The 57,671-nt window shown below is 43.5% G+C and carries 48 protein-coding genes, 1 pseudogene and 1 other annotated feature (1 of these 50 cut by a window edge); of the genes and pseudogenes, 12 read left to right on the top strand and 37 right to left on the bottom strand.

All coding sequences use genetic code 11. The features are described 5' to 3' along the window. A protein-coding gene (locus MKY54_RS18580; protein ID WP_339187517.1) for a beta-galactosidase crosses the window boundary here: on the bottom strand, nucleotides 1-1,146 show its 5' portion. 930 nt of this gene lie to the left of the window's left edge; 1,146 of the gene's 2,076 nt are visible here — the first part of the coding sequence; its start codon is at nucleotides 1,144-1,146; its stop codon lies off the left edge, out of view. A 155-nt stretch (nucleotides 1,147-1,301) separates the two neighbouring features. Between MKY54_RS18580 and MKY54_RS18585 the strand changes: the two genes are divergently transcribed. The 5 genes from MKY54_RS18585 to MKY54_RS18605 all read left to right on the top strand — a co-directional run bounded on the left by MKY54_RS18585 (nucleotide 1,302) and on the right by MKY54_RS18605 (nucleotide 5,793). Further along, nucleotides 1,302-2,207, top strand: a complete 906-nt coding sequence (locus tag MKY54_RS18585) for an AraC family transcriptional regulator (protein ID WP_254847677.1) — start codon at nucleotides 1,302-1,304, stop codon at nucleotides 2,205-2,207. 68 nt (nucleotides 2,208-2,275) lie between these two features. Beyond that, a complete protein-coding gene (locus tag MKY54_RS18590; protein ID WP_339187520.1) occupies nucleotides 2,276-3,148 on the top strand; it encodes a glycoside hydrolase family 43 protein in 873 nt (290 codons plus the stop codon). A 20-nt stretch (nucleotides 3,149-3,168) separates the two neighbouring features. Beyond that, on the top strand, nucleotides 3,169-4,155 hold the full coding sequence (locus tag MKY54_RS18595) for a phosphotransferase (RefSeq protein WP_339187523.1): 987 nt from the start codon (nucleotides 3,169-3,171) through the stop codon (nucleotides 4,153-4,155). Nucleotides 4,156-4,342: 187 nt separating this feature from the next. Further along, nucleotides 4,343-5,080, top strand: a complete 738-nt coding sequence (locus tag MKY54_RS18600) for a glycosyltransferase (protein ID WP_339168376.1) — start codon at nucleotides 4,343-4,345, stop codon at nucleotides 5,078-5,080. Beyond that, nucleotides 5,077-5,793 (top strand): glycosyltransferase family A protein, encoded by a 717-nt coding sequence (locus MKY54_RS18605; RefSeq protein WP_076129813.1) that lies wholly within the window; start codon nucleotides 5,077-5,079, stop codon nucleotides 5,791-5,793. Before MKY54_RS18600 ends, MKY54_RS18605 begins: the two co-directional genes overlap by 4 nt. Nucleotides 5,794-5,893: 100 nt before the next feature. Here the strand turns inward: MKY54_RS18605 and MKY54_RS18610 are convergent, their stop codons facing one another. Together MKY54_RS18610 and MKY54_RS18615 are read right to left on the bottom strand one after the other, a co-directional pair. Further along, entirely contained in the window at nucleotides 5,894-7,504 is a 1,611-nt protein-coding gene (locus MKY54_RS18610) for an S-layer homology domain-containing protein (protein ID WP_081387788.1), read from the bottom strand. Nucleotides 7,505-7,598: 94 nt separating this feature from the next. Then, on the bottom strand, nucleotides 7,599-9,032 hold the full coding sequence (locus MKY54_RS18615) for an MDR family MFS transporter (RefSeq protein ID WP_339187525.1): 1,434 nt from the start codon (nucleotides 9,030-9,032) through the stop codon (nucleotides 7,599-7,601). 231 nt (nucleotides 9,033-9,263) lie between these two features. On the opposite strand from MKY54_RS18615, the gene MKY54_RS18620 reads away from it, so the two are divergent. After that, nucleotides 9,264-9,968, top strand: coding sequence for a TetR/AcrR family transcriptional regulator (locus MKY54_RS18620; RefSeq protein WP_076281624.1), 705 nt, complete (start codon nucleotides 9,264-9,266; stop codon nucleotides 9,966-9,968). Between the two features lie 85 nt (nucleotides 9,969-10,053). On the opposite strand, the gene MKY54_RS18625 is transcribed toward MKY54_RS18620, so the two are convergent. From MKY54_RS18625 to MKY54_RS18640, 4 genes are all read right to left on the bottom strand, one after another. Then, complete coding sequence (locus MKY54_RS18625) at nucleotides 10,054-11,655, bottom strand: hypothetical protein (RefSeq protein ID WP_076182570.1); 1,602 nt, start codon at nucleotides 11,653-11,655, stop codon at nucleotides 10,054-10,056. Then, a complete protein-coding gene (locus MKY54_RS18630) occupies nucleotides 11,648-12,361 on the bottom strand; it encodes an ABC transporter ATP-binding protein (RefSeq protein ID WP_076217841.1) in 714 nt (237 codons plus the stop codon). Before MKY54_RS18630 ends, MKY54_RS18625 begins: the two co-directional genes overlap by 8 nt. Nucleotides 12,362-13,952: 1,591 nt before the next feature. Beyond that, nucleotides 13,953-15,692, bottom strand: a complete 1,740-nt coding sequence (locus MKY54_RS18635; protein WP_076218623.1) for an ABC transporter ATP-binding protein — start codon at nucleotides 15,690-15,692, stop codon at nucleotides 13,953-13,955. After that, the gene (locus MKY54_RS18640) at nucleotides 15,689-17,434 is read right to left on the bottom strand and encodes an ABC transporter ATP-binding protein (RefSeq protein ID WP_076307760.1); all 1,746 of its coding nucleotides are present in this window, start codon (nucleotides 17,432-17,434) and stop codon (nucleotides 15,689-15,691) included. Before MKY54_RS18640 ends, MKY54_RS18635 begins: the two co-directional genes overlap by 4 nt. A gap of 150 nt (nucleotides 17,435-17,584) precedes the next feature. Here MKY54_RS18640 and MKY54_RS18645 point away from each other — a divergent pair, with 150 nt between their 5' ends. Next, nucleotides 17,585-18,454, top strand: coding sequence for a LysR family transcriptional regulator (locus MKY54_RS18645; protein ID WP_076182582.1), 870 nt, complete (start codon nucleotides 17,585-17,587; stop codon nucleotides 18,452-18,454). A gap of 9 nt (nucleotides 18,455-18,463) precedes the next feature. Here the strand turns inward: MKY54_RS18645 and metG are convergent. Beyond that, nucleotides 18,464-20,109 (bottom strand): annotated as a pseudogene (gene metG, locus MKY54_RS18650) (methionine--tRNA ligase). Nucleotides 20,110-20,153: 44 nt separating this feature from the next. Beyond that, nucleotides 20,154-20,415, bottom strand: a binding site (T-box leader). Nucleotides 20,416-20,540: 125 nt separating this feature from the next. Between metG and MKY54_RS18655 the strand changes: the two are divergent. Continuing rightward, nucleotides 20,541-21,005: a DUF4362 domain-containing protein gene (locus MKY54_RS18655; protein WP_076307733.1), complete on the top strand. Its 465-nt coding sequence runs from the start codon at nucleotides 20,541-20,543 to the stop codon at nucleotides 21,003-21,005. A 61-nt stretch (nucleotides 21,006-21,066) separates the two neighbouring features. Here MKY54_RS18655 and htpG read toward each other — a convergent pair whose 3' ends face one another. Then, on the bottom strand, nucleotides 21,067-22,947 hold the full coding sequence (htpG, locus tag MKY54_RS18660; protein ID WP_076127889.1) for a molecular chaperone HtpG: 1,881 nt from the start codon (nucleotides 22,945-22,947) through the stop codon (nucleotides 21,067-21,069). 280 nt (nucleotides 22,948-23,227) lie between these two features. Here htpG and MKY54_RS18665 point away from each other — a divergent pair, with 280 nt between their 5' ends. After that, the gene (locus MKY54_RS18665) at nucleotides 23,228-23,650 is read left to right on the top strand and encodes a VOC family protein (protein WP_076179899.1); all 423 of its coding nucleotides are present in this window, start codon (nucleotides 23,228-23,230) and stop codon (nucleotides 23,648-23,650) included. Here MKY54_RS18665 and MKY54_RS18670 read toward each other — a convergent pair. Further along, nucleotides 23,621-24,496 carry a LysR family transcriptional regulator gene (locus MKY54_RS18670; RefSeq protein WP_076127886.1) on the bottom strand — a complete coding sequence of 292 codons (876 nt, stop codon included), beginning with the start codon at nucleotides 24,494-24,496 and terminating at the stop codon, nucleotides 23,621-23,623. The genes MKY54_RS18665 and MKY54_RS18670 overlap by 30 nt on opposite strands. A gap of 121 nt (nucleotides 24,497-24,617) precedes the next feature. On the opposite strand from MKY54_RS18670, the gene dapA (MKY54_RS18675) reads away from it, so the two are divergent. Next, nucleotides 24,618-25,514: a 4-hydroxy-tetrahydrodipicolinate synthase gene (gene dapA, locus MKY54_RS18675; protein WP_076179900.1), complete on the top strand. Its 897-nt coding sequence runs from the start codon at nucleotides 24,618-24,620 to the stop codon at nucleotides 25,512-25,514. A gap of 150 nt (nucleotides 25,515-25,664) precedes the next feature. On the opposite strand, the gene MKY54_RS18680 is transcribed toward dapA (MKY54_RS18675), so the two are convergent. From MKY54_RS18680 to sleB, 19 genes are all read right to left on the bottom strand, one after another. Next, a complete protein-coding gene (locus tag MKY54_RS18680; RefSeq protein ID WP_081383205.1) occupies nucleotides 25,665-27,053 on the bottom strand; it encodes a DEAD/DEAH box helicase in 1,389 nt (462 codons plus the stop codon). Nucleotides 27,054-27,821: 768 nt separating this feature from the next. Next, entirely contained in the window at nucleotides 27,822-28,394 is a 573-nt protein-coding gene (locus MKY54_RS18685) for a phosphate propanoyltransferase (protein ID WP_036688383.1), read from the bottom strand. A gap of 138 nt (nucleotides 28,395-28,532) precedes the next feature. Further along, on the bottom strand, nucleotides 28,533-29,498 hold the full coding sequence (locus tag MKY54_RS18690; protein ID WP_076182593.1) for a membrane dipeptidase: 966 nt from the start codon (nucleotides 29,496-29,498) through the stop codon (nucleotides 28,533-28,535). A gap of 121 nt (nucleotides 29,499-29,619) precedes the next feature. After that, nucleotides 29,620-29,880, bottom strand: coding sequence for a stage V sporulation protein S (locus MKY54_RS18695; RefSeq protein WP_019910496.1), 261 nt, complete (start codon nucleotides 29,878-29,880; stop codon nucleotides 29,620-29,622). Between the two features lie 199 nt (nucleotides 29,881-30,079). After that, entirely contained in the window at nucleotides 30,080-30,874 is a 795-nt protein-coding gene (locus MKY54_RS18700; protein WP_076100408.1) for a TIGR00282 family metallophosphoesterase, read from the bottom strand. Between the two features lie 211 nt (nucleotides 30,875-31,085). Further along, entirely contained in the window at nucleotides 31,086-32,627 is a 1,542-nt protein-coding gene (gene rny, locus MKY54_RS18705; protein ID WP_036689085.1) for a ribonuclease Y, read from the bottom strand. A 319-nt stretch (nucleotides 32,628-32,946) separates the two neighbouring features. Beyond that, nucleotides 32,947-33,672 carry a RecX family transcriptional regulator gene (locus MKY54_RS18710; RefSeq protein WP_248548830.1) on the bottom strand — a complete coding sequence of 242 codons (726 nt, stop codon included), beginning with the start codon at nucleotides 33,670-33,672 and terminating at the stop codon, nucleotides 32,947-32,949. Nucleotides 33,673-33,782: 110 nt separating this feature from the next. Then, nucleotides 33,783-34,847: a recombinase RecA gene (gene recA / locus MKY54_RS18715; protein WP_076127879.1), complete on the bottom strand. Its 1,065-nt coding sequence runs from the start codon at nucleotides 34,845-34,847 to the stop codon at nucleotides 33,783-33,785. 300 nt (nucleotides 34,848-35,147) lie between these two features. Then, nucleotides 35,148-36,434, bottom strand: a complete 1,287-nt coding sequence (locus MKY54_RS18720) for a competence/damage-inducible protein A (protein WP_036688393.1) — start codon at nucleotides 36,432-36,434, stop codon at nucleotides 35,148-35,150. Nucleotides 36,435-36,542: 108 nt separating this feature from the next. Further along, nucleotides 36,543-37,130 carry a CDP-diacylglycerol--glycerol-3-phosphate 3-phosphatidyltransferase gene (gene pgsA, locus MKY54_RS18725; protein WP_036688397.1) on the bottom strand — a complete coding sequence of 196 codons (588 nt, stop codon included), beginning with the start codon at nucleotides 37,128-37,130 and terminating at the stop codon, nucleotides 36,543-36,545. Nucleotides 37,131-37,285: 155 nt separating this feature from the next. Further along, nucleotides 37,286-37,777, bottom strand: coding sequence for a YajQ family cyclic di-GMP-binding protein (locus tag MKY54_RS18730; RefSeq protein ID WP_076127877.1), 492 nt, complete (start codon nucleotides 37,775-37,777; stop codon nucleotides 37,286-37,288). A gap of 210 nt (nucleotides 37,778-37,987) precedes the next feature. Beyond that, a complete protein-coding gene (locus MKY54_RS18735; RefSeq protein ID WP_169744781.1) occupies nucleotides 37,988-38,149 on the bottom strand; it encodes a hypothetical protein in 162 nt (53 codons plus the stop codon). A 79-nt stretch (nucleotides 38,150-38,228) separates the two neighbouring features. Further along, a complete protein-coding gene (locus tag MKY54_RS18740) occupies nucleotides 38,229-39,161 on the bottom strand; it encodes a RodZ domain-containing protein (protein WP_339187533.1) in 933 nt (310 codons plus the stop codon). Between the two features lie 93 nt (nucleotides 39,162-39,254). After that, nucleotides 39,255-40,022: a DUF3388 domain-containing protein gene (locus MKY54_RS18745; protein WP_036688406.1), complete on the bottom strand. Its 768-nt coding sequence runs from the start codon at nucleotides 40,020-40,022 to the stop codon at nucleotides 39,255-39,257. A 177-nt stretch (nucleotides 40,023-40,199) separates the two neighbouring features. Further along, a complete protein-coding gene (locus MKY54_RS18750; protein WP_036688409.1) occupies nucleotides 40,200-40,463 on the bottom strand; it encodes a DUF3243 domain-containing protein in 264 nt (87 codons plus the stop codon). A 137-nt stretch (nucleotides 40,464-40,600) separates the two neighbouring features. Beyond that, nucleotides 40,601-41,368, bottom strand: coding sequence for a 3-oxoacyl-ACP reductase FabG (gene fabG / locus MKY54_RS18755; RefSeq protein ID WP_036688412.1), 768 nt, complete (start codon nucleotides 41,366-41,368; stop codon nucleotides 40,601-40,603). Beyond that, nucleotides 41,369-42,649, bottom strand: coding sequence for a pitrilysin family protein (locus MKY54_RS18760; RefSeq protein WP_038571902.1), 1,281 nt, complete (start codon nucleotides 42,647-42,649; stop codon nucleotides 41,369-41,371). Between the two features lie 2 nt (nucleotides 42,650-42,651). Then, on the bottom strand, nucleotides 42,652-43,890 hold the full coding sequence (locus MKY54_RS18765) for a pitrilysin family protein (protein WP_248548863.1): 1,239 nt from the start codon (nucleotides 43,888-43,890) through the stop codon (nucleotides 42,652-42,654). Nucleotides 43,891-44,066: 176 nt separating this feature from the next. After that, entirely contained in the window at nucleotides 44,067-44,933 is an 867-nt protein-coding gene (gene sleB / locus MKY54_RS18770) for a spore cortex-lytic enzyme (RefSeq protein WP_036688421.1), read from the bottom strand. A gap of 172 nt (nucleotides 44,934-45,105) precedes the next feature. Here sleB and MKY54_RS18775 point away from each other — a divergent pair, with 172 nt between their 5' ends. Beyond that, nucleotides 45,106-47,070, top strand: coding sequence for an AraC family transcriptional regulator (locus tag MKY54_RS18775; protein ID WP_339187536.1), 1,965 nt, complete (start codon nucleotides 45,106-45,108; stop codon nucleotides 47,068-47,070). 89 nt (nucleotides 47,071-47,159) lie between these two features. Here the strand turns inward: MKY54_RS18775 and MKY54_RS18780 are convergent, their stop codons facing one another. The 8 genes from MKY54_RS18780 to dpsA all read right to left on the bottom strand — a co-directional run bounded on the left by MKY54_RS18780 (nucleotide 47,160) and on the right by dpsA (nucleotide 57,139). Continuing rightward, nucleotides 47,160-49,820: a DNA translocase FtsK gene (locus tag MKY54_RS18780; protein WP_076190915.1), complete on the bottom strand. Its 2,661-nt coding sequence runs from the start codon at nucleotides 49,818-49,820 to the stop codon at nucleotides 47,160-47,162. 78 nt (nucleotides 49,821-49,898) lie between these two features. Continuing rightward, on the bottom strand, nucleotides 49,899-50,111 hold the full coding sequence (locus MKY54_RS18785; protein ID WP_076127863.1) for a YlzJ-like family protein: 213 nt from the start codon (nucleotides 50,109-50,111) through the stop codon (nucleotides 49,899-49,901). Next, nucleotides 50,108-50,875 carry an ATP-dependent Clp protease proteolytic subunit gene (locus MKY54_RS18790; protein ID WP_076136428.1) on the bottom strand — a complete coding sequence of 256 codons (768 nt, stop codon included), beginning with the start codon at nucleotides 50,873-50,875 and terminating at the stop codon, nucleotides 50,108-50,110. The genes MKY54_RS18785 and MKY54_RS18790 overlap by 4 nt, the downstream gene beginning before the upstream one ends. A gap of 203 nt (nucleotides 50,876-51,078) precedes the next feature. After that, complete coding sequence (locus tag MKY54_RS18795; RefSeq protein ID WP_076127859.1) at nucleotides 51,079-52,758, bottom strand: ribonuclease J; 1,680 nt, start codon at nucleotides 52,756-52,758, stop codon at nucleotides 51,079-51,081. Between the two features lie 510 nt (nucleotides 52,759-53,268). Next, a complete protein-coding gene (dapA, locus tag MKY54_RS18800; RefSeq protein ID WP_339187540.1) occupies nucleotides 53,269-54,144 on the bottom strand; it encodes a 4-hydroxy-tetrahydrodipicolinate synthase in 876 nt (291 codons plus the stop codon). Nucleotides 54,145-54,160: 16 nt separating this feature from the next. After that, a complete protein-coding gene (gene dapG / locus MKY54_RS18805; protein ID WP_036688442.1) occupies nucleotides 54,161-55,384 on the bottom strand; it encodes an aspartate kinase in 1,224 nt (407 codons plus the stop codon). Nucleotides 55,385-55,644: 260 nt separating this feature from the next. Next, nucleotides 55,645-56,241, bottom strand: coding sequence for a dipicolinate synthase subunit B (locus tag MKY54_RS18810; RefSeq protein WP_036688443.1), 597 nt, complete (start codon nucleotides 56,239-56,241; stop codon nucleotides 55,645-55,647). 1 nt (nucleotide 56,242) lies between these two features. Beyond that, complete coding sequence (dpsA, locus tag MKY54_RS18815) at nucleotides 56,243-57,139, bottom strand: dipicolinate synthase subunit DpsA (protein ID WP_339187542.1); 897 nt, start codon at nucleotides 57,137-57,139, stop codon at nucleotides 56,243-56,245. Between the two features lie 80 nt (nucleotides 57,140-57,219). On the opposite strand from dpsA, the gene MKY54_RS18820 reads away from it, so the two are divergent. Further along, complete coding sequence (locus tag MKY54_RS18820; protein ID WP_339187545.1) at nucleotides 57,220-57,516, top strand: hypothetical protein; 297 nt, start codon at nucleotides 57,220-57,222, stop codon at nucleotides 57,514-57,516. The last annotated feature ends 155 nt before the right edge of the window (nucleotides 57,517-57,671 follow it).

Below are 57,671 nucleotides of genomic sequence, written 5' to 3' on the forward strand. Positions count from 1 at the left end.
GAATACTCGAGTCTCGGAGTGGCCACTGTGGTCTACAACTGCGCCGTGGAACTTCTCACTTGATCCGCGGCTTTTGCGCCATTGAAAATACTGCACAGAATCCGAACCATGCGCTACCGCTTGCAAGGAAGACAGCTTGTGCATTCCGGGACGTTTCAGCTTACTGACCGATTGCCAGTTCGTAAGGGATGGCGTGCTTTCCATCAGCAGGAACGGTTTCTTTTTAAAAGAGCGCATTAAGTCGTAGTGCATCGCCGTCCATGCTGCCAATCTAGTATCGTCACCGTCTTCGGTATAATGCCAGTCTGGATAAGCGTCCCATGAGACCACATCCAGGATTTTGGCCAGCTCGCGGTAATCAATGCCATCGATCATATGCATATTCGTCGTGATAGGCAGCTCTGGATTGTAAGGACGAACCGTATTGATCTCGTGCTGGCAGAAATCAATTGTCCGTTCACTAACAAAACGCCGCCAGTCAAGATTCAAGCCGTGTACTTGTGTCTCACCATGTGGAGCTGGGGATTCAATCTGTGACCATGAAGTGTAGGTATGGCTCCAAAAAGTAGCCCACCAAGCATGATTCACCTCATCCAAACTGTTATTATATTTCACCTTCAACCATTCTCTAAAAGCATCCTGGCAGAGCTCGCAGTGACACTCCCCACCGAACTCATTCGAAATATGCCAACCGATAATGGCTGGATGCTGGCTGTACCGTTCCGCTAGCTTTGCATTCAGAATTGCAGTTTTCTCCCGGTACACTGGTGAGGTAAAGCAATGGTTATGACGGAAGCCATGCAAATTGTGAACACGGTTACGCTCCACTCTTAAGACTTCTGGATATTTTTGCGACATCCATGCTGGGCGGGCACCACTTGGCGTTGCCAAGATAGCGTAAATCCCATTCTCTGCAAAAGAATCAAGTACACCATCCAACCATTCGAAAGTGAACACACCCTCTTCAGGTTCAAGAGATACCCACGAAAAAATGCCTACGGACATGACATTGCAGCCCGCCAGCTTCATTAATCGGATATCCTCACGCAATACTTCCGGATATTTCAGCCATTGTTCAGGATTATAATCAGCACCGTGCAGCATGACACCAGCTTTTCTGCTTATCGGGGAATGTTTTTTATTCATTGTGTACGATCATCCTCTCAATTCTGCCCATTTATAGAATGGGACTATTCTCTGATGATAGGCTAGAAGCGTAAGCTATCTTATTCAGGAATCATCATTTATACTATTTATAATATAAGAAAATTCATTTCAATCAGTAGGAATATAGTCTCGAAGTGATAGCACAAAATGAAGATGAGGTGATAAACCTGCTACCTTTTTCTCTGATTGAATTACCGCGCGACTCTGGAACGTTGCCCCTATCCCCCTACTCTGTAGGTCGCCATATCCAATTCCATCATGTGCGCCCAGCAGGATTTCCTGTGTATCAAATCTTTTTAATCCGGACCGGAACCGGGTTATTTCGTGATCTGGAAAGTGGCACAGAAATCATACTGGAACCGGGGATGGCTTTTGCCTTCCCGCCCGATCGTGGTCATGAATATTATCCTACCTCTCATGAACCGTGGCATGTTGGCTTTATCGGCTTTCAAGGCAGTCAAGCTCATGGATTGCTGGAAGCGCTTGAACTGCTCCCTTCTGTTCCTTATCGAACGGATCGTTTTGAACAATGCTGGGAAGAAATCGGCCAAATCTGGCATACGGTGAATTCTCCTGCCCCCAATCGGCAGGACGAGATGTGGATGCAAGAGTTGTCTATCACACTCTATAGACTGCTCTTGATGCTGCGCCCTGCCAAGAGTTCAGAAGTCTCCGGTAATCGTCTAGCCTTCGAGTCGGTCCGAAATGAAGCCCTAACTACAGCCGTCGGGCTGATCAACGAACATTACACAGAACCGCTTCTGATCTCCAATCTTGCAGCAGCAGTCGGGTACTCTGTGCAGCATTTCCAGCGTTTATTTGTGCAGGAATATGGGGTCACTCCGCATAAGTATTTGCAGAATCTGCGGCTGGAGCGGGCGCTGCAATTAATGACGGAGGATGTGGAGATCCCCGTTCAAGATATTGCGCTTCAGCTGGGCATGGAGACTAATTATTTTATACGTGTCTTCCGAAAAAACTACGGCTGTACACCCGGAGTAATGAAAATACGTTTGCTACAAGACGAGCAAATGAAGTAACGCTTCCAAGCCTAAAGAAGATATTGTGAAATTAAGCAAATGATAGCTTGTAAATTGGGGGCACCTTAATGAAAACATTATCTGATATTAACTTTAGAGATCCCTATATCCTATCTGTTCCTGAACTTGGTCAATACTATTTATTTGGCACAGATGGCTTAACAGCTTGGAGTGGCGCACCTCACGGCTTCGATGTATATATCAGCTCAGATCTTCAGGAATGGTCCGGACCCATTGCTGCCTTTCGTCCAGATCCTGATTTTTGGGCTGATCATCATTTCTGGGCACCAGAGGTTCATCGCTACAACGGAAAATATTATATGTTCGCTTCTTTTAAAAGACATGGCGTTCCACGGGGGACACAAATATTAAGCGCGGAAACACCTGAGGGTCCTTATCTTCCTATCAGCAATCATCCGATTACCCCTGCTTCTTGGGAGTGCCTTGACGGAACGTTATATGTAGATAAAGAAGACAAACCTTGGATGATCTTTTGCCGTGAATGGATTGAAGTGACGGATGGAGAAATGTATGCCGTTCGGCTGAAGGAGGATTTAAGTGCTACTATTGGCGAATCTATGCTGCTTTTCCAGGCTTCACAAGCTCCTTGGACGGTAGGTGGCAAAGAAGGGCAATACGTAACTGACGGTCCTTTTATGCATCAGACTAGCAGTGGTGAGCTGCTTATGTTGTGGTCTAGCAGTGGAGCTAGTGGTTATGCCATGGGTTTAGCCCGATCCGTCAGCGGTGACATTAGTGGACCTTGGCAACATGATCCTGAGCCTCTTTATGCCAAAGATGGCGGACATGGAATGTTGTTTCGTGATTTGACGGGCAGACTTATGCTGGCCATTCATGCCCCAAATCTCAACCCACAAGAACGGCCGCTGCTTATTGAGGTCCAGGAAAGCTCCAGAACGATTTCGATAAAATCATTGTAATGTAGAACGGAGTAGAACCCTTGGAACAAAAGATTAAGTCTTTATTTAATGACCAGATTGTAAGTGCTGCCTGCACGAAATACGGTATCCCCATAGATGAGCTAAGCTTCATTGGCGGATTTCAAAATTTTGTTTATGAATATCAACTTAGCAATCATCAATATATTCTAAGATTTACTCATAGCTCGCTGCGCAGTATGGAATTGTTAACGGCTGAACTTGAATGGATTCTATACCTGGCTGATCATGGCGTTTCCGTATCAAGACCCGTAGGTTCTCTTCTGGGTAATCTAGTTGAGCAAATAGAGATTGGTGATTCATGCTTTATGGTATCTTCCTTTGAAAAAGCACAAGGGAAACGAATAGGTTACCCAGACTGCCTGAAGGATCTAGACCTCTATGAGCAGTGTGGCATGATCACTGGACAAATGCACAGATTAGCAAAATCTTATAAACCACAGTCCAAAAGACATGCGTGGCATCAGAACTACTACCTGCAGAATGTAACCAGGTTTATTCCTCCATCCCAAAGTGGCGTTTTGGAAAGCTGTAAGGCGCTTATGGATCAGCTAAAGCATCTCGACGCTGATATAAATACCTATGGTCTCATCCATGGGGATATCAATGTAGGCAACTTTTTGGTCGACAATGGCAAGCTGACCTTGTTTGATTTTGATGAAGCTCAGTACAGCTGGTTTGTAGAAGATATCGCCATTCAACTGTATTATCTAGTCTACGTTTACGGGGATGATAGTATGGAGGACAGGCAGCTTCAATGTCAGCGTTTTATGGAGCATTTTCTGAAAGGCTACGTTAAAGAGAACAGGATTTCAGAAAATGAGCTGAAGTTAATTCCTCTTTTTCTTCGATTAAGAGAGATTATTGTTTATACGGGGATGTACCGGAGTTTTGATATGTCTAACCTAGATGATTGGACCAAGGATTATTTAACGCAGAGTAAGGCGAGAATCGAGAATGGCGTATCCATCATTGAATCTTGTTTCTGAACAAACATCCAAAGTGTTTCATATGATGTGTCTCTCTTACAAAACCCACAGCTATCACTGTGGGTTTTGTGTTTTTTAAACAAGTCCATTTTTGCTTTTAAGAGGTTGATATGCCGTTACTCTATCCTAACTTGGACATATCGTATTATGAGACTTTTCCCAAAAATGCATATGAGGGGTTGGTTAAATGAGTGCTGTACCTCACAACAAGGCGAACCAACAAGGTATTTCTATTATTACCTGTACCAATCGCCATAATTATTTAAACAACCTATTTCAAAATTACAGCAGACAAAAATATGCCAATAAAGAACTTATCATTATTATCAATAATAATAAAATTCCACTATCCCCCTACCAAACCTTAGCTAAAAAACACAAAAATATTAAGATATATCGTAAACCTGAACAGCAATCTCTCGGTTCATGCTTAAACTATGCCGTAACAAAATGCAAATATCATACCATTGCCAAATTTGATGACGACGATTATTATGCCCCTTATTATTTGACGGAAAGTATTCTGACCTTAAAAAGAACTAAAGCTGATATCCTTGGAAAACGGGCTCACTATATGTATTTACTAGGTTCAAAGACTTTGATTCTTCGTTTCGCAAATGATGAACACCGAATGGTTACCCATCTCCCTGGCGCTACGCTCGTCTTCAAACGAAAAGTATTCGATCATGTGAAATTTCCTAATAAAAACGTAGGTGAGGATGATCTCTTTTGCAGCAGAAGCAAAAAGAAAGGTTATAAGGTTTATTCTGCAAGTAAAAATAACTTCGTTGCCATACGTAGAAAAAACTCTTCAAAACATACATGGATCATCAGTGATAGTACACTAATAGCTAACCATAAGATCATCCGGAATATTAAAAACTATAGGAATTTTGTTGGACGCCGTCCAAAGATTTCGTTATGAAATTAACTGCTGAATCTACTTCATCTGCTGTGTCTATTCTAACTTGTACAAAACGAATGGATTGTATTAAAACAATATTTGATAACTATCAACGACAGAATTTCAAATCTAAAGAGCTTATCGTGATCATTAATAATGATAGCTTGAAAATAGAAGACTATATACATGCTGCAAAAAAACATAAAAATGTACGGATCTATAAACTACCTGAATATCGTTCACTGGGGTTTTGTCTGAATTTTGGTGTGCACTTAGCGAATTATAGCTGTATCGCTAAATTTGATGACGACGATTATTACTCTGCCAACTATTTAACGGATAGTATGAACACCCTCCATAAAACTAAAGCTGATATCGTTGGAAAACGAGCTCACTATATGTATTTAACTGATAAGAAGCTCCTTTTGCTTCGTTATCTTCATATGGAAAATAAACAGGTAACCAATGTTCAGGGTGCTACCCTACTCGTAAAACGAAATGTCTTCCAGCAGATTTCCTTTCCAGATTGGAATAAAGGTGAATGCGTTAAGTTTTGTGCGGATTGTGCTGCACAGGGCTTTAAGATCTATGCAGGAAATAAGTATAACTTCGCTGCGATTCGTAGAAAAAACTCCAAAGATCACACTTGGGTCGTTAGCGACAAGAAACTTCTAGCTCAAAATGTTAAAGTTCTAAACGTGAAAAACTTCAAAAAATACGTAACGCGAGGCTGATTTAATCAATCTAATCCTACCAGCTATGCCTTAGTAACCCAATAAAAAGACTGGACAGCAATATAGCTAAGCGGCTATTCGCATCCAGTCTTTCATATTTTTAAAAAGTATAATCGTAAAATTTCTCTGCATTCCTTAAGCTGGACCATACATCAGAGCTTTCTCCGCCTATATACCAATAAGCTACTCCAGCAAGTTTTTTAGTAACCGCTAAGTTGTATTTTGTTATTAATGAACGCCCATCCTCAATCCAGATCGTATGTTTTATAGCTTGTTTCGAGTAGCCCGCGACATATTGTCCCAGCGAAGGATTCCACACGGGTCTCGATGCATAGCTGCTGATAATCTGATTTTGCTCCGGAAGCGTAATATATTGAGAGGATAAAACCGTCCCCTTCTGGTTCAATGTCCAATCCCGATTATATAAGGGCAATGCCAATATAACTTTTTGACTAGGTACAACTTTTAGGATTGTATTCACAGCCTTTTGATCATAAGAAAGCGAGGCATTGGACCCCGGAACTTGACTCCCGTCATAATGCTCATCATAACCCATCATCACCATATAATTCACTTGCTTGCCTAGGGCAGCATAGTCAAAAGCTTCTGTCCAATCCGTTCCAAGATCAGGAGATACATCCATCGACAGGATAACATCGAGCGAATGCATTTTCTCGGCTAATAAAGTAATAAACGAAGTCAAATACACACGATCTTCGGCCGCTACATTTTCAAAATCTATATTTAGTCCATCTAATCCATATTTACTCACTAAAGCAGCTAACTGATTAACTGCCGTATTCCTTGCGGTTGTACTCAACAGCATCTGATGCGTCGCTTCTTGATCCGATCGATTGCCAACCATCGCCCAGACTTGCTTCTTATTATTTTTTGCCCAAGTCACCAGCGAGGCGTCTGTCGAATCCGTTACTGCCCCTGTTTTCCCAACATAATACCAACGTGGTGATAATGTGTTGACGTTCGATTGCAGAACATGATTCTCAAATTGTGCCGTCGTGAGACCATACTGCCAGCCTATAACAATACGTTTGTCCGGATTACTTTCCAGCTCTGCCGCCCAGCTTGTATGTTGCAGCACCCGATCCATCAGCACTGCCGTCTCTTGCCTTGTTATCGGGTCCGTGGGCCGAAAATTTCCGCTATTATCGCCTTTCATTAATCCGCGATCATTAACCTTAGCTACAGCAGCACTTGCCCAGCTAGCAATTTGTTGCCGATCCTTAAAATTAGTTTGTGCGGCAGTTGCAGTGTTTGTTTGCTTTAGAGCTTTGGCTATCCACACAGCCGCTTCCTGCCGAGTGACTGCTTTTGCGGGTGCAAAAGTAGTTGCCGAAGTGCCGTTCGCCAGTTCAAGCTGAACCGCAGCCTGAATCCAGCCGTAATACCAAGCGCTTTTGGCTACGTCGGTATAAGGAGATACCGGACTCAACGCTGGATCAAGCTTCAACAGTCGATCAAGTACTGTTATAAATTCAGCTCTAGTAATCGATTGAGTAGGTGAAAATTTAGTATTCGAGGTGCCAGTTAATATATTCCGGTTATATAAATCTATGATTTCTTTTTTTGCATAACTAGTGTTTATATCCTCAAAAGGAACCCCATTATCGGCCGATATATGCTGAATAAATACTCCGGCGGCTAGCACGACAGCGAGGGTTATTATAGTAAATCTAGCAAATATATTTTTCACGGGTTAAGAGATTCCCCCTTGGTTATCAATCTTTGAATTATACCAAGGATACAATCAATAAACATCGCTAAAATATTGGTAGAGTACGATAGGATCAGCTCTTCGGATTACGCAAAAAGAGACTAAGAACCACACCACACAGCGCCAAGACCAATGAAACTAGGAACGTATCGTGGAATCCTGCAACCATAGCCGCTGAGGGTAGTTTCTGATTCCCTAGACTCATATGTGTAGCTATATTGGAAGTCAATAAGCCCGACATTATAGCGACAGCAAAGGAACCCACAATTTGTTGCGCAGAGGCAGTAAGTGGGGTAACACGGCTGATCAGATCCTTCGGAGCGGCCTTAAGCACATGTGTACCGAGCTGCATAGTAGTTAATCCTTGGCCAAGTCCCATAATGGCAAAATAACTGATCATAACGTATACACTTGTATCATTTTGTAAACGTGACAAGAGAAAGAGTCCGGTGGACAGCAGCACAAGTCCAGAGAACACAACGGGCCGAGCTCCAAACTTATCAAATAACTTTCCTCCAATAATCATGCCAGCAAAGGATATTAATGCTTGGGGAATAACTAAAAGCCCCGATTCAAAGGAAGAAAAACCTCTGACCTGCTGCAAAAAAATTGGAATTAACAGAATCGAACCAAATAAGGCGAACTGATTAATCCAGGTCAAAATCATACCTTTACTAAATTCTAGAGATCGAAAAGAGCGAAGTTCCAATAACGGTTCTTTTTGGCGCAATTCCACGAAAATAAACAAGGCTAAAGCAATGAAGCTGAACGCAAGAGATATAATCGTTATACGATCCCCCCAGCCATCTACTCCCCCTCTATGCACCCCAAATACCAAGCTGGAGAAGGCGAGCGGTGATAAAATCACACCCCAAATATCCAATTTAGCTTTATTCCCCTTCTCTATTACCGGAAGAAATTTCACTCCAACAATCATTGCAATAATGCCAATGGGAACATTAATCAGAAAAATCCAGTGCCAGCTGGCATATTCCAACAGCCATCCTGACAGTACAGGACCAAGAACAGGCGCAATTAACATCGGTAGTCCAAGCAATCCCATGATTGAACCTCTTTTATCGGGAGGTGCGATTTTGAATGACATAGCCATACCAATTGGAGCAATCATCCCTCCGCCTAATCCCTGCAAAATACGAAAGATTATCAGCTCTGTTGTGGATTGTGCCATAGAGCATAATAAAGACCCTATGGTAAACAATACGATCGAAGCTAAAAAAACACGTTTGGCAGTGAACTTATCCGAGAACCAACCGGCCAATGGGATAATTACGGATAAAGCCAGCGTATAACCCGTAATGGCCCACTGTATTGTTTTTAGGCTGGCATCAAAGGTTTTTTCAAGCTGCGGGATCGCTACATTCATAATTGTACTGTCGAGCATAACCAGCAGCATTCCTGTTATAAGTGCCAGTATTACGGGAAGTATTGCTTTTATAGAAAATTCTTTGGTGACTGGTTGGGATTGTTCCACTTGAAGATTACTCATGGGTCTATACACATCCTTTTTAATTTTTACTAATTAAATTGCTAACTGCTGCCTCCTTTTTTTAAAAAATCGCACCTTTAAACTAACAGTGTAAGATTAATATAGCACCCGTTTATTTGCTTGTAAATAAAAATATCTAACAGTGTAAGATAAAGCAGTAATCTAACGATGGTAGACCAGCCATTCATCTTCGCTTATGATAAAGAAAGACAGTAACAGGAGGTCGTTTCGATGAGAATCAAAAATCTGCAAATCACTGAACAAGATATAATAAAAGCTTCTTGGGTGCTGTTGGATGATATCGGCATAGAGGCATTTAGTATGCGTAAATTAGCAGAACTACTAAAAATACAAGCCGCCTCTCTGTATTGGCATTTTAAGAGTAAACAGAGCATTTTCCAGACGCTTGCTAATGAGGTCGCCAAAGAAGCCCTCGAAACTGCGAATCTCGAAGGTACTTGGCAAGAACAGTTATTTAATTTTGTGGACCGAATTCGTGGGGTTTTACATAAGTATCCTTGCTCGGCTCAGCTGATGATGAGAACCTTGCCTTCTGAACCTAATTATCTATCTTTACTGAATACTTTGCTTCAGATCGTGGATCATCTTCCTTTAAGCGATAGTGATAAATTCTCCTTGATTGCATGCGTGTTAAACTATGTAATCTCATTCGAATTGGACAAATATGAGCAGGATCGAATAGACTTAGCCATGAAAAATGAACCTAATGGAGATGCTAGAGTGGTTTTTAAACAATCGCTTGAGCACTTATCCGGGGATGGACCTAATGTTATAAAACGAATGTACGAAAACAATATTTTTAATGAAATTGGCTCCGATAAGATGTTCTATACAGGTCTAAAAATAATGGTGGGCGGAATTGAACAGTTAGCTAATGAGCGACAAGAACAACAAGAACAACAAGAGCGACGGTAGAACTTAGGAATTTTTCACGAAAATAAATCTTGCACAAAAAAAGGGCATCCCAGCAGCCAATTTCGGCTTTTGGAATGCCCTTTTTTTAAAGAGCCCGAAATAAAAATTCTCCTGTGGACTGGATGTATCTATACATCACTCCACACGCCACTAATATCACCACACCAATACCTAACATAACGAGATCACCATTTAGATCAGATAAAAGAAAACTCAAACCAAATGGAATCAGCAAGCTGATAAATCCTATAATCATCGCTACAAGGACCGAAGCACTTTGTTTAATTACAGAGACTTCATTGGTCCACTCCAGTTTAGGAAGCTTCAAGTTTACGATCACACCTACCATTGCGGTAAGACAAGCGTATAGGACGGGGATTATTAGCAATAACAAGCTCTCCATCCAGCCAGTGCCCAGAGAAATCATAAGAAGCACACTACTAACAATCACAATCGGCACAGTAATGGTGAGATTCACTGCGATTTTACTTAATAATATAGTTTTTGTCGGAACGGGAGCGCTTTTTAAAATCCAAATATGGTTACCTTCAAGCGAAATCGAACTCGAGGTCGTACAGCTTAATGCTACAAAGAAGGAAACAAATAGTGGCGCCAATCTGCTTAGATAATTAGAGAGTTCTGGTATCTCAATAATCTTTCCTAATTGCTCTGAGCTAACAAACAGTAAGGTGATCGCCATGACAAGTAGCATTACCATACCAATACTTGTATTTAGCACATATATAGAAGAACTGAAATAGCGGCGCAGCTCTTTTTTATACAATGTGTAAAGCGGTGAAGAGACTGCAAGTGACCTCATTTGATACTTATTCTTTGAGTAAGAAGTCGTAAGGCCTGTGTGTATTGCTTTATATTTGCTGCCAAGAATAAGGGTAAACAGCATAAAAGAAAGTAATGAAATTCCTATAAATAATAGTAAAGGAGCTACCTGATACGAGCAGACAGCATCTACATACATGACCGTCAAAGGATATAAGTTAAAGATTTGATCGCCAATTTGTGTGCTCATATCTGCAATTAACTGCGGGTCATTCCCATTCATTTGGCTTGAACCCAAAATAATAACAATGATTACGGCAAAAGTCAGAATGAGACTTATTAAACGACTTCCTTTAAACCGTGAGGAAATCCAACTAATCAATGCCCCTATAATCGTTGCAGCAATGATCGGCACTAATGGGATAAATAGCAGCGTTATCATGAAAAATAAATAATACACTACTGCCGGATTTACCTTTATAGCATAAACTACACCTGCTGGCACCATCACCATCAATGAGAACAGTATATTCAGCACGTAGAGCTGAACTACACGGCTTGCTACGATATGGCTCGTTTTGATAGGCAGCGACATTACGAGATCGTAATCTTTGGAGCCAAATAATACCCCACTCGCCTTATAGATCGTTGTAAAAAATCCAATCAAGCAAGTAACAGCCATCATAATCGCAAGCAGCAGCTCTGGCCGGCCTATCTGTTCAAGGGTCTCTGCTATCATGAAGCTATATCCAAACGAAACCACTGCCATCATGACAATCCCTATTAAGATACCGATGCTCAGCAAAAGCATTTTTCGTCTTTCTTTCATATCTCGTGTATGCAAAGCTTTATTTAACCCAAAGGATGAGATTAGCTGAATTTTCGTCAATCTCCAGATATTAATCATGTTTTATCAACTCCAAAAACACATCTTCAAGGCTGCTGTCACCCTTCACCTCTTCTGTTTTCCCATGAGTGATCAATTCACCCGCTTTGATAATGGCGATCTTATTGCAGAGCTTCTCGGCCACGTCCAGTACATGCGTCGAAAAAAAGATCGCACTGCCCTGGCTGCAAATATCCGCCATAATTCTCTTGAGCGTGTGTGCCGCTTTTGGATCAAGTCCCACAAAGGGTTCATCCAGAACCAGCAGCTTCGGTTTATGAATAAGCGCAGAGATAATCGCGAGTTTCTGTTTCATACCATGAGAATACGCGGAGATCAAATCCCCCAGATTAGAGGTAATCTCAAATTCATCGCTATATTTCTTTATCAGTAACTCCCGATCCGCTTTCGATACGCTAAAAAGATCACCAATAAAATTCAAGTACTGAATGCCCGTCAGATGATCGTATAAATCCGGATTATCTGGAATATACGCAGTAATCGCTTTGCAGGCTAAGGGATCTTTTTTAATGGAGTACCCACCAATCTCGATATCTCCCTCCTCAAAATCTAAAACTCCGACCACTGCTCGGATAGTCGTTGTTTTCCCTGCACCGTTATGACCGATAAAGCCATAGATGTCACCTTTTTCGACCACTAAATTTAGATCATTTACCGCCTTCTTGCCACCCTTATAGCTTTTGGTAAAATGTTTGATTGTCAACATCTTGCCACTCCCCTTCCAATCTCATAACACTCTCAATATGCCATATTTACTGTAGCTTCGTCGTCTTCAATATACGTTTCTTATAATACGTTTAGCCCGTCCAGATAGTTCATTCGTTTGCAAATATTTTATTTTGAGATTTTCACCTCTAACGGGTGGGATAAAATTACGATTAAGTGCAACACGGTCCGTAAGGGCAAACAAACTACTTTGGGGACGTTGAGATAACTACTTGGGTGACGATGAGATAGCTGACTTTGGAACGCTAAGCGAACTACTTTGGGGACGGTTGGCTGACAGCTTTGGAATGATAAGGCAGACTGACGATGAGCTAACTAAATTGGAACGCTAAGCAGACTGACGATGAGCCAACTAAATTGGAACACTGAGCAAACGACTTTCTAAGCATTCTACTCCGGATCAGAAGCAATCTACCTTTGGTAGTGGCAGCCATTGCTACGTATCGGACCGAGGCGCCCTTATTTCGCAAATTCACGCTCTTTTCCACCCCGTTCGGACTCAGATGCAGCTATTGTGCCACATCCGCTCCTTTTTGCTGCAAAATCAGGCGAATAAGTGCTATGCAGTCCGTTACTTTGAAAAAAAGCACCAAAAACATCATTTAGCTGCAATACGGTCCGCAAGGCTAAACAAACTACTTTGGAACGGTAAACAAATTACTTTAGTGACGATGAGCTAACTACTTTGGAACGCTAAACAAATTACTTTAGTGACGATGAGCTAACTACTTTGGAACGCTAAGCAAACGACTTTCTAAGCATTCTACTCCAGAACAGAAGCAATCTACCTTTGGTGGTGGCTGCCATTGCAACGTATCGGACCGAGGCGCCCTTATTTCGCAAATTCACGCTCTTTTCCACTCCGTTCGGACTCAGATGCAGCTATTGTGCCATATCCACTCCTTTTTCCTGCAAATTCAGCCGAATAAGTGCTATGCAGTCCGTTACCTCGAAAAAAGGCGCCAAAAACACAATTTAGCTGCAATACGGTCCGTAAGGGTAAACAATTACTTTGGAACGGTAAACAAATTACTTTAGTGACGATGAGATAGCTACTTTGGAACATTAAGCAGACTGACTTTGGTGACGAGGAGCTAACTACTTTCGAACGCTAAGCAAATCTTTGGTGACGATGAGATTGCTAACTTTGGAACGCTAAACAAACTACTTTGTTGACGGTGAGTTAGCTACTTTGGAACGCTAAACAAACTGACGATGAGCCAACTACATTGGAACGCTGAGCAAACTACTTTCTAAGCGTTCTACTCCGGATCAGAAGCAATCTACCTTTGGTGGTGGCAGCCATTGCTACGTATCGGACCGAGGCGCCCTTATTTCGCAAATTCACGCCCTTTTCCACCCCGTTCGGACTCAGATGCAGCTATTGTGCCATATCCACTCCTTTTTCCTGCAAAATCAGCCGAATAAGTGCTATGCAGTCCGTTACTTTGGGAAAAGGCACCAAAAACACAATTTAGCTGCAATACAGTCCGTAAGGGTAAGCCGAGCCAACCAAAAAAAAGCATTCACCCCCAAATTAGGATTGAATGCTCTTTTTCTAAATGTAAAGTCTACGCTGATGCGAACTGACTGTTATATAATCTGGCGTAATATCCACCGCTGGCTAGGAGTTGGTCATGCGTGCCACTTTCGACAATGTCTCCGTCCTTCATGAAAAGAATGAGATCCGATTCTCGAATCGTTGACAAACGGTGAGCAATTACAAAGCTGGTCCGACCTGCGATCATTTTTAGAAAAGCCTTCTGAATCCGTACCTCAGTCAGCGTATCAATACTGCTGGTTGCTTCATCCAAAATGAGCATAGGCGGATCTACGAGCATCACTCGTGCTATGGTAAGCAGTTGCTTTTGTCCTTGCGACAAATTATCTCCTGAGCCACTGATCTTTGTATCATATCCCTCAGGCAGGCGTTTAATGAAGCTATGAGCATTTGCAGCCTTAGCAGCAGCGATGACCTCTTCTTCGGTAGCCTCAGGTTTGCCGTAGGCAATGTTTTCTCTAATTGTGCCGCCAAAAAGCCAGGTGTCCTGCAACACCATCCCGAAATTACGCCGCAGACTGTCACGGGTAATCGTCTTGATATCCACACCGTCAATCTTGATGGAACCCTTATCCACATCATAAAAACGCATAAGCAGATTAACCAGTGTGGTCTTCCCCGCTCCCGTCTGCCCTACAATTGCAACCCGGGTACCTGGTTTCACTTCCAGACTGAAATCATTAATCAGAGGACGTTCAGGATTATAAGCAAAGGATACTTTTTCAAAGGTAATCGTCCCTTGGCTTGTATTCATAATTTTGGCGTCTGTTGCATCCGCTGGTTCAGGCGAGAGGTCTAGAATGGCGAAGATCCGCTGCGCTGATGCCGTTGCCGATTGAAGCTGCGTAATCACACCTGTAATTTCATTAAACGGCTTAGCGAACAAGTTAGAGAAGATCAAAAAGCTGGACAAATCCCCTACCGTCACAAGCCCGCGAATCACCATAACACTACCGATCATCGCGATAACAGAGAAGGTAATATTATTTACTAACCGGGTTGTCGGATTGGACAAGGAACCGTAAAATTGTGATTTCACACCAGTCTGGTACAAAGTCTCGTTTCGTTCTTCAAACTGGGTCAGTGCACGGTCTTCATAATGATAAGCAGTGACCACTTTTTGTCCGCCAATCATTTCCTCCACGTATCCGTTGAGACCGCCCAGAATTTTAGCCTGCTCCTTAAACATCTTCTGGGAGCGCATCGTAATGAATCTTGCCACAAAAAATGTAACGGGTGCTGACAGAAGAACAACTAGGGTCATTAAAGGACTAATGTACAACATAAGTACAATTGCCCCCACGATAGTGATGATCCCCGTGAGCAGTGTTGAGAAGCCTTGCAGCAGTCCATCAGAGACCGCATCCATGTCATTAACAAACCGGCTGATGCTGTCCCCTTGCGGGTGGTTATCATGAAATTTTAGCGGCAAAACATTTAATTTATCAAAAAGCTCCCGCCGTAAGTCATATACAGTCCGGTAGGCAATTCGATTAGTCAGGTAGGTAAGAAGCCATCCGAAAAAGCTGCCGACAATATACACCCCTGCCAGAATCAAAAGCAGTCTAAGTACGGCGTCAAAATCAACCTCTCCCGGCCCGATCATAAAATCGATGGCGCTGCCGATGAGCAGCGGGCCAATTAGACTGGCAATCACACTGAGTATTGCGCAGATTACTGCACCTATAGCTATTTTTTTATAATGCCCTGTGTATACAATTAGTCTTTTCCAAATGTTGTTTTTGTTCATTGGCCCGACTCCTCACTTGATAGCTGGGACAGGCAGATTTCTTTATACTCCTCACAACCACGCATCAGTTCCTCATGGGTTCCGACACCGGCGATCCGCCCTTCCTCAAATACCATTATTTTATCCGCTTGTCTTACAGTGCTTACCCTCTGCGAGACAAGGAGTACGGTCATTTCCTGGCTGCTCTCTTTGAGAGCCTTTCGAAGTGCCGCATCTGTGGAGAAATCCAGCGCACTGGAGGAGTCATCCAAAATAAGAATCGATGGCTTTCCTACTACTGCACGAGCTATGGTTAAGCGCTGCTTTTGTCCACCGGATAAATTTAATCCCCCACGAGATACTTGCGTATTCAACCCTTCGGGTAATTTACGTATAAACTCCTCCGCTTGAGCAATAGAGGCTGCCTGCATGATTTCTTCCTCAGTTGCATCTTCCTTGCCCCAACGTATATTCTCAGCGATCGTTCCTGTAAACAGCACAGCTTTCTGCGGTACAATCCCGATCTTCTCACGAAGCTGATGCAGCTTATAATCTCGGACATTCACACCATCCACTTTCACTTCACCTTGAACCGCATCATAAAAACGAGGGATCAAATTCACAAAAGTAGACTTACCTGAACCCGTACTGCCAATCAGGCCCACGGTCTCTCCGCGATTAATTACTAGAGATATATCCTCTAATGCCGATTCACCTGTCGTATTATACCCAAAGGATACGTGATCGAATTGTATAGCAGGGGCAGCAGGGGCAGCAGGGGCAGGGGCAGCAATCACTGCATTTCCTTCCTCAGACACGGAGACCTTAACACCCAGCACTTCATTTACACGATTAGCTGAGGATGAGGCTTTTGTAAAAATAATAACCAAGTTGGAGACCACTATCAGCGCCAGCAAGATTTGAGTGATGTAATTGATGAAGGCAATGATCTCCCCTTGAGACAATCGGCCCCCATCGATATGAATTCCGCCTACCCACAAAATAGCAATGATTGCCGCATTTACTACAAGTGTAGTCATCGGTCCAAGCAAAGCAGATATCCGCGAAACCCGGATCGCTGTAGTAGTCAAATCATCGGACGAAGCATCAAAACGTTCTTTTTCTGTACGTCTTTTGGCAAAAGCACGAATTACTCGAATCCCCGACAAATTCTCACTCAGTACGAGCGCAAGGGCATCCAGCTTCTGCTGGTATTTTCGGTACAAAGGAGCACTGCGGGTGATAATAAAATATAAAATAATGCCAAAAACCGGTGTTGCCGCTATTAGAATCAGCGATAATCTAAAATCCAAAATCATGGACATTAGGATAGCTCCGATGCAGATAAACGGCGCACGAATAACTAGACGAATTAGCATAGCCACAGCAATTTGCAGCTGGTTTACATCATTGGTAATCCGATTAATCAGTGTAGGCGTACCTAAGGTATCCAGCTCAGCATACGACAAAGATGTGATATGTCTAAACATCTTATTGCGTAGTGTCGTACCGAATCCCTGTGAAGCCCGGGCTGCATAGTATTGGCATACCATGGAGCAGCCGAAGCCAAGCAGTGACATCAGCACCATTAGGCCACCCATGCGGTAAACATAGGCGCTGTCATGATTACCAACCCCGTTGTTGATGATCAATGCGACAATGGTAGGCAAAATCAGCTCCAGAATCGCTTCCATCAGTTTGAAGATCGGTCCAATGATCGCTTCTTTTTTGTACGGCTTTAAATATACTGCAATTTTGAACAAATTCATCCACACCCAACATAAGAAGTATTTAACCACTTGAAATATGTATAAGAACAGTTATGATTATGGCATATCTACTCACATATTAATAATATTGGATTCGTATCGCTCCCATACGATTAGCATATCTAAAGTTCGGAGGATTTTTATATGGATATTAGACAACTTAAATATTTTATGGCGATAGCTGAGGAAGGGCAGATTACATCTGCAGCCAAAAAACTGCAAATGGCCCAGCCTCCGCTGAGCCAGCAGCTAAAGCTCCTAGAGGAAGAACTCGGTGTAAAGCTAGTGGAACGAGGTCCACGCAGCGTGCAGCTCACTGAAGCTGGAGCCATATTGCGGGACCGTGCCCAACAAATCCTGGAGCTGGCAGATTCCACTGCCCGTGAGCTCACTGATTTTGTCAAAGGTTTAAAAGGAACCCTAGCCATTGGTACTGTTTCTTCCTCTGGAGCTACGTTGCTTCAAGATCGGCTATGTGAGTTTCACAAAACGTATAGAGGTGTGAAGTTTGAGATTCATGAAGGAAATACCTTTAGAATCATTGACCTCCTGAATAAAGGTATTGTCGAAGTCGGGATTGTTAGGACACCCTTTAATGGTACAAATTTAGAATGTCTTTACACACAAGCTGAACCTATGATTGCCGTAATGACACCTGAGTATGACTGGAAAACGGATGAAAACTTTATTGAGATCGGTGAGTTAAAGGATAAGCCGCTTATTATCTACCGCCGTTTTGAGCAGCTTATCCGGGAAACATGTCTTGAGAACGGCTTTGATCCGCTGATTTTCTGTATGAATGATGATGCTAGAACAACACTGCTCTGGGCAAACGCTGGTCTTGGCATTGGAATCATCCCCAAATCCGCTTTCGAATTAACGAGTAACCGTAATTTGATCTATAAAGAAATCAGTAGTGAATCACTACGCACACGGGTCGCCGCCGTCTGGATTAAGGATAAATACTTATCATCATTGGCTTCCAAGTTTATTGAAAGCTTTAGGAATGGATAAATACCAGCTCTATTTATTCACTTGCTGTTGATCTAGCCTATCCTCTTCTTCTTTAATACGGCTAATATCAATTCGTTCAAACAATAATTGTAAATCAGTAACCTGTTGGTAAGGGGGCACCAAGCAAGGCTGCCAATTCGGTAGTTCTAACGACAGGAACCCCCTGATCTTGTCACAAGAGAACGGTAGAAACGGATGCAACAAATTCGCTAAGTTCGCAATAATCTGCACACATGTGTATATTGCAGAATCACAAGTAACCTGATCCTCTTTTATCTGTATCCATGGTTTTTGCAGATCGAAATACTGGTTTGCCTTGCGCACATAAGAAAAAATAAACTCCAGCGCATCTTTTAGATTCCCAGCCTCAATAAGTCGTCCTGATTCCAGATACAAGAGGTCGATATTGTCTTTCCACCCCTTATCTAATTGCCCATTTGGCACTTTCCCTTCATAAAACTTTTCTACAAAAGCCAATGAACGGTTCACTAAGTTACCAAATGCTCCAAGCAGCTCTCCATTATGGCTATAAATAAACTCTCTCCAGGAAAAATCCGTGTCCCGCTTCTCAGGTCCATTGGCAATTAAGAAATAACGAATAGAATCTGGCTGATACCGCTCTAAAATATCAGGTACCCAGACCGCCCAATTTCGGCTAGTGGAGAATTTCTGCCCTTCAAGGGTTAAATATTCGCTAGATATAATCCTGTCCGGTAAATGCAGACCTCCTGCTCCTAATAACACAGACGGCCATATTAAAGTGTGAAAAGGAATATTGTCTTACCATGCACATAATAAGCGGTAATCGCCCCTTTTTCCTCTAACCAAAAATCCTCCCAGCTTCCTCCGGACTGTGCAGCCCACTGCTTACTGGCTGATAAATAACCACTTACCGCCTCAATCCAAACATAAATTTTTTTATCTTCAAATCCAGCCACAGGAACATCTACACCCCAAGACAAGTCTCTTGTTACCGCGCGGTCCTGCAGCTCTTCTTGTAAATAACGTTTGGTCAGTTTTATAGCGTTTTCTCTCCAAAATTGTGCTTCCTCTACATATTCCGTTAATTCAGACTGAAAATTAGATAAGCTAAGATAATAATGTTCTGTCGGCCTTTCTGTTGGTGTATTCCCACATAATTTGCAGACTCTGTCTAACAAATCGGCAGGATCTAGAATCGTAGAACAATAATCACATTGATCCCCTCGCGCCCGCTCACCACATACCGGACAAGTCCCTTCCACATATCTGTCTGGCAAAAAGCGCTGATCCACCTCGCAGTAACATTGCGCAATGGTTTTTTTATATAAATGACCATTCTCTAGCAGCTTTGTAAACAACGCTTGCACAACCTTATGATGCTGCTGTTGATCCGTTCGAGTATATAGATCATAACTAAATCCCAGCTGTTCAAAACACTTCAGAAACTCTTCATGATATCTGCTTGCAAAAGCTCCCGGCGTAATCCCTTCATTCGCAGCCTGAACTGCTACGGGTGTGCCATGGCAATCACTGCCTGATACATATAATACGTTATCCCCTTTGGAGCGAAAATATCGTGCCAGCACATCCCCAGGCAACACACTTGATAATCTCCCCAGATGTAAAGATCCATTCGCATACGGCCAAGCGCCACCTATAAACACATTACTCATTAACCTTCTCCTCCTTTTTTTAGACAACAAAAAAACTCCCATCCACAAAGGACGAGAGTTCTACTCACGTGTTACCACCTAATTTTATAAATGCCTCATGACATTTACCTCTTCAGGTACGACGTTAATTAACGTTTATACCCTAGCACTGTAACGGATGCAGGTTCCGGCGCAGCCTACAACCCATAAGGTTTCGATGCGCAGCTCTGAGACCATATTCCCAAGGGTTTTCTTTACTCCTTTTCAGCGACCGGAGCTCTCTGTTGAAAGAATTGCCGTGGTACTCTTTCTCTTCTTTGCTTTTACATATTCAAGTTAGAGAAAATAATACTCAATTTGTTGTTTATTGTCAATGTGAAACATCAAGCTCACTGTAACTTTTCCAGTTAATCTCCGTCTTTTATATAAATACGTTACAAGGAGGTCCCTCAGTGAAAAAAGTAAATTTGCTTACACTCTCTGTTCTTTTACTAGCAGGAGTATGGGGTTGTTCCGATCTTAAAGTTAATTCTGTTCCCAAAAGTGAACCCTATACTTCCAAAGAAGCCATCAGTAGAGGGGATATTGTTTCTTTTGAAAAAGTGTACAACCTAGATAAATTCGAGAAATTTATAACTAATCTCTCCAGCAAAAAAGCAGACAATATACGCGTTACAAGTTACACAGATGAAGGCGATCCCATATTTAAGGATTTAAAATTTGACGGTAACGTGATTAATTACAGCTATGATACTTCTAATGATGCATTCGGTGGAAGCAACACAGGAGTCAGAACCGATACCTGCTCCGAAGTGACGAGTAAAAAAAGCACACAAGGTGAAATTATCTATTCGATCAGCGGTTGCACAAATAATGACTCTGAAATTGATTACTACCTTTTTCGCACAACAAAATGAAATACTGAAATAAAAAAGACCACCCAATCATAATACAATTGGATGGTCTCTGTACTTCATATTATTTCATGATTTTGCAAATATCATTGGTGAATTGAACAGGATCACTAACCTGTAGACCTTCGATCAACAGGGCTTGGTTGTACAGCAGGTTCGTGTATAAACCGAGCTTTTCTTTGTCGTTCTCTGCTGCCGCCTTCAAGGACTGGAACACTTCGTGATGGATGTTGATTTCGAGTACCTTATCCGCTTGCACCTCTTGGCCATTCGGCATCGATTTCAGGATTTTTTCCATCTCGATTGTCAGTTCACCTTCAGCAGAGAGACATACCGGATGAGTCTTTAAACGTTTGGAAGCTTTGACATTTTTCACTTTGCCGGACAGGATGTCCTTCATCGCTTCAAAAAGCTCCTTGTTTTCGTTCTCTTCCGCTTCCGTTGGCTTGTCCGCTTCGTCGGCTTCGATCCCCAGATCTCCGCTGGATACGGATTTAAATTCTTTTTCCTTATAAGACTGAATCATCTTGATCGCAAATTCATCAATATCATCAGTGAAGTAGAGAATTTCATACCCTTTATCCGATACAAGCTCGGTTTGCGGGAGCTTCTCGATTCTGTCGATCGACTCTCCGGAAGCATAGTAGATATATTTCTGATCTTCTGGCATTCTTGAGACGTATTCGTCCAGCGTAACCAGCTTCTTCTCCTTAGAGGAGTAGAACATCAACAAATCTTGAAGGGTGTCTTTGTGCATCCCATAATCGTTATAGACACCAAACTTAAGCTGTCTGCCAAAAGCATTATAGAACTGCTCATATTTCTCTCTTTCATCCTTCAGCAGGCTTTGCAGTTGGCTTTTCACTTTATTCTTAATGTTCTTAGCGATCAGAGTCAGCTGACGGTCATGCTGGAGCATCTCTCTGGAAATGTTCAAGGAAAGATCCTCTGAGTCCACCATACCTTTTACAAAGCTGAAGTAATCAGGCAGCAGATCCGCACATTTGTTCATGATCAGCACACCGTTGGAATAGAGCTCAAGACCTTTTTCATATTCCTTTGTGTAATAGTCAAACGGCGTATTTTCTGGAATGAACAGGATTGCATTGTACACTACAGCACCATCAGCACTGATATGAATATGTTTAAGCGGCTTATCGAAGCCGTAACGTTTCTCTGCATAGAAGTTATCATAGTCTTCTGTAGTCAGCTCGCTTTTGTTCTTGCGCCAGATAGGCACCATGCTGTTTACGGTTTGTTCTTGAATAACTTCTTCGAACTCGTTCTCCGTGCCTTCTTTTGGCTTTTGCTCCTTCACGTCCATTTTAATTGGGAAACGGATGAAGTCGGAGTATTTTTTAATGATGGATTTCAGGCGGTACTCTTCCAGATATTCATCATATTGATCTTCTTCCGTATTCTCTTTAATCTTCAAAATCACATCAGTGCCGACAGAATCCTTCTCGACAGTCTCGATGGTATAGCCGTCAGCGCCCTTAGACTCCCATTTAAAGGCCTCGTCACTGCCTAATGCCTTACTGATCACTATAACGTCATCAGCCACCATAAACGCAGCATAGAAGCCCACCCCGAACTGCCCGATGATGTTGTGGCCATCTTTAGCTTCGTTCTCTTTCTTAAAAGCAAGAGATCCACTCTTCGCGATTGTACCTAAGTTATTCTCCAGCTCCTCTTGTGTCATCCCGATACCTGTATCGGAAATCGTCAAGGTTCTGTTCGCCTTATCGGCGGTCACTTTAATATAATAATCCTCTTTATTGAAGACCAGGCCTTCATCAGCTAATGCTTTGTAATAGATCTTATCAATCGCATCACTTGCATTGGAAATCAGCTCACGCAGGAATATTTCCCGTTGTGTATAAATGGAGTTAATCATCATTTCCAGCAATCTTTTCGATTCGGCTTTAAACTCTTTTTTGGCCATGAATAAATAAATCTCCTTTCAAAATAACCTTCTTATCCAGCACATCGTGATTAGCACTCTTCTTAGATGAGTGCTAATTCTTCTTTTTATATAACATAAACTCATTTTCAATGTCAATATTTACAGCGACTTTCATTAAATAAAGCTGTATTTTACATACAAATTTAGGATTTGATCGATAAATAACATTCAACTTGCACATAGGATGATTCTATGTTTTAAATAGATTAGATACTTAAATTACAAATAAAGGTCTAGCATCTTCTCTGGAGGGATTCAAATGCATGAACAAGCACAGTCCATTGTAAATTCTTCAGCAACAAGTCCCATTAAGAATTTGATTGGCAGTGTATTTATCCCCGTACACGATATTGAAAAAGCCCGTAACTGGTATTGCCAAGTCCTAGGACTCCAAGAAGCAGATCATTCGATTATAAACGGTCATTTATGTCCGTTAACTATGCAAGGAAGCACTGGGATCATTCTGGACACCATGCCCATGTGGGGAGGTTTAGAGCCTGAAGGGGCTCCTCCAATTACAACACCTGCTCTTATGCTTATAACCGATGATCTGCAAGCCTCTTTCAACTATATAAAGGAGCTCGGTGTAAATATAGTAACCGAAATTCAAGATCAAAAATGGTTTGTAGTAAAAGACCCTGATGGGAATAAACTAATGATTTGCAAACAGCATTTGGATTAAAAATTGCAGTGGTTGTGATTTCCACTTCTTAGGGTGCATCAGAAGCTGCAGATCAAAATGAATTTCGGGATGAACAAAGGACAGCTCAGCCAAGCTTCCCCGTTCAATTTCTTCCTCTGCCACGATTTTGGGTAACAAAGCAATTCCAAGACCATTCATTACACAACGTTTAATGGCCTCCAGATTCGAAAGCTCAAAACCTATGCGGAATATGATCCCGTGCTCTTTTAACAAATTCTCGAACAAACTCCGGTAAATACAGCTTTCCTCCGAGACTATTAGCTCACAGTTATTCAGATCCTGTAGGGTTACCGTATCCATCTGGGCAAGCGGATGATGAATGGGAGCTATCAAAACAAGCGGCTCATCTCTGACGATCGTACGCTCAAGGATGGAATCCGCAGTGGTGCGATCCAACATTAAGCCTAGATCTACTTCGCCATCTTTTATTTTGGCAAGAAGATTAGCTTCCTGCATCGTTTGCAGATGAATATCCAGCTTTGGAAATTTAGTCCTTAGCTGCTGCAGGTAAGGAGGTAAATAAAAGGCCGCTAAAGAATCTATCGTCCCAATAGTTAACGTACCTCCGATTTGCTGGGCGATGGTTTCTTTTGAACGATCATATAAATCCAAAATCTCCACGAACAGCTTCAATAACTCTTCTCCTGGCGGGGTAAGCCGTAGCTGACGGCCATGCCTCTCTATTAAAGGTACTCCATATTCCTTCTCTATCTTCTGTATCTGCATCGTCACACTTGATTGTGCATATCCCAATTCTTCAGCAGCTCGCGTAAAGCTCTGACGTTTAGCCACCTCGCGGAAGGTTCGTAAATAGGTTAAATCCATTACCTCACCCTAACATCAATATTTTTGATGATCCATATCATTTATTATAGCTAACGACGATGCTACTTTCCATGGTAAAGTGTATGTAGAGGAATTAAAATATTTTGGAGGCCGATAATTTATGCTTACAGAACAACAGATTTATGGAGTTTATGTCCCCGTGGTCACCCCGTTCAATGCTGCTGGTGAAGTTGATTTGGATTCGTATCAGCGTTATGTAAAGAACATTATTAACAACAGCATACAAGGTCTGGTCGTTAATGGAACCACCGGAGAATCGCCCACTGTAACCGTAAATGAAATGCAGCTTCTAGTAAACACTTCCCGTGAGCTTCTACAATCCACATCAATCCCCTTAGTAGTTGGTACAGGTACCAATGATACAGCCTCTACGGTTGCACGCACGGAAATTGCTGCAAACCTTGGTGCTGATTGTGCACTAGTAGTCGTACCTTATTATAGTCGTCCTTCACAAGAGGGTATCATTGCCCATTTCCGCAAAGCAGCAGAAGTAGGCATACCAATCATGGCTTATGATATTCCAAGTCGTACAGGTACGGCCATGACGGTAGATACTGCACGTACAATCCTAGAAATGAATAATGTTGTCGGTTTAAAAGACTGCTCAGGCAGTACAAAAATGGTTACAGAGTTAGTCCGTACAGGTGCTAAACCTGTGCTTGGCGGCGATGATTCCCTCTTTTATGAAATGCTTAGCTGCGGAGCAGCTGGGGGGATGCTTGCTACTGCCAACGTTTTCCCGGCAGAATGCCTTCGTATCTTTGAAGCCTTTACATCTGGTCAAGTGGACTTCGCTAAAGAAAGCTTTGAACAACTACTGCCGATCATCCGCCTATTGTTCAAGGAATCGAATCCCGCTCCAATTAAATGGATGCTTAGCCAAAACGGCCTACTGTCCTCGGATACGCTTCGCCTCCCTATGACTTCCATCAGCGCAGGACTTCAGCAAGAACTGAGCCCCTATGTTCAGGACAATACAATTGAAGCAACCGCATAAATGATATAACAACAGCCGTTGTACAGTGAGGAACTGTTTAGCGGCTGTTTTTTGTTGTAAATTATCAGGAAATAAAACATAAAAAACCATCAGATTTACTCTGACGGTTTTTTTATTTTGCTTTAGAAAACGATACGCATTCAAACTAACTTATCTGCTGCTCGTTTTTTGTCTTCCTTTTGTGAACCACTCGGACTTTGGCTTCAATGGAGGGTTAGACTTAGGTTTTGCTTTAGCTGGTTTAGATGCCGCTGATTTTGTTGCTGCCGGTTTTGTTGCCGCAGGTTTAGCAGTTGCTGGTTTGGAATTCGACGGTCTGGAAGACGATGGTCTCGAAGCTGCTGCTTTCGAACCTGACGGTTTCGCCGAACGATCTGTCTTCATTTGCGTTTTACGAGACATCGGATACGGATGGTCCTTAACTTCCGGAATCGATTTTCCAATCAATTTTTCAATATCTTTAAGGAAAGGAAGCTCTTCAGCTTCGCAAAAAGAAATTGCCGTTCCGCTCAATCCCGCTCTGCCTGTACGACCGATCCGGTGCACATAGGTTTCCGGAATGTTCGGTAAGTTGAAGTTGATTACGTGAGACAGCTCATCAATATCAATTCCCCGGGCAGCTATATCCGTAGCTACGAGAACACGAGTCGCACCGCTTTTAAAATTCCGCAAGGCGTTCTGGCGATCATTTTGTGATTTATTGCCGTGTATGGCTTGAGCAGCAATGTTCACTTTAGCCAGATCGCGGGTAACACGGTCTGCACCACGTTTGGTACGAGTAAACACCAAAGCTGAGACGATGGATTTATCCTGTAACAGCAGGTTCAATTGGTTTTGCTTATTTCCGTTCTCTAATAAATAGATCGATTGATTGATTCTATCCGCAGTAGATGACACGGGTGTGATTTCTACCTTCACTGGATTCACAAGCAATGTTTTGATCAATTTAGAAATCTCAGTTGGCATCGTTGCCGAGAAAAACAGAGTCTGCTTCTTCGTAGGCATTTTGGCGATGATTCGTTTCACATCATGAATAAAGCCCATATCCAGCATCCGGTCAGCTTCATCCAGAACTAAAATTTGTACATATTGCAGATCTACACGTTTCTGATTGATCAGGTCGATAAGTCTACCAGGGGTAGCAATAAGAATATCGGCACCTTGATTCAGTGCGCGCTCTTGCACTTTCTGTGACACACCGCCAACAATGGCAGCAGAGCGGATATCTGTATATTGGCTATACGCTTTTATGTTATCAGCAATTTGAATCGCTAGTTCTCTTGTCGGTGTTAAAATCAACGAGCGAATGCGTCGCACATTATTGGATTTGTTAGGGCTCGATTGTTCGCTTAGCAATTGAATAATAGGCACGGAAAATGCAGCTGTTTTTCCTGTTCCCGTTTGCGCGCATCCAAGTAAATCTCTACCCGCTAATACAGCTGGAATCGACTGCTCCTGTATTGGTGTAGGTGATGTATAGTTTTCTTTGCTTAAAGCCTTCAAAATTGCAGGCACAATATTCAGTTCATTAAATGTCATTGGGTCTCCTTAATTTCTAATACATATATTCTTAACAATAAATCCTTTTGTCACGTCATAAACCATAATCATAACACAATAAGTTACATAATAATAGATTTTCTTTATCATCACACCAATTTTCATTAATAATCCATTTCAGGATACTATCCGTTCTGCTCTTACAAAAATATTTTTACTAACCGTAAAATACTCCTCCTCAATTTATCCTGCGGCGTATCTTTTGAAGATCCTGTTGATCCTGTTGAGACTGCTGAGCCTGTTGAGACTGTTGAGACTGCTGAGCCTGTTGAGACTGTTGAGACTGCTGAGTCTGCTGAGTCTGCTGAGCCATCGGACTCAGACGCCCTTATTTCGAAAATTCGTGGATTTTGGACATGCTATCGGACTCAGATGCAGTTATTCACACCTTCGAAGCCCAATTCAGTACAAATATAAGGCAATAAGAGCTATGCAGTCCGAAACCTTGGCAAAATAGATCAAAATGCTGAAATAGCTGCAATACAGTCCGATAAGTACAAGCCGTCGGGTAAACCACGCAAACCTTACAGCACGCAGATCAGACACGCAAACCTTATAGCACACAGATCAGACACGCAATCCTTACAGCACACAGATCAGACACACAATCTTTACAGCATGCAGATCAGCCACACAATCCTTACAGCACGCCGATCAGACACACAATCCTTACAGCACGCAGATCAGACACGCAAAAAAAGCGGAGGATTTCTCCCCCGCTTCTTATCTTTGCTATAACTATGATGACTATTCTACGATTTCAGCAGTATCGCCGTTGTTGGCACCTGCAGCGTTAGCTTCGTCAGTGTCAATATGCATATCCAGTTTAAAGCTGTCTGATACGCGTGCAATTACGTTCTCCAATACGAGACCACGGTCGCCTCCGAGGCGAACTTTAAGCAATTGCTTATCAGCAATGCCCCAAGCTTCAGCTTCAGAAGTATGGAAATGAATGTGACGAGCGGCGATGATAACGCCTTGTTCCAATTCTACTTCGCCAGCAGGTCCTTTAAGCGTAATGCCAGGTGTTCCATCAATATTTCCAGATTCGCGAACTGGAGCTTTCACGCCAAGTGCGAAGGAGTCAGTACGGGAAATTTCTAATTGGGAAGCCGGACGAGCAGGTCCCAAAATTCTTACTTTGTCAAATTTACCTTTGCTGCCGATAACTGCTACTTGCTCATTTGCTGCAAACTGTCCTGGTTGAGAGAGGGGTTTGAACTCCGTTAGTTGATATCCTGGGCCAAACAAAGCCTCCACATGCTCTTGCGTAAGGTGAATATGTCTAGCCGACACACCTACGGGTACAGTCTTACTCATAGTAAAGTCACTCCTTGTATTTTCTCTAGTATCTGTACAAGCCATTAACCATTATACATCTTCTTAACCAAAAATAAAAAGCCCCACATCATAACGAGGGCCTTTTTTTCGACAATTCATACTTTTAGAGCAGGATTGTCATGATTTAGACACCTGAGAAGGTAAGTTTGTGCGCAGGTAGGAGACCGCATTCTCATATAACCAACCTTTTACGGAAGCTTCTGGATAGTAACGAAGCAGGTGCTCCGCGAGCTCAGGGTATTTTCCCGGATGCTCCATGTTCTCTACCCAAGTGTCAATGCCGTCAAAATCCGAACCAAACATCATATGTTTCTCGCCACCTAGACTACATACATGATCAATATGCTTTAATAAATCATCCATACGAGCTTTTCCATCATCACATACAAACCACGGATAAAAGGTCAGGCCCATTCTTCCGTCCATTGCAATCAAAGCTTTAATCTGTTCATCATTTAAATTTCTAACATGCCCACAGATTGCTGCGGCGTTCGAATGGGAAGCTATAAACGGACGTGTGCTTAAGTCGGCTAGCTCCCAAAAACCTGCCTGAGACAAATGCGACACATCAAGCAGCATTCCGCTGTCGTTGCACCATTCGATCAGCATTCGCCCTTTTTCCGTAAATCCGCCGTTGCGCTGCTCCAGAACACCGTCCGCTGCCCAATTGGCATAATTCCAAGTGATTCCCAAAAACCGCACGCCAAGCTCAAAGCAGAGCTGTGCATAAAACAAGTTCCCTTCTAGACCGTCTACACCCTCCAGAGAGAGCATTCCCCATGGGGATGCTCCAGCTGTTCGTTTTCCTACCTCCTCCTTCCAACGCAGCCACTGAAGGCTCTCTGCGCCTATTATTTTTTGCCGGAACAAATCAATTTGTCCTAAAACATTCTCAAAGCTAGGTCTTCCTCTACTTGCCGAAAGGTATATTGCAAAAATCTGCAATTCCACACCGCCCGCTACCAGCCGCTCTCCGGTAACATCCAGCCGAGGATCATTCTTAAAATCCATATCTGGTGATGCTTGCATTTTACTCAGCACATCACAATGAAAATCCGCAACCTGTAGCTTATCGGTTCTCATCCCAAGCCCTCGCTTTCATGCAGCCCTATTCCAGATTCTATGCTTAAAAACGCCAGACTATATACGAAAAGCAAAAAACCTGTTTACATAAGTAAACAGGTTCATCCGTTCTATGCTTCTATTATCTGGGTTCTACAATCAATTTAATCGCGGTTCGATCCTCTCCATCAATCACAATGTCTGTAAATGCCGGAATGCAGATCAAATCTACTCCGCTTGGTGCAACAAATCCCCGGGCAATGGCAACTGCTTTGACTGCTTGATTCAGTGCTCCAGCTCCAATAGCTTGTAATTCGGCCGATCCACGTTCACGAAGAACACCTGCTAAAGCGCCGGCGACGGAATTTGGATTGGATTTAGCTGATACTTTTAATACATCCATAGTAAGTACCTCCCCTGGGAAAATAATGGTGTTCTTCCACTACTTTAGATGTTATTCGCGAGAGAAGAAATAATTCCTTCTTTTTGCGGACTACTCTGGAGAAAATGGTACAATAGATACTCTTTTTCGATATAATAAATATCACACTTTACCCTTATTCGGCGAAATTACCCGGAAAATCACTTATCTTATCCTACTACTAGCTCATTACCCATTCATCTTCACGTAGCCGTATTTTCTCCAGACGGGTAGCCGCGCCAGTATTCTCGTCTAACTCTGCAAATAAACCGTGAAGCTGCCATTTGCCTTCATCAACAACAAATCGTGCTGGAAGCTGTGTAGTGAACTTATAAAGTACTGCATCTCTTTCCATACCCAGAATCCCTTCGCTTGAACCAACCATGCCCGCATCGGTCAAGTAAGCCGTTCCACCCGGCAAAATCACATCATCATTCGTCTGAACGTGAGTATGGGTCCCTACTACAATTGATGCGCGACCATCCATGAAATAGCCCATGGCGATTTTCTCAGAGGTAACCTCTGCATGGAAATCAACGAGAATGCATTTATGATCTCTACGTAGCTCTTCCACAATTTCTTCACCCACACGGAAAGGACAATCAATCGCAGGCAAAAATGTACGGCCTTGCAGGTTAACTATAGCTAGCTCTTTGCCGTTACCTTTAACAACTGTATATCCTCTTCCCGGTGTTCCTGGAGGAAAATTAGCAGGACGGATAATCCGGGCCTCATCGTCGATAAACTCGAAGATGTCCTTGTTGTCCCATGTGTGATTACCCATGGTGATTCCGTGAACGCCCCAGTTAAAAAATTCATTTGCGATCGCTTTAGTAATACCTCTACCGGCAGCAGAATTCTCACCGTTAACTATGATTATATGTGGTTGATATTTGCTTTTTAATGAGGGCAACATCTCCCGAAGTGCCTTCCTACCTACACTACCTACGATATCTCCAATGAATAGTACTTTAATGTTTTTCTCCTCCTAATCTTAACCTCTGCATCTAACGGATAAGTCTTCATATTTAAAAGAAAAAAGGCCCCGCTTAGGGGCCAATTTTCATCAAATATAAGAAAGTATAAGTTATATCTTATCCTTTAACCTTATATTCCTAGCAGAAACATGTACAAGGAAACGATCATAAATATCGTTATTTCCGAAGCGTATGTTATCTACTTATTGCCTATTTAGCGTATTCAACAGCCCGTGTCTCACGAATAACGGTAACCTTGATATGTCCTGGATAATCCAGTTCACTTTCAATCATCTTCGTAATATCGCGAGCAAGACGGAATGCCTCTGCATCGTCAATCTTCTCTGGCTGTACCATCACGCGCACCTCACGGCCCGCTTGAATAGCAAATGATTTCTCAACGCCTTCGAATGACTCTGAGATTTCTTCCAGTTTCTCTAGACGTTTAATATACGTTTCCAGTGTTTCACGGCGAGCACCAGGTCTAGCAGCCGACAATGCGTCAGCGGCACCAACCAACATAGCAATAACCGAGGTAGCTTCGCAGTCTCCATGATGAGATGCGATACTGTTGATAACAACCGGATGTTCTTTATATTTCTTCGCTAGTTCAACGCCGATCTCAACATGCGAACCTTCCACTTCATGATCCAGCGCTTTGCCGATATCATGGAGTAATCCTGCACGTTTTGCAAGCACGATGTCTTCCCCAAGCTCACCGGCCATCAGTCCTGTTAAATAAGCAACCTCCATGGAGTGCTTCAATACATTTTGACCATAGCTTGTACGGAATTTCAGACGCCCCAGAATCTTGATCAAATCTGGATGCAAACCGTGAACGCCCACTTCGAAAGTAGCTTGTTCACCATATTCCCGAATCCGTTCGTCCACTTCTTTGCGGGATTTCTCCACCATCTCTTCAATACGAGCGGGGTGAATACGTCCATCAGCCACCAATTTCTCAAGTGCCGTACGGGCCACTTCACGGCGGATTGGATCAAATCCTGACAAAATAACTGCTTCCGGCGTATCATCAATAATGAGGTCGATACCTGTAAGAGTTTCCAAAGCACGAATATTACGGCCTTCACGACCGATAATCCGACCTTTCATCTCTTCATTCGGCAACGTAACAACTGAAACCGTTGTTTCCGCTACGTGATCAGCTGCACAGCGTTGGATAGCGAGTGTGATGATTTCACGGGATTTCTTATCCGCTTCTTCTTTCGCCTGCTGTTCAATTTCTTTGATCATTTGTGCCGTTTCATGGCGAACTTCTTGCTCAACATTGCTAAGAATGATACTTCTTGCATCTTCGATGCTTAAATTGGAGATACGTTCCAATTCAGTGACTTGGTTTTTGTAAATAACATCAATTTGCTGTTGGGTTTCATCAATTCGTTTCTCTTTGTTAGCTACTTGTTCTTCTTTTCTTTCAAGCGATTCCATTTTTTTATCCAGAGATTCTTCCTTTTGCAGCAAACGTCTCTCTTGCCGTTGGATTTCATTCCGACGTTCACGAGTTTCTTTCTCAGCTTCAGTACGGATTCTATGGACTTCGTCCTTAGCTTCCAATACTGTTTCTTTCTTCAGCGCCTCAGCGTCCTTCTTCGCATTCTCAACGATGACAACGGCTTCTCTTTCTGCGCTTTGGATTTTAGCTTCTGCAAGGGATTTACGAATAAAATAACCGAACCCAAAGAATATTGCAGCTACAACGAGAACGATAATGACCCAGATCCATGATTCCAGCATCTGTTCACCTCCTCGTTGGTTCCTCTCCAAGGTATATCCCTGGGAATTGTGCAGTTGTTTAACTATCCGTTCATCACCATACAAAAAACCGGTAAACAACCGATTGCCATACTGCACATGCTGCACATGCACACTGCCCGCCTTATCCGGCGATTACATTTCATATGAGTTGTACGTGAACCGTTTAAAACAGTCTCCTTTTTGGGAAGGAAAAAGGATTCTAATTTTATGCCGATTCATGTTATATTTTATTATTTATAAAAAGACATTGTCAAGAGAGTCGATATACGCATTAATGTCAAGAGAATCAGTGATTCTAGTAAAAATCCTCATCTTCACCTTCATAATTGTCTTCCGCAAGTAAAGTATTGATCACTTGGCGAACCATATCGCCCGAAAATCCACGGCGCATAAGGAAGGCTCCAGTCTTTCTTCGCTTATCTGAAGCTTCTCCACGGATGAGATTCCATTTCTTGCGCCCAGTTTCGAGTGCGCTCTCCAGCTCTTGTTCAGGAGTAATATTCTCCAAAGCTTCCGATATAAGGGTTTTGTCTATCCCTTTCTCACGTAGCTCTTGTCGAATCCACATCTTCCCTTTCCGCTGGTTCGCTATTCGTTGCTCTGCCCATTGCTTAGCATATAAAGGGTCATCAAGAAGTCTTTCCTCCTGCAGCCGCTGCACCACTTCCGCAATAATAGTCTCTCCTATTTCCTTCTGGCGTAAACGGCGAGTCATTTCCATAGCGGTGCGTGGTTTACGTTCTAGATAACGGAGGCCTTCTACATAAGCTCGTTGACGCTCATCAGCTACAACAATTTCCACCAAATCAGCCTTCATAAAAGAATTACCAGTAATCATTCGATATTTAATCATGACGTCCTCGTGCACAGTCATGTTATATGCTCCGAAATGTATGATATAACGGTGGTCAGATTTCTTTTGACGTTCTACTTTAGTGATCTCTAAGAGTTCTCCTTCAGGAAAATCAGATAACACCTGCTCATCTTGTTCTTCTGCTTCAAAATCCAGTTGTATTACCATAGTTGTTTGTCACCTCGTAGCAATAGATCGGTTATCGTCTTACTTTCGTTACTTGTTAAGAAAAGACACCCTGCAACAATCAATCACAGGGCGTCCTATTGCTTAATATACTATTCGATTTCGAGAAGCAATTTCTCTTCTTCTTCTTGCTCTGCAATAATATCTTCATTCTTCGGCGCAGCAACAATAGTGGATAAATTACTTGCTTCACGGATCTTATTCTCAATAATAAGGGCAATATCCTGATGTTCCTTCAAAAACTGTTTAGCATTCTCACGTCCTTGACCGAGACGCTCGCCTTCGTAGGAATACCATGCACCACTCTTATTCACGATATCCATTTCAGTACCGATATCTACAAGACTTCCCTCTTTGGAAATCCCTTCACCGTACATAATATCAACATCAGCCTGTTTAAAAGGAGGGGCTACTTTATTCTTCACAATCTTGATCTTAGTACGGTTACCAACCACATCGTTCCCCATCTTGATGCTCTCTACGCGACGTACATCTAAACGTACAGAAGAGTAGAATTTCAATGCACGACCACCCGGAGTTGTCTCAGGGTTACCGAACATAACACCGATCTTCTCACGAAGCTGGTTGATAAAGATAGCGATCGTATTGGATTTGCTAATGGCACCAGAAAGCTTACGAAGTGCTTGAGACATCAAGCGAGCCTGCAATCCGACGTGGGAATCACCCATATCGCCTTCAATTTCAGCCTTAGGTACCAAAGCAGCAACGGAGTCAACGACAATAATATCAACGGCTCCACTACGAACGAGTGCTTCGGCGATTTCCAGCGCTTGTTCACCCGTGTCTGGCTGAGAAAGCAGCAACTCATCGATATTTACGCCCAAGTTACGTGCATATTTCGGATCAAGCGCATGCTCGGCATCGATAAATGCAGCTTGTCCGCCTTGTCTTTGCACTTCTGCAATAGCATGAAGAGCAACTGTTGTTTTACCTGAAGATTCCGGTCCATATACTTCAATAATACGTCCCTTTGGAAGTCCGCCTATACCTAACGCAATATCAAGTGCCAAAGATCCGCTAGGTACAACTTCCACTTGCATATGCGTGGATTCTCCCAGTTTCATTACCGAACCTTTACCAAATTGTTTTTCTATTTGACGAAGCGCCATATCAAGCGCTGCACGACGATCTGACAATCAGACCACTTCCTTCACTGTTTATAGTAATATAATAACGTGTTTTTAAGGTCTTGCCAAGCTTTTTTTCGAACATACATTCGTTTTTTTTGTCTTGGGCGTTATTTATCCCTTTTATTGTAAGCCTCCCTCCGGAGATAGAAGTTAATTAAATTCCCCACTTCACCGGACATCAACGACTTATGATCATGAGTAGTCATCGTGATCAAAATCTCTGCAAATATACAAAAAACCGCAGCAAAGAAATCTCAGTGCCACGGTTCTTCCGTATGTGTTTATTATAACTGGGCTAATCTCCCATTACAAGTCTGAACCCTCAAGAGGTGTCTCCACCTTGCGTTCCTCAAGTCTCCGCCACAGACGATACAGCAGAGCCTTTACAGTACGCAACCGGATATTTTCCCGTGTACCTTTAAGATTAAGCTCATAGACCTCTGTCTTACGTCCCCGTTCAGCCAAGCCGATAAATACAAGTCCAACAGGCTTGCGCTCAGAATAACCCGGTCCAGCCACACCCGTAACAGATAAGCCGAAATCGCTGTCTGCAATCATTCTCACTTGGTCAGCCAACACCTCGGCAACTTCTCGACTTACGGCTCCAGGAGCATTGGGTCCCTCCAAATAAGCACTTGGCACATTCAGTAGCTTTTTCTTTAGGTCATTCGAATAGCAGACGATTCCGCCGGCAAACATCGATGCACTGCCTGGAATATTTGTTATGCTCTCCATCAGCAAACCTCCGGTGCAGCTCTCTGCCGCACTTAAGGTCAGGCCGGCATCCGCCATCCAATCCACAATCAATTGCTCCAGCGGCACATCAATGTTCGCATACAAATGTTCCGGCAAAATCTCCTTGATTTGTTGTTCCAGTATCTCCAGCTTTTTTGTAGCTTCATGCTCAGAAGGGGCCTTTGTCGAAATACGAACAGTTACCTCTCCCTCTTTGGCATACGGAGCAATCGTTGGATCAGTCTGACTGCGAATCAGTTCGATGAGCTTGTCCTCCAGCAGTGATTCTCCGATGCCGGCAAATTTGAGCATTTTTGAATAAAGCGGTGTTTCGTTCGTCAAGGCGTGCTGCTGTAGCCACGGTACTGCTTTATCAACGAACATCGGTTTCATCTCACGAGGTGGACCTGGAAGCACAATATAATATTTCTTCTCATGCTCAAAAGCAATCCCAACCGCAAGACCGATTTCATTCGGCAACGGTGTAGTTCCTTCAATTATAAGTGCCTGTTTGCGGTTATTTTCGGTCATAACGATCTTACGATCATCAAAGAAACGTTGTACATGATCCATCGCCAAACGATCAATATGGAGCGTTCTACCTAGCGATGCAGCCAGTGCGTCTTTAGTCAGATCATCCTCAGTGGGGCCAATTCCGCCCGTAAAGATAATAACGTCAGCCCGACTCTGAGCGATCTCGATGGCTTGCTGTAGGCGGCTGCTGTTATCACCGACAACGGTTTGAAAGTATACATCGATCCCGATGGCAGCTAGCTCGATAGACAAAAACTGGGCATTACTATTCACGATTTGACCGAGCAAAAGCTCTGTCCCTACTGCAATAATCTCCGCTTTCATACCTGGCTTTCGCCTCCTCGTTATAATGTAGGTACACTGCTTTTGGATTTCAAAAAAGGTAATAGGTGCTTCACCTATTACCTTTCCTTGTATATCCAGCTTACATGCTTACGCATTATGCAGCTGTAGCAGATCCTTATTCTTCACAAAATAATCAATTCCAGAATAAATAGTGATCAGCGCTGCGGCCCAAATAGCAATATCGTCTACAGGAATACTGACAAATTGAAATGGGAAATTATTCAACAACAGCAGTGAGATCGCAACAATTTGTACAACCGTCTTTATCTTGCCCCATTTGCTGGCGGCAACCACTTTTCCCTCTAGCAATGCAATCTGGCGAAGTCCGGTGACTGCAAACTCACGACTGATGATTACAATAGCAATCCATGAATCGCATCTGCCCAGCTCCACAAGTGAAATCAGAACTGCAGATACCAGCAGTTTGTCCGCAAGTGGATCAAGGAGTTTACCGAGATTGGTGACCATATTATATTTCCTAGCAATGTAGCCGTCTATTCCATCCGTGCTGGCCGCAAGCAAAAAGATTACAGCTGCTACCAAATGATTAACAGATAGCTGAAACGAGCCCCAATGTATCGGTTCTGGATAAAAACTGAAATCCACCAGTAAAAAAAACATCATAATCGGGATCAGGCAAATACGAGCTAGCGTGATGCGGTTGGGCAAATTCACTGAAGTTTTCCTCCCCTAAATCGTTCATACAAATTGCCTAAATCAGGCTAATCCATTTCTACTTAAGCAAGTATATTATAGCAATAAATAGGTGTCAAAAAAACAGAAAGCACCCCGCGTTGTTAGTGCTAATAAGCACTGCGGGGCACAAAATTCTATTTCATGTTCATGAATTGTAGATCCAGCGGCAAATCAGCTTTACGCAAGATCTGAATAATCTGCTGCAAATCGTCGCGGCTCTTACCGGTCACACGAATTTGATCCCCTTGGATCTGGCTCTTCACCTTTAATTTTGAATCACGGATCAGAATATTAATCTTTTTCGCATTCTCCTGATCAATGCCTTGCTTAAGCCCTAAACGTTGACGTACAGATCCCAGGGAGGCCGGTTCTACTTTACCGAAATCCAGATTTTTTAGGGTAATGCCTCTTTTCACCATCTTTGATTGTAAAATATCAATAACAGCGTTGAGCTTATATTCGTCTTCAGAGGCGATTATAAGTGCGTCTTTCTCCAGCTTCAGACTGCTTTTGCTGTTCTTAAAATCAAAGCGGTTGTCGATCTCTTTCTCTGTTTGGTGAATAGCATTCGTTAACTCCTGCATATCCATTTTGGATACAATATCAAATGAACATTCTGAACTCATTAAACTCCACGTCCTTTATACAATTAGTCTGCTACTATTATAAGAGAATGGTACTATTAAGTCTAATTTTGGATAAATCATTATGTAGCTCACCCGACATAGAAAACAGCCCCACTAAGTGGAGCTTTTCCTTCGAGTGAGTTTGGTTCAAAGGGTAGAAACACGTCTCCACCGGAAGTACGCCGTTGGAGACGTTCATTTCTACAGCTTCTATCTGCTTCGGACCGGATTACGAAACATATCCAGAATTCCTAGCACAATATGTGCAATACCGAATCCGAGAATTCCGTATCCCCAAGCACCTGGTGTCAAATAGTATCCGATGAGACTGACAACAACCCCAAGGCCAGCTACAATCCAGCTAACTGTCATAAGATGTACACCTCACTTTGGCTAAAACTGAAAACATTCTTATGTTCTCCCTAAAGCCAAAGTCTATACATCCTATTTGTTATTCGCCTGTCCCTTCACTTTGGGTACCTTCACTTCCAGAACCGTCGTCAAGATTAAGCAGGAGACGTGAGGACGTCTTCTCATCCGTGATTACTTGACCATTTACGGTAATCTCAGTTGCTGGGGAATACCCAGACTTAATATACATGCCTTCACTGCCCAGAACGAAGTTCATAGTTTCTCCTGCTGCTGTATTTCCGAAGGAGAGTTTTTCACCTTTAGAGTTCTCGCCTTTGTAAACTTCAAGCCAGCTTACTCCGGATGCAACAATCTCAACCTTAACTTCGCTTCCGGCAGGAGCTGTAACCTTAAATTTCGTTGTTTTGCCTGACTTCCCATCTGGTGTAACCGTGATAGATTGAGGAGACGGCGTTGGTGTCGGTGTTGGCGTAGGCTCCGTAGTTGGCTCAGTAGTTGCTTCTGCACCTGCCGAGGAAGTAGGCGCTACTACACCGCCTCCTGATGCGGGTGGAGATGTTTGTGCTGTATTAGGATCCTGCACATTATTGGTGATATTTGTTTGATCAACTTGATCAGGGTCTGCTTTGTTTAAACTAGAAGCATAAATGTAAATCACTACAATAATCAATATAGGGAATGTCCACATCAGCACCGTTGGCAGCCATTTTGCATTCCGTTCGGTTTCGGGTCTACGGCTGCGCTTTTGAATCACCGTCTCCATGGTCGTGTCTGCGGGTGGTGCAGGTACGTTCCCATGCTCCTCGAGCAGTTCGTCAGGACTCATGCCTACTGCTTCTGCATACGTTTTGATAAACGCCCTCACATAAAAACTTCCTGGAAGCACCTTGTAGTCTCCAGACTCGATGGCTTCCAAATACTTTTTGCGAATTTTTGTTACTTCCTGGACATCGTCAAGACTCATCCCTTTTTGCAGACGTGCCTCTTTCAATTGCCGGCCCAGTTCCGACATACCATCACCTCCTGTAAGTTCTATGAATGTAAACTTCCTTAACCAGCTTTATAAAAAAACATGCTCGGAAGTGTATTCTTCATCGTTTGTGTTCTATAAATCATCACTGTAGCTCGTCGTAAATGACTCGTACAAGATTTCTTCCGTTGGATTATTCCGCAGCTCAATAATAATATCAAAGTCATCATAACTATACTCAGATTCGCGTACGAAAATATCTGGATGCTCAATAACCTTTGTGCTTGGCATGCTCATAACATTTTGCAATAAATTATAATGTTTCTCATTAGAGCGGATCGTACTAACTATACCATCAATTATAAATACATTATGTGGGTTCATCTCATCTTCAGCCAATTGACTGCGCACCGTCTGCCGCAATAATGTGGAGGAGACAAATGTCCAGCGTTTCATAGCACAGACACTGCCAGCTATAATGGATTCCGTCTTTCCTACACGGGGCATACCACGAAGTCCTATAACCTGATTCCCATCTTTTTTAAACAGCTCACCGAGAAAATCAACCAATAGACCTAGCTCATCGCGGGTGAAACGAAACGTCTTCCGATCATCTGAATCCCGTTCAATATATCGCCCATGGCGCACAGCCAGCTTGTCCACGAGCCTTGGAGACCGCAGAGCTGAAACTGTAATATTATCAACTTTTTTGAGCATTTCGCCCATCAGCATAATTTTCTCATCATCATTGGTCTCCAGCAACATTCCGCGAGTTTTTCCTTCAACTCCATTAATCGTCAGAATGTTAACTTCCAGCATCCCTAACATTGAAGCGATATCACCAAGCAGACCGGGTCTGTTCTTGTGAATCTTGTATTCCATATACCACTGTTTATATTCCACTTGTACACCTCATAGATTCCTTTTCCCTACCCTTTGCCAATACAGCAAAAAAAGCTGCCCCGGCAAAGCGGTCTTTTACACGGGTCATGTTAATGATATATAAAATAAAAATGAAAGGCAAGGTCAGTCCTGTAATAATTGCAGAAAAGCTCCCACAGGGGGAGCTTTTCCGCAAGCTTAGGCGTTGTCTTTCGCCAACTTGACCATGAGTTTAGCAATCGTTTGCTTTTCTTCATCGTTGCCGACATCCCATAGCTCTTTGATCGCACGGTTTTGAGTGTTTGCTGGATCCACTTTTTCATCAAGGAATTCCCCGATTTCAAAAGCCAGCTTTGAGATTGTATCTTGACTCATCCCAAGTTTCTCCGCCTGTACAACCCGTTTACCTAGGAATTTCTTCCAGGTGTCAAAATTTTTGATTACGCTATCGTCTTGTGTCATCTTAAATCCTCCTTCATGTTTACGGTCAAACACCTGCATACAGGCTGTAAGCCGCCTTACGAGAGATTAAAAAACAACACTTATAATATGTCTCAGACGATAGATTCTTATGCTGGAGCTTTTCTCCAAGTTAAGCATTAAGTAATCCAGCCACCGTTAGGGCTAATGATCTGCCCAGTAATATACCCGGATTCAGGCAATGCTAAAAAGTAAATCAGTGAGGAGATCTCGTTCGGTGTAGCCAAACGTCCCGCCGGAATCTCATCCTCCAGCATCCGGACCTCATCCTCCTGTAGGTTAGACAACATATTCGTATTAACCGCTCCTGGAGCTACCGCGTTCACAGTTACGCCAGAAGGTGCTAGTTCCTTGGCTAACGCCTTAGTAAACGCATTTACTCCGCCTTTACTGGCTGAATAAGCGACCTCGCAAGAGGCTCCCGATATTCCCCACACGGAAGAAACGTTGATGATTCGACCATAACGCTGGGATACCATGTACGGCATAAAAATCTGGCTGCACATAAAGGTACCTTTCAAGTTAATGGCCATAATATCGTCCCATTCCTCTTCACTCACATCAGCCAGCATCCCATAATGAGATTTACCGGCATTATTGACAAGAATATCCGGCTGCATTCCATTACTTTCAAGCTTCTCCGCCATTCGTACAATCTGACTGCGATCCTTCATATCCGCATTTACAGTCATTACCTTTGCTCCAAGGGCCATACAACGCCGAGCGACATCATTAGCAGCTTCATGTGAGTGCTTGTAGTGAATAACAATATTCATGCCTACAGAGGCAAACCGTTCTGCAATGGCGCCACCGATTCCCCCGCTGCCCCCTGTCACCAGAACTGTCATTTCTCCTAATGGTTTGTTGCTCTCTCCCAAAAGCGCCATTTAAGGACTCACCACTAGTGAAACAGCGAGTTGCTCCCAATTTACATGGGCATGTAAACGCTCATTCACTTCAGCTAAAGTAATCGATTCGTAAATAGGCAGAACTTCAAACAGGTCACCACCACGGAATTGGTAACGTGTAAATTCATGTGCGATACTTTCAGGGGAGTTCAGCATGCGCAAATATCCGCCTATTTTCTTTTTCCGTGCCCGCTCGAAGTCCTTCTCAGCAAAGCCAGACTTTAAGATCTGATCCACTTCTTCTTTAATTCGTTTCAGCAGCAAATCCGGGTCCTTGGTATCTCCACCCATAGCTGAAAAAGCATATTGTTCTGAACTATTAAATTCATGGCCAAAGCTGTCTGAGATCAGTTCTTCATCATAGAGCTTTTGGTACAACGCTGTGCTGCTGCCAACCAGCAAATCAAGCATAAGCTTTGTGGCGAGATCACGCTTAAGTGCAGCTTCACCTGTAAGACCATCAACTTTTTCCTTAAATCCAAACATAATCTTAGGCATCGAAACAGCGAGTTTGCTTTCTAAGCGCTTCGTAGCGACTTGTTCCGGCTCCTCTTCAAAAATACGCTTAATCTCACCTTGTTTACCATAAGATTTCCCCTGCTGATTGCTGCGAATCAAGGAGAATACCTTCTCCGGATCCACACCACCCACTACGAACAACAGCATATTGCTGGGATGATAAAAAGAGTTGTAACAAGTGTACAGTGTTTCTTTCGTAATCGTACTAATCGACTCTATAGTTCCGGCAATATCAATCCGAACCGGATGTTTCGAATACATCGCCTCAATAAGGCCAAAGTACACGCGCCAGTCTGGATTATCTGCATACATATTGATTTCTTGACCAATGATCCCTTTTTCCTTTTCTACATTCTCATCCGTAAAATAAGGTCGTTGTACAAAATCAACGAGTGTACTAAGGTTGGTCTCTATGTTCTCTGTTGCCGAGAAAAGATAAACCGTCTGATCAAAACTTGTAAAAGCGTTAGCTGAAGCTCCATTTGAAGCAAAAGTGGCAAAAATATCGCCTTCTGGCTCTTCAAACATTTTGTGCTCCAAAAAGTGAGCTATACCATCAGGAACAGTGGTCTCTTCTCCACCTGCGACATGAAAATGATTATCTACAGAACCATATTTAGTTGCAAATGTGGCGTAAGTTTTTTTGAATGTTGGTTTTGGCAATACATAAACCTGAAGCCCATTATCCATCACCTCATGATAAAGGGTCTCTTGAAGTCTGTCGTATTGAATCTGTTCCATCTCTATTCCTCCTTCCCTGTCAAGAAATAAATCGTATCCAGCTGAAAGGTCTCCGCTGCGGCTTTTACTTCCCCTGCACCGATTTGTTCCACCTCTTCTAGCAGCTGATCCGCTGTCCGTTCTTTTCCTGACAACTGGCGGTTGAAGTCGTAAGAGATCATCTCAAAAGCAGAATCCGGAATCTCGGAAAGCTGATTGCGGATCATGGCTTTGGTCTGGCTTAACTCCAGATCACTGATATTGCCAGCTTTCATCTCTTCCAATTGTTTCTCTATAATTTCAACAGCTTTGTTGTAATTTTGCGTTTCGATGCCTGATTGTATCGTTCCAATCCCCTTGTGACCGTCATAGCGTGAAGAAGCATAGTATGCAAGACTGGCCTTTTCCCGTACATTGACGAAGAGTTTGGAGTGTGGATACCCTCCTAATATTCCGTTGTACATAAGTGCGGACGCATATGTATCGTCCTTATACGTAATCGATGTGCGCAGACCCATGTTCAACTTGCCCTGACTGACATCCAGCTTCTCCTCTACCGTCCGCACCTCGCTGACGGATACTGGGACAAACTTGGAGCTATATAAGCCCACCTCCGACTGAATGCGTCCGAAGTGCTGCTGCACAAGCTTTTCAACTTCCTCAGTAGTCGTATCTCCCACAACATAGAGATCCAAAATAGCTCCATCCAGCCATGAGTTATAAGATTCGTACAAACTTTTTGGGGTAATCCGATCCAAATCTGCTCTTTGACCCAGTGGATGAAGACGATAGGGCTCGTTACGGCACATTTCTTCGATACAGCGTTCCGCAGCATAACGAATCTTATCATTTACGATAGATTCCAGCTTCTTGCGCACTGTTTCACGCTCTGTTGCAACATAGGAAGGACGGAAGCTTCCATCCTCCACCAACGGACGGGTCAGGACTTCTCCTAGGAAAGCAAAGGATTGTTCAAGCAAGCTCTCCTGACTCTGCACGAAGGAGTCATTAATGGTGTCCATGCGAAACTGAACAATCTGATAATCGCCTCTTTTATAAATATCAAAACCAAATCCAGCGCCATACAGCTCCTCCAAACGCTCACGGAATTGAGTAGTCTCTGGATAAGAAGCGGTACCTCTGCGGAGCACAAATGGAGCAAGTGCTGTAGGGGTGACCGTATCCTCATTAAGTGGGACGCCGGCATAAAGTGAGATGGCGTAGGTCTTGAACGCCTTGGTAGGCATCACGTGAATACGCATACCTGCAACGTTGCCATGCTGAAATACATTATTAGTCAAGTCCAAAACTCCTTTACCGCGTGGATAGTTGCTCATTAACATGTTTATGAATTAATAACCATTCTAAACCATTCCAAAGTAAGGAAGCAACCGGATGCCTCTTCCCGGTTGCTCTCTGGATTTACTTCTTTACTTATCTACATACAGAAAATATGCTGGCCTATAGTCTTGACCTGTGGACGAGTCCAAATCCATTTGGAGGTCGCCGTTTTAGGGTTGAAATAATACAAACACCCACCCGAAGGATCCCAGCCATTCAGCGCTTGCTGCACTGCTTTTCGTGCCTGCTCATTTGGCTCCAAATAAATCTGCCCGTCAGCTACAGCTGTAAAAGCTCCCGGCTGAAAAATAACGCCAGACGGCGTATTTGGAAAGCTCGGAGATTTTACCCGGTTCAAGATTACTGCAGCAACAGCAACTTGTCCTTCGAAAGGTTCACCTCTTGACTCACCATAGACGGCATTAGCCATAATTTTGAGATCATTTTCTGATAATCCCATCGTATTCCCTGAAGACAGAGACGCTGAATCCGAATTATTGGTTGTATTTGTTTTGTTACCGGTGTTGTTGTTTGCTGTATTATTTCCGGTTGCTGAAGCCGACTCTGTTGGCTTCCAGTTCTTAGTTGCGTTATACAATTTCAGCTTAGTCTTAGCGCCTACGATGCCATCAGACTTCATTCCAAACTTCCATTGAAACCACGTTACTGAATTTTTCGTTTTCGGACCAAACTGACTGTCTATTTTCCCTTCATAAAAGCCCAGATGTTTTAAACGTCCTTGCAACTCATAAACATCCTGACCAGAAGAACCGAGTTTAATCGGAGTCGTGCTGAAGGCAGGCAAGGCCTCTTCTTCAGGATGATTTAGTTCATGGACAAATGACGCAGCAGCACTTTGCTTGGTCTGTACTATGCCATTACCCTGGAGCAGCATTCCTGCAAACGGCGCGGCAGCAAGTGCAAGGGTTAAAGAAGCAAAGATCCACAACTTATGTTTCTTCATAGGGGTTCGCTCTACCTTTCTTTTGTGAGTTCTGCATGGATGGCTAAAGTTATTATGACGACTGTCAGGACATCCTATGCATTACTAAAAAAGAAGTAATAGCATTTCATTGTAATTGAGAATAATTATCAACTATAATCGAAATAAGAAAACGTTGGAGTTGATATTAATCATGAATTTAAAGGACCACATTTTATTGTGGAACCACGCATTAATAGAAATTATTGATATACGCCATACTTTTCAACGATCAAGTGATCTGAATTCACATTATCAGCTGCCCTCAAGCGCATTCTTGTTGATCATAAACGGCAAAGCCGAAATACTGATTGACGAGATCCCGCATGAGATCGTTAACTTTCATATCCTTCATGGTGGAAAAGGAATGAACATTCAATTTTTACGCACGGAGGAACTACTGGAGTATTACTTAATTTTATATAAAGCAAACCTTTCACTCGCCTCACGCAACAATCTAAAAGCAATTATGGAACACAATAATCCCTTCAATCTCCAATATGGATTTACGCCTACTAGTCCACTGCCCTTATTTGATAAGATGGAGAACATGTTTACTGATTGGGGCAAAACAGGTCTTTTGGATCGGCTGCATGTTAAAACACTGTTTTATCAATGGATTTATGAGATGCTTAGGCAGCTGCATACGCTGGAAACACAGTTAATCCAACCTGATCCGCTAGATCAAGCAATTCGCTATATGCAGACTTATTATAAGGAAACCTTCTCTCTTGAAAAATTAGCTAAAGCGGTAAACAGCAGCCCTAGAACATTATCCAGATTATTCAGAACACGGCTGCAGACTAGCCCTGCTCAGTACTTAATCAGCATCCGCATGGAAAAATCGAAAATACTGCTCCTGAACACTGAGGCGAGCTTGCATGACATCGCAATTGCAGTAGGTTATCCTGATGGCTATTATCTAGGAAAAATGTTCAAAAAATATTACGGAACCTCCCCTGTCCGATACAAAAATAAATTGATCACCCAACCCAGTTGGCGTGATATGCCATCCCAAGGTGCACAAATTGACATTGCCCGAACACAACCTCTCCGTTATATTGATTATGATAATCATTATCAATATAACGGAGAAGGGGAATTACCAATGTTTAGAAATGCCAAACCAACATTACTGCTCACCCTGTTATTATGCTTTACCATAGTGTTAAGCGCTTGTTCCACGGGAACCACAAATTCAAATGCGTCAAGCAATGGGACACCAACCCCCTCAGCAGAAACAAGTACAGGAGCAAATACAGACAAAGCTGCTGTCGAAGCACAAACCCGGATAATTTCCACAGTTAAAGGAGACATTGCCGTTCCCACTAGTCCACAAAGAGTCGTAGTTCTTTATTTGCTCGGTGATGTACTGGCTCTAGGCATTAAACCTATAGGTGTATCCGATGTATCCGAGGGTGCTGCATTTGAAGATGAGCTAAAAGATGTGCAAAAGCTTGGCACCTGGTTTGAGGCTAGCCCTGAAGCAATCCTTGCTCTAAATCCCGATCTAATCATCGTGCCGTCAGAGGAAACTTATGAAGCCCTCCACCAAATTGCACCAACAGTGTTAGTTCCGTATGAAAAAATGTCAACAGAAGAACGGGTGTCCTTTATTGGACAAGTCGTAGGCAAAGAGGATCAAGCAAAAGAATTATTTACTGATTTCCATAAAAAAGTTGAAGACAGCAAACAAAAGCTGCAAGAAGCTGGTATTCTGGATCACACAATATCCATCATGGAAGGTGGAAAAGACAACAGTATGGCTGTTGTGGCAAGCAAACAATTCGGACGTGGTTCGCAAATCATTTATGAATATTTAGGCATGAAGGCGCCGGAAATCATTCAACAGAAAATAGATACGGCGACTGGTGCGGATGGCGAATCCGTATCCTTTGAAGTCCTTGGCAAATACAGCGGTGACTATATCTTCCGCTCCTCTTATGATGGTATGGCTGATCTGACCCAAAACCCAATTTGGAACAATATCCCTGCCGTGAAAGAAGGCCGTTTGATGGAAATTGATTTTGGATTAGGTTATTACAGTGATATCTATTCTCTAAATGTGCAACTGGATTATATTGTTGAAGCTTTGCTTGCTGCACCAAGAGTCAAATAAGTACTCAGGATACAAAAAAGAGATGGTCCACTTCATAAAGTGGCCATCTCTTTTACTGTCTATTGAAGGTTTCGACGGGCTTGTCCAGCTTAGGAGCTGATCTTGTTATGCTGATATTGCTCAAGTGACACCAGCACCTCACGCGGCTTGCTGCCCTCGTAAGGACCGATGACTCCACGAGCCTCCATAGAGTCAATCAACCGGGCTGCACGGGTATAACCGACACGCATACGACGCTGTAGCAGCGACACTGAAGCCTGTTTAGCCTCCAGCACAATTTGTACGGCCTGCTCGTATAATTCATCCTGCGGCTCCTGATCCTCAGTGATTGTATCATCCACTTCAGGAACGATGGACTCATCGTATTCGGCTTCACCTTGACTGCTGACATATTGAACAATAGTCTCTACTTCTTGGTCGCTCATAAAAGCTCCCTGTACACGAATAGGTTTAGATGCGCCCATTGGCAAGAACAACATATCACCTCGGCCTAACAGCTTCTCTGCACCGGGCATATCCAAAATGGTACGTGAATCCACATTGGACGATACGCCAAAAGCGATCCGGGATGGAATATTAGCTTTAATTAAACCTGTGATTACATCTACTGAAGGACGTTGTGTAGCGATAATTAAATGAATTCCAGCCGCCCGCGCCATTTGTGCAAGTCGGCAAATCGCATCCTCGACATCATTGGCTGCAACCATCATCAAATCCGCAAGCTCGTCCACAATAACAACGATATACGGAAGAATTGCCGCTGGATTCTCAGCCATTAGTTTATTATAACCTTCCATATTCCGTGTTCCCGATTTGGAGAATAGCTCATAACGCTTCTCCATTTCCACTACAATCTTCTTCAAAGCTAGGCTAGCCCGCTTTGGATCTGTGACAACCGGAGCCAAAAGATGGGGAATTCCATTATACACATTCAGCTCTACCATCTTTGGATCGACCATGAGGAATTTGACTTCATCAGGTTTAGCTTTGTATAAGATGCTTGTTATAATCCCGTTGATGCAGACTGATTTACCGGAGCCTGTTGCACCGGCCACCAATAAATGGGGCATCTTAGCCAGATTGCCAATAATGGTCTGGCCGGAAATATCACGGCCAAAAGCAATCGATAATCTGGATTCAGCCTCCTGAAAAATCTGTGTTTCCATAACTTCGCGCATGGTAACAATAGACACCTCAGAGTTCGGAACTTCTATCCCAATTGCAGATTTACCCGGAATCGGCGCTTCCATCCGAATGTCTTTGGCTGCAAGTGCAAGGGCAATGTCATCCGTCAGATTTACAATACGGCTAACCTTAACCCCAATATCCGGTTGTATCTCATACCTCGTAACCGCTGGGCCTCTTACTACCTCCAGCACCTTAGCCCGTACCCCAAAGCTTTCAAGTGTTGCTTCTAACTTACGGGCTGTCTGCATATAATCATTCTGATCTCCAGCTTTGCCACCATTGTTAGGTTTGGCTAGAAGACGGAACGATGGCAGCTTATATGGCTTCGGTGGAGGTGGTGCTGGAGGAGCAGGAATAATCTCTCCATCTGGAGAAGCACCTAGCAGGCCTTCCAAGTCTATGCTTACATTCTCCTCAGACTCATCCGTAGACTGCTGCTTAACGGCATTAGGTCCGGCTACAGCAGGTTTAGCTGCTTCACCACGAGCTGCGGGTGAGAATTCACTCCACTCTTCCCGGTCTTCTTCGTTTAACCCTTCTGAACGGATATGTTCAAAGAAGTCACGAATAATAGGCGTCACAGGTTCAATATCCAGATCCGCATCATCAAAATCATGATCGATATCGTCTAATGGAATTACATGACTATCTGGAGTTAATCCCGAAATAATCGGACCAGTTGAAGCACTTGCCACAATTGGACCCTGATCGTCATAATCAGAATCTGCTTCCACCTGTGAACGCGTGGAGCCTGAGAACCAGCCAGATATTTTTTTCAAAAGGACAGGTTGTTTGCGATTAGGCAAATACCGATCGTCTTCGTCTTCTTCCTCCTCGTCATCATAGACAGGCTGCTTCACCTGCCGAGCCTTAGCTGGAGCAGCGGCTCTAGAAGGTCTGGCCGCTACGGGAACCGCCTTCGGACGGTTTGCAGCATGGAGACGAATCCCCTCCACAAACTTAACCAAGCGCACTCGCAAAAGCGTAAAAATCTCCACATAGGACAAGTTGGTAATTAGCATAAAGCTGATCGCCAGCATGACGATCATAAGCAGCTTAGCGCCCAGACTACCAAAAAGCCATAACAGCGCTGCATACTCCAACCCGCCGATGTACCCTCCGCTTATATCCTTACCCAGCATATAGACATTGCTTTCGTTCGAGCCAGGTGAAAGTGATCCCGAAAGATCATTATGTATTTGTGTCATTACATTGCCAGGATGTAACAAAGACAACGGGCCAAGCTTCTGCTCCATTGCAGATATTGTGCTCATAAGGCACATAGACAATAGAAGCAGAAGCACGCCAGTATGCCTGCTGTTCCACGAGGAAGGCCATCTTCGATGGATCATCACCATAAGTCCATAAAAAATGCCGATAAGCGGCAACACAAAATAAAATCTCCCTAATAAGTAACCCGCCATACTTGAAAGTGAGCGCCCTACGGCTGCTTCACCAGACAGTGCAATGACGGAAATAGTTATTAATAAAATTCCATATATTTCATATTTTAAAACGCTGCCGAGCAGCGCTTTTTTCTTCTTCTTTTTTCGTTTAGCCACGCCAGCCACCCCCGGAACAACATTATACCATATAATGGCGTGGCGTACCTATGTTCTCTTTTGTCAGAAAATGAATCTTTATGTTAATGTAATTATCGAACCTGGAGAGAACGCCGGATCTAGATAACGGTTCAGCGGACAATCCAATAATCTCACAATCCGCGCACGTCCTTCCTCCATCGGTTCAACCTGCATCAGCATGCCCTGCACACTAACTTCTCGGGTTGCGGCATAATTGTTAAATGCCCCCTCCCACACCTGTTCCATTGCAACTACTGTGTACAGTGTCATTGCGTAATCCCTCCTGGAGTCGATGCTGAGAAATCCCCGCCGATCATTCGGTTAAGATGCGCAAGTGCCGCTCCGATCCCGCCGACCTCATCCATCAGACCATATTTAACGGCATCCAAGCCCCCCACAGCCGTCCCGATATCACGATTGAGCTCACCTGTCTTAAACATGAGATCACGGAACTGTTCTTCAGAAATGCGCGAATGGGAAGTCACAAATTTAACGACACGTTCCTGCATTTTCTCCATATACTCGAAAGTTTGCGGCACTCCGATCACTAAACCATTCATTCGAATCGGATGAATCGTCATCGTTGCACTTTCAGCAATAATCGAATAAGTGGAGGAAACTGCAATCGGCACCCCGATGCTGTGCCCGCCTCCAATGACTACGGTTACCGTTGGCTTGGAGAGGGATGCAATCATTTCCGCAATTGCTAATCCCGCTTCTACATCTCCACCTACCGTATTTAAAATGATAAGCAGGCCTTTGATGTTTTTATTCTGCTCAGCTGCCACCAGCTGCGGAATGATATGCTCATACTTTGTTGTTTTGTTCTGTGGAGGCATAACAATATGTCCTTCAATCTGACCAATAATCGTTAAGCAAAAAATATCAGGCTCTCCACTTGGGACTACTGTTTGTCCAAGCTCCTTAATCGCTCCCATTGTAGTGGGCGGCATATTTTCATTAGGATTCGGATTAGTTTCTCCTGGGACAACTTCCTCATTTTTTGCTCCATTTGATCCTTCGATGTAGTTCATCTTCGCAGCTCTCCCTTGTTATATGCAGCTCTAGTCTGCTGTTGCCTTACTAACAATCCTTAGTATGACGTTTCAGGGTGCTGCATTATGCAATTTTCAGCTTATGAACATACAAAAACCCCTTCTCCCGTGGAAACCGTCCAATATTTCCGGGGAAAAGGGGCTCAGCCCTAGCTATATATTCATTGAAGGAGAAACTCTCCTTACACTTCCATGATAATTGGCAAAATCATCGGTCTGCGGCGCGTTTGTTCATATAAGAAACGGCCCAGCGAATCTTTTACGCTTGTTTTAAGGGAAGCCCACTCATTTACTTTTTCACTCATCAGGCGTTGCAATGTACTGGATACAATTCGGTTAGCTTCGTCGAGCAGTCCTTCGGACTCCCGAACATAAACAAAACCACGTGAAATGATGTCAGGTCCAGAAACAATTGCACCATTCTGCTTGCTAAGTGTAACCACGACAACCAAGATACCATCTTGAGACAGCAACTTACGGTCACGCAATACAATGTTACCAACATCGCCTACACCTAGTCCGTCAATCAATACGTTACCAGCTGTTACTTTGCCAGCCTTACGAGCGGCACCGCCTTGGATTTCAACAATTTCACCGATTTCAGTGATGAAAATGTTCTGTGGCTCTACGCCAACCGATTCTGCCAGCAAAGCATGTTTGCGCTGCATGCGGTATTCACCGTGGATCGGAATGAAGAATTTCGGTTTCATCAGGTTAAGCATAAGCTTAAGTTCTTCTTGACTACCGTGACCGGATACGTGAACGCCGGAGTTGGAACCGCTGTAAATCACATTAGCACCAAGACGGAACAATTCATCGATAGTACGGCCTACATACTTCTCATTACCTGGCACAGGTGTTGCCGCAATAATAACGGTATCGCCTGGCAGGATATCTACTTTACGATGACTAGAACGTGCCATACGTGTCAATGCAGACATTGGCTCGCCTTGGCTGCCTGTGCAAAGAACAACTACACGATTTGCTGCCATTCTATTCATTTCTTCCGGTTCGATCAGCATTCCGTCAGGTACGTTCAAATATCCAAGCTCTGAAGCGATGGATACAACGTTGACCATACTGCGGCCAATTACTGTAATCTTACGACCCGTAGATTCTGCTGCATTAACCACTTGTTGAATACGGTGCACATTGGAAGCAAAAGTTGCTACAACGACACGTTGCTCAGCCTTGCGGAAAATATCTTCCAGCACAATACCGACATTCTTCTCAGATGGGGTAAAGCCTGGTTTCTCAGCATTCGTACTATCCGACAAAAGAGCAAGTACGCCCTTTTGGCCAATCTCTGCCATCCGATGCAGATTTGCAAATTGACCGTTGACTGGGGTGTGGTCAAATTTGAAATCGCCCGTATGAACAACATTTCCTTCCGGAGTCTCAATGCATACACCCACGGAATCAGGAATACTGTGGTTGGTTCTAAAGAAAGTTACCTTAAGTGAGTTCCCCAATTGAATTTCTGAATCTTCGTTGATCAGAATCCGTTTGGTGTCACCCAGCAGGTTCGCTTCCTTCAATTTGTTCTCTACAAGACCTAAAGTCAATCTTGTTCCATAGACTGGAACATTCAAATTCTTCAGGACATAAGGTAGACCACCGATGTGATCCTCGTGTCCGTGAGTAAGCACAATACCTCTTACCTTGTCACGGTTCTCTGTCAAATACGAGATATCAGGAATTACGATGTCAATACCGAGCATATCCTCTTCCGGAAACTTGAGTCCCGAATCCACGACTACAATGTCAGCTCCGTATTGAATAACATACATGTTTTTCCCGATTTCTCCGACTCCGCCCAATGCGAAAATCGTCAATTTATCGTTGTTGTTTTTTTTGGACAAATGAATCTAACCCTCCTATGATGTTGGACGTCATACTTTTATTGGTAAATATCGAACTTCGATTATTTCAGCGGCGCTGAACACATTTCTTTCAAACAGCCAATAACTTCCAATCGACGAGGAAATTCCTGAAATCTGTAAAATGCGCAATGCGAAAGCTCCCGATTCCGGGCAGTAAAGTTCATATTGAAGCGGACAAACGCCGTCAAAATTCACCGTCGCGCCCCTCGCGCGAAGACATGTCATTTATTTAAACAGACTCATCTTGGGACCTATCCTGTCTCACAATGTATTACATTGACGGAAGATTACCGCATATTTAATTTTAACCGCACCCAGTCACTTAAGATCATTATACATGATTTTTTTGGCAAAAGACAAGTCATCCGCCTCGTATCCAAATTCTTTCCTTAAATTCGCCTCAATATTTCAGAAAAAAAATATAAATGCAAAAACCGGCTCCCTCAATAGAGTAGCCGGTTTAGAACGTACATCAGCAATGATTAATTCTTAGTGAAAAAGTGCTTCAATAAAAGCCGCTTCCGCTTCCGTTGGCGAAATAAGCGGCAATCTGACTCCGCCCACAGGGATCCCCTTGAGTCCTAAAGCATATTTTACAGCTGAAGGATTGGGCAGCGGTTGTGGGCATTCAAACATTCCTTTAAAAATCGGGAACAGCTGGCGATGAATCTCTCCAGCAAGCTGAACATTGCCGGAGGTATAAGCGTAAATCATTTCTGACATCTGCGCACCAACCACATGGCTAGATACACTTATAATTCCGTATCCACCGACAGCCAGACTGGGAAGACCTGAGGCATCATCACCCGTATATACACGGAAATCATCTGAACAAGCAGAGGCAATAAGTGTTACCTGATCTACAGACGCGCATTCTTTCGTAGCAACGATGTTCGGAATCTCAGCAAGCCGCAGGGTAGTGGCCACGCTCATACTTACACCTGTTCGACCTGGAACATTATATAGAATCACTGGTAATGAAGTCTCTGAAGCAATCGTGGAAAAATGCTGATAAAGACCTTCCTGATTCGGTTTATTATAATAAGGAACGACCAAAAGCACTCCATCTACGCCTATTTTCTCCGCTTCCTTCGTCAGATGAATGGAATGTTTCGTGTTATTGCTGCCAGTTCCAGCAATAACTTTACAACGTCCATTCGCCTTTTCCAGCACAAAAGAAAACAGCTGCAGCTTTTCCTCATCGCTTAACGTAGGCGATTCCCCTGTCGTTCCGCAGACAACCAAAGCCTCTGATTTCTGTACCTCAATTAAATAATCGACAAGCTGTGAAGTTACATCCCAGTTGATTTCTCCATCCCCATCAAAAGGGGTTACCATGGCTGTTATTAATCTTCCGAAATCCACTTTGAATTCCTCCTTGTCAGCGGTGCAATTCAAACATAGCATGCAGCGAACGCAGGGACTGCACCATATCTTCTTTTTTCACAAGCACCCATATCGTTGTATTCGAATCCGCGGATTGTAGAATTTGAATGTTTTGCGAGCTAAGCGCCTCAACAATGCGCGCCATAATACCAGGCACACCATTAATTCCGCCCCCGATAACAGAAACTTTGGCACAACCCGACAAACTCTTAGGTCGCAAACCCAGCTGCTGTAGAGCAGAAATAGCCTTCTCTGATTTGTCATCAAAAACCGTATAAAGAGCTTCCGTAGGTGTTACATTAATAAAATCAACGCTTATCCCGTTATCTGCCATACTCTTAAAGATTTGCAGTTGCACTCCGGTTCCGTTACCGTCCGGGCATTCCACAGAAATCTGTGTAACATTGCTGACATAAGCAATCCCTGTAACGAATCGATCCACAATTCCCCCTGCTTGGATATCGTTAAATCCTTCTGGATTCGTAACCAACGTACCTTCAGCTTCTGAAAAGGTTGAACGAACACGAACTGGGATCTGTGCCTGCATAGCAATCTCAACCGCACGTGGATGAATGACTTTTGCTCCCTGATGAGCCATATTGCAAATTTCAGTATAACTAACGTAAGTTAATGGCTTAGCATCTTCAACGATCCGTGGATCTGCTGTAAGAATCCCGTTAACATCCGTATAAATATCCACCATATCAGCATGAAGAGCAGCACCCAGTGCTGTAGCAGAGGTATCACTGCCGCCACGGCCTAAAGTTGTCAAATCACCCGCTTCAGTCTGGCCCTGGAACCCGGTAACAATAACCACCTTATCCTCACGCAGCTCACGGAGAATGCGTTCCGGACGTACATCCAGAATTCTGGCATTACCGTAGTTGCTGTCTGTCAGAAATCCTGCCTGAGCTCCCGTTAATACTGTAGAAGCGATGCCTTCATTCTCCAGTAGCCCACATAGAGTAGTAGCTGAAATAATTTCACCACAGCACATCAAGAGATCTTTTTCCCGGTCTGGAAGTGCATCTCCGTTCTGCACGGCCCAATCCAGCAAAGTGTCAGTTGCGTAAGGCTCTCCACGACGGCCCATAGCCGATACAACAATTACAAGGCTATAGCCACTAGCCAGCTCCCTTTTGACATTGCGGATTACGTGTTCTCTAGCTTGCGGTGTGGATAGCGATGTTCCTCCGAATTTTTGTACCAGAATACCCATGTATAATTCCCCCATTATTATCAAAGCAAACACACTAATCATTCGTGAAAAGATTACGGTACGTGAGCTTATTCGTTAAGTAAGTTGTTAAATGGCTGTACCGCCCTCGAACCTGAGGACGGTAGCAATACTGCTTATATTTTTTTGATAGCAATGAACTTAGCTGGTTCCACTACGTTATCTTGGCATTTCTCATTGCTCATTTGGTGCATCTCCCCTTTTATTGTCCACAACAAAATCAGCCGAGCTCTGTCAATTTTCTATGCTGAATGAAACCGTTCGATGATCATCGGCTGTAGTTGTTTACCTTGCAAAGCGGCATAGCAAGCTTCCGGGATAAGATCCATGCGTGCCACGAGCGAGTTAGGTTTACCCTCAGGGTTATCTTGACCGAATGGTACAAAATAAATATGTTTAGCCACCAGAAGCTTAGCAATATTCGCGGCATTTAGGCCCAATCCATCATTTGTAGATATCGCTAGAACTAGTGGACGTCCGTTGCGCATCTGTGATTTAGCTGCCATTAGCACGGGACTATCCGTCATGGCATTAGCCAGTTTACTCGTTGTATTTCCTGTGCAAGGTGCTATTGTCAGCACATCCAGCAGCTTGGAAGGACCCAGCGGCTCCGCTTCAACAATTGTAGAAATGATATCATTCCCTGTTATATCTTTCAACTGTTTTAACCAATTTTGCGATGTCCCAAAGCGGGTGTCTGTTCCTAGTACAGAGGCAGAAACTATAGGTACTACGTTTGCTCCCCCGTCTACGAAGCGCTGAATTTGTGGCATTACCTCAGCAAAAGTGCAATGAGATCCAGTGATCGCATACCCTACTGTTTTTCCGTGCCAATCCATTTTATTCGTCCCCCTTGATTAAAGCCTCGTCCGAAATCGACTGTACCAGCGCATTTGCCATAATAATCCCAGCGCTTTTTGGAGCTACAATGCCAGGGAGTCCTGGAGCCAGCATCGCCTTAATCCCACGTTTCTCAGCATAACGAAAGTCACAGCCGCCTGGTGCAGATGCCAGATCAATAATTACGCAATGCGGCGCAAGCCGCGAGAGCACCTGCGCGGTGATGATCATACTTGGTATCGTGTTAAATATAAGATCCACATCTGGTACGTGAAGCAGCAGCTCATTGGTCATAAAAGGCTTCCAGCCCATTTCCTCAGCACGTGCATAATGTTCTTGTTTTCTGACACCAACCTTTACACTGGCCCCCAGTCCCTGTAGACTTCGAGCCATTGTAAATCCAGTTCTACCTAAACCCAGCACCATTGACTTCGAGCTGTGAATTGTAAAATCCGTGTTCTGAATGGCCATTACCAGCGCTCCCTCCGCTGTCGGGATAGAGTTGTAAATAGCCACATCATCACGATTAAGCAGTTCGATTAATTTCAGTAAGTGCTTGGTACACATCCCGCGCAAGTAACTTTTAGCCATACCGGTATACACTAAACAATCGGATGGCAGCGCAGTGAAATGCTCCTCCAGAATCGTTAAACGCTCAGAAGAAAATAGAGCACTAATATTTCCTTCATCATCACAGCCTACCGTAGGCAACACTAATACATCTGCATTACTCAGCAGCTCTACCGTCAATTGTTCCAGGCTCACCCCTGGGCTAGGGGTCTCCCACTTATCGAACCCGGCAGCGCTTACCGTCGCATCCAATTCTACACATTTCCGAATCACTTCAAGCTGTCTCGCGTCCCCGCCCAGGAACACGATCCTGACGCCAGTAAGCATAGGGATGACGCTCCTTTCAACATACACTATCGACTATAAAGCATCTTATGCTGGGCATAGTTAATGGGTGAAGAGCGGAAATGAAATCCCCGGCACGCAAGGCTGATGATGAACTAATGGGTTACGGGTTACGGGTTACGGGTTACGGGTTACGGGTTACGGGTTACGGGTTACGGGTTACGGGTTACGGGTTACGGGTTACGGGTTACGGGTTACGGGTTACGGGTTACGGGTTACGGGTTACGGGTTACGGGTTACGGGTTACGGGTTACGGGTTACGGGTTACGGCTGATGAGTTAAGGACCGAGATGCAACTATTTGTGTGTTTTTTGCCTTTTAGGAGGAGTTTCGGACTGGAGAGCTCTTATTCGATGTAAACAGGCTCGATATCAGGTGTTTTTGATCAAATAGTGACACTGGGGTCCGAAAACAGCCGAATTAAGCAGAATTGTTATAAATAAGAGCACTGGGGTCCGATAGGGGCTTCGTCTTTAATTTGACGGTAGGGTTAGAGTAGTGGCAGAGCGCCAAT

Origin of the sequence: Paenibacillus sp. FSL P2-0121 (assembly GCF_037975345.1) — a bacterium.
In the GTDB taxonomy this organism is placed as follows: Bacteria; Bacillota; Bacilli; order Paenibacillales; family Paenibacillaceae; genus Paenibacillus_AQ; species Paenibacillus_AQ odorifer.

Excerpts from the sequence above, each read along its gene's own strand:
- MKY54_RS18620 (WP_076281624.1), top strand. The coding sequence starts at position 9,264 with ATGAGAATCAAAAATCTGCAAATCACTGAACAAGATATAATAAAAGCT.
- MKY54_RS18680 (WP_081383205.1), bottom strand. The coding sequence starts at position 27,053 with ATGACATTTAATGAACTGAATATTGTGCCTGCAATTTTGAAGGCTTTA.
- MKY54_RS18710 (WP_248548830.1), bottom strand. The coding sequence starts at position 33,672 with ATGGTAATACAACTGGATTTTGAAGCAGAAGAACAAGATGAGCAGGTG.
- MKY54_RS18690 (WP_076182593.1), bottom strand. The coding sequence starts at position 29,498 with ATGAGAACCGATAAGCTACAGGTTGCGGATTTTCATTGTGATGTGCTG.
- MKY54_RS18765 (WP_248548863.1), bottom strand. The coding sequence starts at position 43,890 with ATGCGTATTCACGTGATGCCTACCAAGGCGTTCAAGACCTACGCCATC.
- MKY54_RS18590 (WP_339187520.1), top strand. The coding sequence starts at position 2,276 with ATGAAAACATTATCTGATATTAACTTTAGAGATCCCTATATCCTATCT.
- MKY54_RS18750 (WP_036688409.1), bottom strand. The coding sequence starts at position 40,463 with ATGACACAAGACGATAGCGTAATCAAAAATTTTGACACCTGGAAGAAA.
- sleB (WP_036688421.1), bottom strand. The coding sequence starts at position 44,933 with ATGAAGAAACATAAGTTGTGGATCTTTGCTTCTTTAACCCTTGCACTT.
- MKY54_RS18810 (WP_036688443.1), bottom strand. The coding sequence starts at position 56,241 with ATGGATTGGCACGGAAAAACAGTAGGGTATGCGATCACTGGATCTCAT.
- htpG (WP_076127889.1), bottom strand. The coding sequence starts at position 22,947 with ATGGCCAAAAAAGAGTTTAAAGCCGAATCGAAAAGATTGCTGGAAATG.
- MKY54_RS18615 (WP_339187525.1), bottom strand. The coding sequence starts at position 9,032 with ATGAGTAATCTTCAAGTGGAACAATCCCAACCAGTCACCAAAGAATTT.
- MKY54_RS18820 (WP_339187545.1), top strand. The coding sequence starts at position 57,220 with ATGAAATCCCCGGCACGCAAGGCTGATGATGAACTAATGGGTTACGGG.
- dpsA (WP_339187542.1), bottom strand. The coding sequence starts at position 57,139 with ATGCTTACTGGCGTCAGGATCGTGTTCCTGGGCGGGGACGCGAGACAG.
- MKY54_RS18630 (WP_076217841.1), bottom strand. The coding sequence starts at position 12,361 with ATGTTGACAATCAAACATTTTACCAAAAGCTATAAGGGTGGCAAGAAG.
- MKY54_RS18730 (WP_076127877.1), bottom strand. The coding sequence starts at position 37,777 with ATGAGTTCAGAATGTTCATTTGATATTGTATCCAAAATGGATATGCAG.
- fabG (WP_036688412.1), bottom strand. The coding sequence starts at position 41,368 with ATGGCGCTTTTGGGAGAGAGCAACAAACCATTAGGAGAAATGACAGTT.
- MKY54_RS18760 (WP_038571902.1), bottom strand. The coding sequence starts at position 42,649 with ATGGAACAGATTCAATACGACAGACTTCAAGAGACCCTTTATCATGAG.
- MKY54_RS18645 (WP_076182582.1), top strand. The coding sequence starts at position 17,585 with ATGGATATTAGACAACTTAAATATTTTATGGCGATAGCTGAGGAAGGG.
- MKY54_RS18685 (WP_036688383.1), bottom strand. The coding sequence starts at position 28,394 with ATGAGTAAGACTGTACCCGTAGGTGTGTCGGCTAGACATATTCACCTT.
- dapA (WP_076179900.1), top strand. The coding sequence starts at position 24,618 with ATGCTTACAGAACAACAGATTTATGGAGTTTATGTCCCCGTGGTCACC.
- MKY54_RS18670 (WP_076127886.1), bottom strand. The coding sequence starts at position 24,496 with ATGGATTTAACCTATTTACGAACCTTCCGCGAGGTGGCTAAACGTCAG.
- MKY54_RS18605 (WP_076129813.1), top strand. The coding sequence starts at position 5,077 with ATGAAATTAACTGCTGAATCTACTTCATCTGCTGTGTCTATTCTAACT.
- MKY54_RS18735 (WP_169744781.1), bottom strand. The coding sequence starts at position 38,149 with ATGACAGTTAGCTGGATTGTAGCTGGCCTTGGGGTTGTTGTCAGTCTC.
- MKY54_RS18775 (WP_339187536.1), top strand. The coding sequence starts at position 45,106 with ATGAATTTAAAGGACCACATTTTATTGTGGAACCACGCATTAATAGAA.
- MKY54_RS18635 (WP_076218623.1), bottom strand. The coding sequence starts at position 15,692 with ATGAACAAAAACAACATTTGGAAAAGACTAATTGTATACACAGGGCAT.
- MKY54_RS18665 (WP_076179899.1), top strand. The coding sequence starts at position 23,228 with ATGCATGAACAAGCACAGTCCATTGTAAATTCTTCAGCAACAAGTCCC.
- MKY54_RS18695 (WP_019910496.1), bottom strand. The coding sequence starts at position 29,880 with ATGGATGTATTAAAAGTATCAGCTAAATCCAATCCAAATTCCGTCGCC.
- MKY54_RS18600 (WP_339168376.1), top strand. The coding sequence starts at position 4,343 with ATGAGTGCTGTACCTCACAACAAGGCGAACCAACAAGGTATTTCTATT.
- dapG (WP_036688442.1), bottom strand. The coding sequence starts at position 55,384 with ATGGGTATTCTGGTACAAAAATTCGGAGGAACATCGCTATCCACACCG.
- MKY54_RS18740 (WP_339187533.1), bottom strand. The coding sequence starts at position 39,161 with ATGTCGGAACTGGGCCGGCAATTGAAAGAGGCACGTCTGCAAAAAGGG.
- MKY54_RS18625 (WP_076182570.1), bottom strand. The coding sequence starts at position 11,655 with ATGATTAATATCTGGAGATTGACGAAAATTCAGCTAATCTCATCCTTT.
- MKY54_RS18790 (WP_076136428.1), bottom strand. The coding sequence starts at position 50,875 with ATGAACTACATCGAAGGATCAAATGGAGCAAAAAATGAGGAAGTTGTC.
- MKY54_RS18720 (WP_036688393.1), bottom strand. The coding sequence starts at position 36,434 with ATGAAAGCGGAGATTATTGCAGTAGGGACAGAGCTTTTGCTCGGTCAA.
- MKY54_RS18785 (WP_076127863.1), bottom strand. The coding sequence starts at position 50,111 with ATGACACTGTACACAGTAGTTGCAATGGAACAGGTGTGGGAGGGGGCA.